The sequence below is a fragment of the Klebsiella sp. genome (genome assembly GCF_027492335.1).
Classification (GTDB): Bacteria; Pseudomonadota; Gammaproteobacteria; order Enterobacterales; family Enterobacteriaceae; genus Klebsiella; species Klebsiella huaxiensis.
In genome coordinates this window covers 1-41,061 of record NZ_JAPUEW010000084.1, presented here as the reverse complement: position 1 = coordinate 41,061, position 41,061 = coordinate 1, and the positions used below count along the sequence as shown (strand labels likewise).

General features: G+C 54.8%; 41 protein-coding genes. 18 read left to right on the top strand and 23 right to left on the bottom strand.

All coding sequences use genetic code 11. The features are described from left to right. Nucleotides 1-93: 93 nt before the first annotated feature. On the bottom strand, nt 94-285 hold the full coding sequence (locus QVF11_RS24685; protein WP_142464181.1) for a toxin-antitoxin system HicB family antitoxin: 192 nt from the start codon (nt 283-285) through the stop codon (nt 94-96). Between the two features lie 125 nt (nt 286-410). On the opposite strand from QVF11_RS24685, the gene QVF11_RS24680 reads away from it, so the two are divergent. Continuing rightward, nucleotides 411-698 carry a SymE family type I addiction module toxin gene (locus QVF11_RS24680; RefSeq protein ID WP_287860031.1) on the top strand — a complete coding sequence of 96 codons (288 nt, stop codon included), beginning with the start codon at nt 411-413 and terminating at the stop codon, nt 696-698. Between the two features lie 123 nt (nt 699-821). Beyond that, entirely contained in the window at nt 822-1,859 is a 1,038-nt protein-coding gene (locus tag QVF11_RS24675; protein ID WP_287860028.1) for a virulence RhuM family protein, read from the top strand. Between the two features lie 84 nt (nt 1,860-1,943). On the opposite strand, the gene QVF11_RS24670 is transcribed toward QVF11_RS24675, so the two are convergent. Next, nucleotides 1,944-2,525, bottom strand: coding sequence for a shikimate kinase (locus tag QVF11_RS24670; protein WP_287860025.1), 582 nt, complete (start codon nt 2,523-2,525; stop codon nt 1,944-1,946). Between the two features lie 325 nt (nt 2,526-2,850). Between QVF11_RS24670 and QVF11_RS24665 the strand changes: the two genes are divergently transcribed. Further along, nucleotides 2,851-4,056, top strand: coding sequence for a hypothetical protein (locus QVF11_RS24665; protein ID WP_287860023.1), 1,206 nt, complete (start codon nt 2,851-2,853; stop codon nt 4,054-4,056). A gap of 87 nt (nt 4,057-4,143) precedes the next feature. Here the strand turns inward: QVF11_RS24665 and QVF11_RS24660 are convergent, their stop codons facing one another. Beyond that, the gene (locus QVF11_RS24660) at nt 4,144-5,376 is read right to left on the bottom strand and encodes an O-antigen ligase family protein (RefSeq protein ID WP_287860021.1); all 1,233 of its coding nucleotides are present in this window, start codon (nt 5,374-5,376) and stop codon (nt 4,144-4,146) included. Further along, entirely contained in the window at nt 5,364-6,269 is a 906-nt protein-coding gene (locus tag QVF11_RS24655) for a glycosyltransferase family 2 protein (RefSeq protein ID WP_287860018.1), read from the bottom strand. The genes QVF11_RS24660 and QVF11_RS24655 overlap by 13 nt, the downstream gene beginning before the upstream one ends. An 840-nt stretch (nt 6,270-7,109) precedes the next feature. Here QVF11_RS24655 and QVF11_RS24650 point away from each other — a divergent pair. Continuing rightward, nucleotides 7,110-8,159, top strand: a complete 1,050-nt coding sequence (locus QVF11_RS24650; protein ID WP_287860015.1) for an NAD(P)-dependent alcohol dehydrogenase — start codon at nt 7,110-7,112, stop codon at nt 8,157-8,159. Here QVF11_RS24650 and QVF11_RS24645 read toward each other — a convergent pair. Both QVF11_RS24645 and QVF11_RS24640 read right to left on the bottom strand, forming a co-directional pair. Further along, nucleotides 8,156-9,109, bottom strand: a complete 954-nt coding sequence (locus tag QVF11_RS24645) for a GlxA family transcriptional regulator (RefSeq protein WP_287860013.1) — start codon at nt 9,107-9,109, stop codon at nt 8,156-8,158. The two genes, QVF11_RS24650 and QVF11_RS24645, sit on opposite strands and share 4 nt — an antisense overlap. 14 nt (nt 9,110-9,123) lie before the next feature. Further along, on the bottom strand, nt 9,124-9,903 hold the full coding sequence (locus QVF11_RS24640; RefSeq protein WP_287860010.1) for an MBL fold metallo-hydrolase: 780 nt from the start codon (nt 9,901-9,903) through the stop codon (nt 9,124-9,126). A gap of 170 nt (nt 9,904-10,073) precedes the next feature. Between QVF11_RS24640 and QVF11_RS24635 the strand changes: the two genes are divergently transcribed. After that, nucleotides 10,074-10,628 (top strand): NUDIX hydrolase, encoded by a 555-nt coding sequence (locus QVF11_RS24635; protein WP_142513457.1) that lies wholly within the window; start codon nt 10,074-10,076, stop codon nt 10,626-10,628. Here QVF11_RS24635 and QVF11_RS24630 read toward each other — a convergent pair. The 4 genes from QVF11_RS24630 to QVF11_RS24615 all read right to left on the bottom strand — a co-directional run bounded on the left by QVF11_RS24630 (nt 10,620) and on the right by QVF11_RS24615 (nt 13,673). Continuing rightward, nucleotides 10,620-11,480 carry a DMT family transporter gene (locus QVF11_RS24630; protein ID WP_142514987.1) on the bottom strand — a complete coding sequence of 287 codons (861 nt, stop codon included), beginning with the start codon at nt 11,478-11,480 and terminating at the stop codon, nt 10,620-10,622. The genes QVF11_RS24635 and QVF11_RS24630 overlap by 9 nt on opposite strands. A 24-nt stretch (nt 11,481-11,504) precedes the next feature. Further along, a complete protein-coding gene (nlpA, locus tag QVF11_RS24625) occupies nt 11,505-12,314 on the bottom strand; it encodes a lipoprotein NlpA (RefSeq protein WP_112216101.1) in 810 nt (269 codons plus the stop codon). A gap of 262 nt (nt 12,315-12,576) precedes the next feature. Next, nucleotides 12,577-13,047, bottom strand: coding sequence for a nuclear transport factor 2 family protein (locus tag QVF11_RS24620; RefSeq protein ID WP_112216079.1), 471 nt, complete (start codon nt 13,045-13,047; stop codon nt 12,577-12,579). Continuing rightward, nucleotides 13,047-13,673, bottom strand: coding sequence for a pyridoxamine 5'-phosphate oxidase family protein (locus tag QVF11_RS24615; RefSeq protein ID WP_112216080.1), 627 nt, complete (start codon nt 13,671-13,673; stop codon nt 13,047-13,049). Before QVF11_RS24615 ends, QVF11_RS24620 begins: the two co-directional genes overlap by 1 nt. Before the next feature lie 102 nt (nt 13,674-13,775). Between QVF11_RS24615 and QVF11_RS24610 the strand changes: the two genes are divergently transcribed. Next, a complete protein-coding gene (locus QVF11_RS24610; protein WP_287860002.1) occupies nt 13,776-14,690 on the top strand; it encodes a LysR family transcriptional regulator in 915 nt (304 codons plus the stop codon). Here QVF11_RS24610 and QVF11_RS24605 read toward each other — a convergent pair. Next, the gene (locus tag QVF11_RS24605) at nt 14,687-16,183 is read right to left on the bottom strand and encodes an MDR family MFS transporter (RefSeq protein ID WP_287859999.1); all 1,497 of its coding nucleotides are present in this window, start codon (nt 16,181-16,183) and stop codon (nt 14,687-14,689) included. The genes QVF11_RS24610 and QVF11_RS24605 overlap by 4 nt on opposite strands. Before the next feature lie 80 nt (nt 16,184-16,263). Here QVF11_RS24605 and QVF11_RS24600 point away from each other — a divergent pair, with 80 nt between their 5' ends. Beyond that, nucleotides 16,264-16,911, top strand: a complete 648-nt coding sequence (locus QVF11_RS24600) for a TetR/AcrR family transcriptional regulator (protein ID WP_287859996.1) — start codon at nt 16,264-16,266, stop codon at nt 16,909-16,911. A gap of 51 nt (nt 16,912-16,962) precedes the next feature. Here the strand turns inward: QVF11_RS24600 and emrD are convergent, their stop codons facing one another. The 4 genes from emrD to tisB all read right to left on the bottom strand — a co-directional run bounded on the left by emrD (nt 16,963) and on the right by tisB (nt 19,835). After that, nucleotides 16,963-18,147, bottom strand: coding sequence for a multidrug efflux MFS transporter EmrD (gene emrD / locus QVF11_RS24595; protein ID WP_112216083.1), 1,185 nt, complete (start codon nt 18,145-18,147; stop codon nt 16,963-16,965). Between the two features lie 177 nt (nt 18,148-18,324). Next, nucleotides 18,325-19,158: a DMT family transporter gene (locus QVF11_RS24590; RefSeq protein WP_112216084.1), complete on the bottom strand. Its 834-nt coding sequence runs from the start codon at nt 19,156-19,158 to the stop codon at nt 18,325-18,327. Nucleotides 19,159-19,228: 70 nt separating this feature from the next. Then, nucleotides 19,229-19,675, bottom strand: coding sequence for a GNAT family N-acetyltransferase (locus QVF11_RS24585; RefSeq protein ID WP_287860038.1), 447 nt, complete (start codon nt 19,673-19,675; stop codon nt 19,229-19,231). Nucleotides 19,676-19,745: 70 nt separating this feature from the next. Beyond that, nucleotides 19,746-19,835, bottom strand: a complete 90-nt coding sequence (gene tisB / locus QVF11_RS24580; protein ID WP_004107126.1) for a type I toxin-antitoxin system toxin TisB — start codon at nt 19,833-19,835, stop codon at nt 19,746-19,748. Between the two features lie 585 nt (nt 19,836-20,420). On the opposite strand from tisB, the gene ivbL reads away from it, so the two are divergent. The 3 genes from ivbL to ilvN all read left to right on the top strand — a co-directional run bounded on the left by ivbL (nt 20,421) and on the right by ilvN (nt 22,727). Then, nucleotides 20,421-20,516, top strand: a complete 96-nt coding sequence (ivbL, locus tag QVF11_RS24575; protein ID WP_112216085.1) for an ilvB operon leader peptide IvbL — start codon at nt 20,421-20,423, stop codon at nt 20,514-20,516. A 228-nt stretch (nt 20,517-20,744) separates the two neighbouring features. Next, nucleotides 20,745-22,433, top strand: a complete 1,689-nt coding sequence (gene ilvB, locus QVF11_RS24570) for an acetolactate synthase large subunit (protein ID WP_112216086.1) — start codon at nt 20,745-20,747, stop codon at nt 22,431-22,433. Nucleotides 22,434-22,436: 3 nt separating this feature from the next. Beyond that, entirely contained in the window at nt 22,437-22,727 is a 291-nt protein-coding gene (ilvN, locus tag QVF11_RS24565) for an acetolactate synthase small subunit (RefSeq protein WP_110275937.1), read from the top strand. 51 nt (nt 22,728-22,778) lie between these two features. Here the strand turns inward: ilvN and QVF11_RS24560 are convergent, their stop codons facing one another. Continuing rightward, on the bottom strand, nt 22,779-23,651 hold the full coding sequence (locus tag QVF11_RS24560; protein ID WP_287859993.1) for a DUF6708 domain-containing protein: 873 nt from the start codon (nt 23,649-23,651) through the stop codon (nt 22,779-22,781). 338 nt (nt 23,652-23,989) lie between these two features. On the opposite strand from QVF11_RS24560, the gene uhpA reads away from it, so the two are divergent. The 4 genes from uhpA (at nt 23,990) to uhpT (ending at nt 28,945) form a co-directional block, all read left to right on the top strand. Beyond that, the gene (gene uhpA, locus QVF11_RS24555) at nt 23,990-24,583 is read left to right on the top strand and encodes a transcriptional regulator UhpA (protein ID WP_112216088.1); all 594 of its coding nucleotides are present in this window, start codon (nt 23,990-23,992) and stop codon (nt 24,581-24,583) included. Between the two features lie 17 nt (nt 24,584-24,600). Continuing rightward, nucleotides 24,601-26,082 (top strand): signal transduction histidine-protein kinase/phosphatase UhpB, encoded by a 1,482-nt coding sequence (gene uhpB / locus QVF11_RS24550; RefSeq protein ID WP_287860036.1) that lies wholly within the window; start codon nt 24,601-24,603, stop codon nt 26,080-26,082. A gap of 9 nt (nt 26,083-26,091) precedes the next feature. After that, nucleotides 26,092-27,411: an MFS transporter gene (gene uhpC / locus QVF11_RS24545; protein WP_112216090.1), complete on the top strand. Its 1,320-nt coding sequence runs from the start codon at nt 26,092-26,094 to the stop codon at nt 27,409-27,411. A 142-nt stretch (nt 27,412-27,553) separates the two neighbouring features. After that, nucleotides 27,554-28,945 carry a hexose-6-phosphate:phosphate antiporter gene (gene uhpT, locus QVF11_RS24540; RefSeq protein WP_004126843.1) on the top strand — a complete coding sequence of 464 codons (1,392 nt, stop codon included), beginning with the start codon at nt 27,554-27,556 and terminating at the stop codon, nt 28,943-28,945. Between the two features lie 46 nt (nt 28,946-28,991). Here the strand turns inward: uhpT and QVF11_RS24535 are convergent, their stop codons facing one another. Beyond that, nucleotides 28,992-29,897 (bottom strand): LysR family transcriptional regulator, encoded by a 906-nt coding sequence (locus QVF11_RS24535; protein WP_112216091.1) that lies wholly within the window; start codon nt 29,895-29,897, stop codon nt 28,992-28,994. A 105-nt stretch (nt 29,898-30,002) separates the two neighbouring features. Here QVF11_RS24535 and QVF11_RS24530 point away from each other — a divergent pair, with 105 nt between their 5' ends. Together QVF11_RS24530 and QVF11_RS24525 are read left to right on the top strand one after the other, a co-directional pair. Beyond that, nucleotides 30,003-30,455, top strand: a complete 453-nt coding sequence (locus tag QVF11_RS24530) for a DUF1198 domain-containing protein (RefSeq protein WP_112216093.1) — start codon at nt 30,003-30,005, stop codon at nt 30,453-30,455. 102 nt (nt 30,456-30,557) lie between these two features. Further along, complete coding sequence (locus tag QVF11_RS24525) at nt 30,558-31,085, top strand: SRPBCC family protein (protein ID WP_142465549.1); 528 nt, start codon at nt 30,558-30,560, stop codon at nt 31,083-31,085. 24 nt (nt 31,086-31,109) lie between these two features. Here the strand turns inward: QVF11_RS24525 and QVF11_RS24520 are convergent, their stop codons facing one another. Continuing rightward, on the bottom strand, nt 31,110-31,433 hold the full coding sequence (locus QVF11_RS24520; RefSeq protein WP_287859989.1) for a helix-turn-helix domain-containing protein: 324 nt from the start codon (nt 31,431-31,433) through the stop codon (nt 31,110-31,112). Between the two features lie 394 nt (nt 31,434-31,827). On the opposite strand from QVF11_RS24520, the gene nepI reads away from it, so the two are divergent. Beyond that, nucleotides 31,828-33,015, top strand: coding sequence for a purine ribonucleoside efflux pump NepI (gene nepI / locus QVF11_RS24515; protein ID WP_112216096.1), 1,188 nt, complete (start codon nt 31,828-31,830; stop codon nt 33,013-33,015). Nucleotides 33,016-33,057: 42 nt separating this feature from the next. Here nepI and QVF11_RS24510 read toward each other — a convergent pair whose 3' ends face one another. The 5 genes from QVF11_RS24510 to phnW all read right to left on the bottom strand — a co-directional run bounded on the left by QVF11_RS24510 (nt 33,058) and on the right by phnW (nt 39,713). Further along, nucleotides 33,058-34,374 carry an MFS transporter gene (locus tag QVF11_RS24510; RefSeq protein ID WP_287859986.1) on the bottom strand — a complete coding sequence of 439 codons (1,317 nt, stop codon included), beginning with the start codon at nt 34,372-34,374 and terminating at the stop codon, nt 33,058-33,060. Between the two features lie 231 nt (nt 34,375-34,605). After that, complete coding sequence (gene araC, locus QVF11_RS24505; RefSeq protein ID WP_287859984.1) at nt 34,606-35,463, bottom strand: arabinose operon transcriptional regulator AraC; 858 nt, start codon at nt 35,461-35,463, stop codon at nt 34,606-34,608. A gap of 17 nt (nt 35,464-35,480) precedes the next feature. Further along, nucleotides 35,481-37,520 (bottom strand): beta-galactosidase, encoded by a 2,040-nt coding sequence (locus QVF11_RS24500; RefSeq protein ID WP_287859981.1) that lies wholly within the window; start codon nt 37,518-37,520, stop codon nt 35,481-35,483. 270 nt (nt 37,521-37,790) lie between these two features. Further along, nucleotides 37,791-38,600: a phosphonoacetaldehyde hydrolase gene (gene phnX / locus QVF11_RS24495; RefSeq protein WP_287859977.1), complete on the bottom strand. Its 810-nt coding sequence runs from the start codon at nt 38,598-38,600 to the stop codon at nt 37,791-37,793. Nucleotides 38,601-38,609: 9 nt separating this feature from the next. After that, nucleotides 38,610-39,713, bottom strand: a complete 1,104-nt coding sequence (phnW, locus tag QVF11_RS24490; RefSeq protein ID WP_287859974.1) for a 2-aminoethylphosphonate--pyruvate transaminase — start codon at nt 39,711-39,713, stop codon at nt 38,610-38,612. Nucleotides 39,714-39,853: 140 nt separating this feature from the next. Here phnW and phnR point away from each other — a divergent pair, with 140 nt between their 5' ends. Continuing rightward, nucleotides 39,854-40,573 carry a phosphonate utilization transcriptional regulator PhnR gene (gene phnR / locus QVF11_RS24485; RefSeq protein WP_142513468.1) on the top strand — a complete coding sequence of 240 codons (720 nt, stop codon included), beginning with the start codon at nt 39,854-39,856 and terminating at the stop codon, nt 40,571-40,573. Nucleotides 40,574-41,061 lie beyond the last annotated feature (488 nt).

Sequence of the window (41,061 nt, the reverse complement as noted above, 5' to 3'; positions counted from 1 at the left end):
CCAGTTGGGGCCGCCAGCGGTCCCGGGCAGGTTCAACTCCTGTGATCTTCCGCCAATTCAGTCATTTCTAACCATCTGAACTTATCCAGAAAATCAGCCCTTCGGTTCAATTCCTTTAGCTTTTAGCGCGCTTCTTGCCAACTCTTTAAGCCAGCTGGCGAGGCTCACCCCTTCTTCCGCCGCAACGGCATCCAACTGTTCCTTTAATGCCGGATCAATGCGCATTTTGAACTGCGGTGACTGACCGCCGCCCTTTGGTTTTTTTTCGCGCGATATGATTGACATGAGGCCACCTATCCATTTAATCTCAAAATATAAGAGGCCACCTAAAAGCCTCTTGTACTAGCAACACACTGGTGTGCTCGAACACACCAGTGTGTCTAACCTCACCAACTATCAAGGAGTTGATTATGGCTGATTCGCATTCTACCCCAGACATTGCGGTTTCCGGAACTGAGCGTCACCTGATTGTGGGATATCGCCCTCAAGGTCGCGACACCAGTACACCAAGTCTCACCCTTTCCGGCAAGTGGTTACGTGCAGCCGGGTTCGATACCGGAAAGCACTTCACGGTTAAGGTAATGGATGGTTGCATTGTGCTGCTGCCACAGAGCGATAAGGAAGAGATGCTTAAAGCGGAATTACTGCAAATTCAACAATCCTTTAAAAGCGTCAGCAACACGCTTCAACTCGTCTGACACCCGAAAATCTTCACTTTCTGGATAGCCGCTCTCAAATACTCCGGGTTAATCGTCCGTCTAATGAAATTCATGCTCTTCTGACATACTATGCGGGCCAAAGCAGTTTAATCCGGAGGCTATATGGCAAATGAACATTTAACATCATCCCCTGCAGGTGAGTTCGTTATATTTGCCAGCGGTGATGGGAAAGTACGAGTTGAATGCCGCTTTGAGCAAGAAACGCTATGGCTCCCTCAGGCAACCATCGCAAACCTTTATCAGATCACTCCTCAGGCCGTTACACAGCACATTAAAGCGATCTATGAAGAAGATGAACTTGACCAAAACGCAACCTGTAAGTCTTACTTACAAGTTCAACAGGAAGGTCGTCGTCAGGTAAGTCGTAACCGGCTTCACTATAGCCTGCCTGTTATCCTTGCCGTTGGCTATCGCGTTCGTTCCCCTCGCGGTACGCAGTTCCGTCAGTGGGCCACCCAGACGCTCCAGGAATATCTGATCAAAGGTTTTGTGATGGACGATGAGCGGCTGAAAAATCCGTCCGTTGGTTCATCGGCTGTACCCGATTACTTTGATGAGATGCTCGAACGCATCCGCGATATTCGCGCCAGCGAGCGTCGGGTTTATTTACGGGTACGAGAGATATTTGCATTAGCGGCTGACTATCAACCGTCGCTAAAAGAAACCACGCAGTTTTTTCAAACCATCCAGAACAAGTTGCATTTTGCCTGTACCGGACATACCGCTGCTGAACTCATTCATCAGCGTGCTGACGCTAACCAACTGCATATGGGGCTGACCAGCTATAAAGGTGAAGAGATCCGTAAGGGTGACGTGACGGTGGCAAAAAATTATCTCACTCAGGATGAGGTCAGCGAACTTAATCGCGTGGTTAACATGTGGCTGGATTTTGCCGAGGATCAGGCCCGTCGTCGTCAGCAGGTTTTTTTACGCGACTGGCAAGATAAGCTGGATCAGTTTCTGCAATTTAACGACCGCGAGGTTCTGCAAGGCGCAGGAAAAGTCAGTAAGCAAATGGCGGATGAAAAAGCACAGGCGGAATATAGTCAGTATTCTGAGCAGCAACAGCGCTTAAAAGAAGCCGAAGGTGAGAAGGATATCGCTGCTTTGCTACAGTGGAAAAAAGAGCCTAAAAAGTAGCACTGAGGATCCCGATCCTCACGAGCAAAATTATTTGGCTAAACCTGTTTTATCTATCGTGCTCGCATTTCTGCCGGGCGGCGGCTAGCGCCTTGCCCGGCCTACGCGATCTGAGATTATCTGTAGGCCTGTGCAATCCGCAACCACTTTCTCCCTCACCCGCTCCGTAACCCTCTCCGGCTTCTCAGACGAAACCACCCGGCAATCGGCTAATCCACAATATTCCTTAAAACGCTGGCGGAACTTCGCCTCTTCTTTTTCTCTGACCAAGCCAAAACCGCGCGCCAGCTGGCGTTCAACCACAATGCGCGTGGCAATATCGATATCTTCTGAAGGCAGCAGCAATATGGAATACCCGGCCTGTCGCACAAGTTGCCGATTGCTGGCAACAATCTCCGGGCAAACATCGGTGGCGAGAAATCCCGAAGACAGCACCACTACTCGTTTTTCATCCGGGTTATCTGCCAGCAGCCGAGTACATAGCGCGGCGTTCTCACGCACATAGTTTTCGTACCCATCACGCTGAATATATTCACGGATATTTAAAATCTGCTCGCAAAACTGGCTATCAAGATCGACAAGCCGATAACCCAGCGTCTGCGCCAAAAGCGCCCCAACCGTGCTTTTTCCCACCCCGCCGGGGCCAATCAGAAACAGCGTATTCATTGTTGGTTTCTCACATCTTTGTGACGTTGTTATCTCAGCAGAATACGGCGAATCGTGCGGTGATAGTAGCCGTTTTGTTGCACACGCCATCTCTCCACCCACGATATTTGTGTTATTTCGTCATCCTTTAAGTCTTTACACTAACCAGCAAGTACGAGTTCCCCAAACTCAAGTGAAGCGACAAAAAATAACAACGTAAAACAGCAAAAATATTCAACCAAATAAAAACTAAATATCTTCTTCTGAATAAAAAGTCATATATCATCCCCTTGGGCAGGGAAAGATACCCATGCTGTAACGCGTTATCACAAGGAGATTCCACCTGATGGAAAAGGTGCATTTTTTCACGCTACGCTTTCGTGGCTTTACGGTCGGCAATGGTCAGAATAGCGGCTATCTGCGCATCACGACTCGCGACAGGTCTTTCTATACCAATATGGCCTGGTTCAAAGAGCCCGCGCTCTTCGACCAACTCACTCCCGGCGATTTTATCCATATTGGCACCCATCAACTGGCAGACGGCAGCTACTGGATACACTGGGTAACCGATGGCAACATCGTTCTTGAGCCTGCCGGTTCGCGCCCCGCGCTACTCTTGCCTGTGTTGCGGATTTTTGCCGGTATTCCGGCTTTTTTTGTTGTGGTGTGCTCTATGTTTTACTCCAGCAACATCATCCTGATAATGGTGCTGTTTCTTGCTATCACGCTGATGCTGCTTTTCTATGGTCTGACGGACATCCATGCTATTTGCCTGCGCTTCTCATCGCGTGTTCGCGAACTGCTGGCAAAACTTGAGCTGGCCAAACAAGGCGATACGACTTTTTGCGAAGATGCGGGTAAGGTGCTGGTGGATCCCACTATTCCCGCCGAGATGCCGGAGGGTTTCGCCAATCTTGCTCCGCATCTGGAGGTAATAAAAAATACCGTCACCTCCGTTAATTATGAGCAATGGGACTCGCATATAACGGATAATTCCGGGGCGTGGATACGCTATGTTTGCCAGAGAAAATTTCTGGTGATGCACTGGCGAACGGGCGATCCGGTACTGCGCCGCGAAGTGATAAAAATTATGCCTTTCTTTTATAAAGCGCATATTCCTTTTGTTGCCGAAGGCGATCGTCTTCTGACGGTATTTAACCGCGATAGCGGCACTGTGCAGAGTGCATATAATTATCACGACGGCAGCGCGTATCATTTCTATGGCAACTGGTATCGTAGCAATCGCGTTATCGCCTCGTTCTACAGAATGATGTTTTTTGTCTTCGCACCGGTTTTAACATTGTCATTTCTCACGCTTTTTATTGGCTTCTCAATCGCTGATGGAAAGTTTGCCACAATGAACTGGGGGTTCGTTCAGCCCATCGTCAGCGTTATGCTTCTGACGGTTGGGGCAGTTACCGGATTAACCGACCTGGCGATGCAGCTTACCCGCCTGCTATCCACGCGGGTTCAGGCCTCGATCCGGGTGCGCAAGGCGTTAAGTTCGTTGCGTGAACAGCAGCAGCGCTCTGCGTATATTCAGGAGATTTGAATATGTTTGATACTTTCCCGCGGCGCTGCCTGTTTTTAGCCATCATATTCGCCATTGGGTTGTGGTGGCTCTGATCCTGTATACAGACTAACCCGACCGCCCCACGCAGGCCGGAGCAGTATTGTCCTCTGTGATAACGGTACTGAACGCCACCAGGATAATAAAGAAAGCGACAAATTCAGCGCTGATCAACAATACGTCCGTCAAGCCATAAGCGAACATCGACATCATAATAAAAAGCAGCAGCAGATTATTACGCCGAACGGCAAGCAGCGCGCCGCTGATATAAAACCCTAAAATCAGCGCCAGCCCAATCACGCCCTGTAGCGAAAAGGTATCGATTATCTCGTTATGCAGATGGACGTTAATGTACATCATCGCGGTTTTATTCTCCGGATGATCCTGCACATAATCGGCGCTCAAACGTTCACGGCTCTCCATCGACTGACCCAACGGTTTATGAACGCCGTTATAAATGCCTACCGTCCACATCGAGAAGCGCGCGCCCAGAGACGTATCATCATTACCGGTCTGGTAAGTCGAGATTTCATGCACCGTCTGGGTAATTTTCGGTTTGATATGAGCGTTGAAGTTGATACCCACAATACAGAGAACCACCACCGCCACGCCCAGCATCGGCTTGAGCTGAATCTTTTTGAAATTAAACAGCGTGAGCAGGAAGATTAGCGCCGGATACAGCCCCATAGCCGCCCGCGTACCGGTGAAGATAATATTCAGATATGAGATAAGCATCACCGCAACAGCCAGCATATAAGCCTGTCTTTTACGCAGTTGAAATAACGCATAGATAAATGCCAGCGACAGCGTTGAATAGATATAAGCGGCAACCGTAGGCCGATTAATCGCCATCTCAACCCGCGAAATACCCTGCCACTCCTGGATAAAACCATATACGGTTGCCAGCAGCAGGCTAATACCCGCAACGATAAGGAAAATTTTCTTCAGGGCGTTGCGGTGAAGATGATGTTTAAAGCTATCCAGATACAGCACCAGGATGCTGCCGAGTAGCAGTTTTTTACCACCGAGAAAGTGATCGTTATAGTGGTTGATATGACCGTGCTTCACCTCGTAAAAGAGAAACCACAGCATCTCCATCGCCCCAACCATCAGCGGCAGTAGAGCCACCTTGAAGCGTATTTTTCCAAGGTTTTTCCGCTCAAGAAATAGTCCCAGCACGCTGGCATATATCGCCAGATAAAAAAACACACGCTGCTGGGCAGAGTCCAGCAACAGGAATAATAGCGATATCGCTGCCAGTATTATCGTTAGCGTATAGATATTGCGGTTTATCTTTTCCATAATGCCTGAATAGCCTTTTTCTTATAACTTAATCTCACGTCAGGAGACATAAAAAAACCCGAAGATAAGGTTGACTTTATTTTTTCTTCAATAATGCTGATTTGTTCATGAGTTAACAACTGAGCATGCTTCAAATAAATATCCAACCAATGGCAACATACCAGCCAATGAAATGAAGAGGGAAACACTCTCTCCATTCTTTTTGTGCAGTTAATTAAATGGCGGATTTTTGTTTTATCCAGCACGCTGGAGAGGCTATTCGCCCGTTTGACGTAGTGATAATGCCCCTGTTTCTGAAACCAGATATTCTGCGAATGCATCAGAAAAGCAGGAAAAACGGCAAAATCTTCATAGCAGGTCATTGATGGAATCGGTGCGCAGAGGTAAATATCCTTACGAATAAACTGGCCGATTAAATGCGCCTGAAAATCTTTATGGATCAGAAAACGGCGAATAGCCTCGTGCTGTGGGAGTTTAATCGGCGAAAAACCGGCCCAGTCGCTATTGATGACGCTAAAGTTACGAGTTTCAATAAGGTGCGTCAGCAGCAAATCGGGCCTCTGCTGTTTAAGAAACGCCACCGCATCGCGCAAGCTTCGCGGCTTGAGCAGATCGTCGCCATCAACCATGGTGATATATTCACCACGGGCCATCTGCACCGCAATATTTCTGACTCTACCGACATTTTTCAGTTGAACTTCTCTCATCTGAACCGAAGAAAACGTCTCTGCATAACGCTCAATAATCTGCTGCGTCTTGTCATAAGAGCTGTCATTAAGCACAATGACTTCAACATCCTTTTCAAAATCAATGGCCTTTTTCACACTTTCCAGCGTCTCAGCAAGCGTGAGCTCACAATTATGCGCTGTGATGATAATGCTTAAAAAGGGCATGGGCACTCCCGTTGAATAGTCTGGCTTTATCGTTTTTGAGGGAAGCGGAGAAATATAGCTTAGAAATAAGCGACAGATTCTATTCTTACTACCAATGATTCAACGCAGAAAGGAGTAACAAAGCGTAAAAAGAAGGATAAAAAACCGCGAGAAAACAACAATCATTCATAACAAATTATAAAAGCATGAATATACAACAACATAACAAACCAATGCATTCACACCACAAATTAATAAATAAAAACCAATCAACCCAAACAATTTATTATACTGTAAAAGCGTTTTTTAAAATATTGATTACGCACTACACCACTTCTATTTATGGGCAATAAAAAAGTCCAAAAGCCTTCAGGCAAACAGGTCTTGCGTATTTTCTCATTTAGAATAATGATAATTATTTCTTTTTATCAGTAACGAAACTCTTTACCAAAAGACACGATTCGTTACTTATTACAGGCCCATTTAAGTTTAAAACCAGTCCGTACTATACCCTAAATAATTCGAGTTGCAGGACAAGGCACTTGTGCCTTGAACAGCGCTTGCGCTGGCCCCGAAGGGGCGAGGCCATAGGCCGAGTAACGCGGCGACGCAGTGAGTCCCCAGGAGCTTACTGAAGTAAGTGACTGGGGCGAGCGAGGAAAGCCAACGCACATGCAACTTGAAGTATGACGGGTATATATTAATAACTAACGAAATACCCTCTCGCCGCCAGGAGCTCTTTAACCCTTTGAGCTTTCCTCCTCTCATCCCACGTCAACCAGGCTACGCTTAACTCTGCCGCGCAAAAAACGTTCTCCCCCTCCGTATTGTTCAACTTCATTATGTAGAAGAGGTTTTGCTATGCAGATCAACGCTATTGGTACGAACTCCGCCAGCCAGCCGCTGGGTGCTATGGCCATCACCCGCCGCGAGCCGGGGCCGGACGATGTGCAGATCGCCATTGATTATTGCGGCGTCTGCCACTCCGATTTACACCAGGCGCGCTCCGAATGGGCCGGCACTCTCTACCCCTGCGTGCCGGGCCATGAAATCGTTGGCCGGGTGACCGCCGTGGGTAACCGGGTTGCAGGCTATGCCGTTGGCGATCTGGTGGGCGTCGGCTGCATGGTCGATAGCTGTAAAGCGTGCGAGGAGTGCCAGGACGGGTTGGAAAACTACTGCGATCACATGGTGCTCACCTACAACGGCCCAACGCAGGATGCCCCCGGCCACACCCTCGGGGGCTATTCCCAGCAAATCGTCGTCCATCAGCGCTACGTGCTGCGCGTGCGCCATCCTAAAGAGCAACTGGCCGCCGTCGCACCGCTGCTGTGCGCGGGTATCACAACTTACTCGCCGCTGCGCCACTGGAACGTCGGACCGGGCAAAAAAGTGGGCGTTGTCGGGATTGGTGGGCTGGGGCATATGGGGATTAAGTTGGCCCACGCCATGGGCGCTCACGTGGTGGCATTCACCACCTCAGAATCCAAGCGTGATGCGGCGCGGGAGCTGGGTGCGGACGAGGTCGTGGTGTCGCGCAACGAGGACGAGATGGCGGCACACGTGAAAAGCTTCGACTTTATTCTCAACACCGTGGCGGCACCGCACAATCTCGATGCTTTCACCACGCTGCTTAAACGCGATGGCACCATGACCTTAGTGGGCGCGCCCGCCACGCCGCATCCGTCACCGGAAGTGTTTAACCTGATCTTCCGTCGCCGGTCGATTGCCGGGTCGATGATCGGCGGTATCCCGGAAACCCAGGAGATGCTCGATTTTTGCGCCGAGCACGGTATCGTCGCCGATATTGAGCTGATTCGCGGCGATCAGATCAACGAGGCTTGGGAGAGAATGGTCAAAGGCGACGTGAAATACCGCTTCGTGATCGATAGCGCCACTCTCGGCGGCTAAGCGCCGCGGCGAAAGGTACGCCGCCACTCCGCCGGGCTGACGCCAAAGCGCGATTTAAACTGCTGGCGATAAGTCACGGCGGAGAGGTAGCCCACTTCCTCCGCCACCTGCTCGATAGGTAAATCCCCGGCTTCCAGCAGGATCTGACTACGCCGCAGGCGTTCGGCAGAAAGCCAGTCGGCGATACTCATACCGGTCGCTTTGGCGAAATGGCGGGTCAGGGTGCGGCGGCTCATTGCCGCCACCTGCGCCAGCGAATCAAGATTATGTGGTTCGCGGATATGCTGCTGGAGATACTCAAGCAGGCCGTTAATCCGCGCATCGCGGGTGTTTTTCGGTACCGGCTGGGCGATAAACTGTGCCTGCCCGCCCTCGCGGTGCGGCGGGACGATCATCCGCCTGGCAATCTGATTGGCGACAAGGCTGCCGAAACGCTGGCGGATGATATACAGGCAGCAGTCAAGCGCCGCCGCGGTGCCCGCCGAGGTAATAATGCGCTGGTCATCGACGTACAGGGCATTGATATCCAGCTGCACCTGCGGAAACAGACGCTGAAAATCCTGCTCGAACTCCCAGTGGGTCGCTGCCCGCTTACCGTCCAGCAGCCCGGCGTAGCCCAGCACAAATGCCCCGAGGCACAGGCCGACGATTTCAGCACCGTTATTACGCGCCCGCACGAGGCTGTCGAGCAGCGACTGCATAGGTCGTTGGTTCACCGCGCCCCAGTAAGGCACCACCACAATATCCGCCTGTTCAAGGGTCGCGAAGTCGCCGCTGGCGTTCAGCGCAAAGCCGTCGCGAGCGGTTAATAGCCCCGGTCGTTCGGCGCAAATATGCAGATTAAAGCGTTTGGTTTCCGAGACCGTATCGCCAAACAGCATACAGGGCACCGAGTAGTGGAACGGGCTAAACCCGTCCACCGCCACAATCGCCACTTCCGTGAGTTTCATTACCCGCTCCGGCATTAAAAGACCAACGTTTCCCCATCCTGCGGGATGCTGACCACATCGACAATCTGATTATCAGCCACGTACTGACGCAGCTCATCGCGGCTCAGCAGGCAGTGGTTTACCGCTTCCATGTGCCCAGCGACAATTTTGGCTTCCGGCAGAGTGAAATGTGCCTTCAGCACATCTTCTTTGCCCATAATGATCGGCCCAAAGCCGATAACGTGAGCATATCCGGCATTCAGCACCACCACGTCCGGTTGCAGTCTGACCATATCGGCTTCTACTTCATCGCGCCAGATGGTATCGCCCACCAACCACAGGGTTTTCTCCTGTGGATGACGCAGTACCACGCCGCAGGCTTCGCCCAGACGTTCGGCCATCGCCGGAACAGAATAGGTGCGGTCGCTGCCGTGCTGGCCGGAAGTGGTTTTCACCAGGGCAACGTCAGCAAATGCGCTGTCCTCAGAGAGCAGACGAATATCACTGAACCCTTGTCCGCGCAGCAATTGAGCATCGGCCTCATGCTGAACATAGATCGGCAGCGTTTTGGGGATCGCGGCGATCGCCGCCTCGTCCCAGTGATCTTCATGGGTGTGGGTGACGATAACGGCATCAACATCCACAACGTCGTCGATGGAAAAAGGCAGCGCCACCAGCGGGTTACGCAACTCGCTGCGCGCGGTTCCGGCGAATCCCGCCCAGGCGCCTTTATCCGCCAGCATCGGGTCAATCAGAAACTTTTTCCCTGCATATTCAATAATCTGGGTGGCGTTACGAATGTGGGTAATTTTCATGATGTTCATTCCTCTTTTGCAGTCATCTGGCGAACATCGTACGTGCCCTAAGCCTGGCTCAATATGGGCATGTGGGCAATGATCGATGAAATTGGGCCAATCTGCGGTGATTGCCATCCGCCCTCGCCTGTGGTGTGCTGAACGCTCAATTTTCAGGAAGAGTGGCTACGATGAAGAAGAAGTTAACCGCCGCCGATATGCACGACGCCGAGGTGATGGCGGATACCCCATGGTTCAGCATGCGCAAGGTCGGTATTGATATGGCCCCCGGCGATCGGCGGGATTTTTACTCCATCCACTACCCGCGACCAGCGGTGGGGATTGTGGCGATGCAGGATGACAAAGTGCTGCTGATTCGCCACTACCGCTACCTGATAGACCAGGTCGTATGGGCCGTTCCTTCTGGCGGCGTTGATGAAGGAGAAGACCCTCGCGAGGCGGCCCTGCGTGAACTGCGGGAGGAGACCGGCTGGCAGGCGCAGAACGCCGAAGAAATCATCCGCTATAACCCCTCTTACGGCAGCAGCGACCAGCTGTTTATCACCTGGCTCGCCAGCGATTTAACCTGGGTGGGAATGGATGAAGATCAGGATGAGGTGATGGAAACCGGCTGGTTCACTCTCGAAGAGATTGGCCAGCTGATCGCCCGCGGCGAGATGCCGGACGGGCTATCGCTGGTGCCGCTGCTGCATCTGATGGCGCAGCGGCGCACCGGCTTAGCGTAGCGGCTTTAGCATCCGCCAGCGGAACCACAGCTGGGCGACGAGGATCAACACGCCGCCGATAATCTTCTGCAGCGGCAGCTGTTCGCCGTACCACAGCGCGGCGGCAATCACCGTCAAAAGCGGCTCAAGCACCATAATGATTGCCGCGCTGGCGACTGCTGCGTACTTCTGCCCCTTCATTTGCAGGCCGAAGCGCAGGCTGGTCGCAATGACGATACTGGCAAGCAGCCAGCCGAAGGTTGGCAGGGTAAACGGCTGATCCCAGGTCTCGACGGCGGCGGAAATCCCCAACCCGACAACCCCGGTGATGCCTAGCTGCACGGTGGTCAGCGGGATCAGCGGCACCTCGCGAGCGCTTTTGCTGGTGTAGCAAAACCAGATTGACTGCACCAGCGCGGTCAGCAGGAACCAGCCCTGGCTGGGGTGGAACTCAATCGGCATATGCAGGCTGAGCAATCCGAGACCGATAACCGCAATCGGCAGGCACTCCCAGTAGGCCCGCGCCGGACGCGCCTTCATCATCACCCAGGCGGTAAGCGGCACGAACAGCATCGACAGGCTCATAATAAACGCCCCTTCGCCCAGCGACGGGGTCGTTGATACCGAGTAGATCCACAGGCACAGGTTTAGCGCAAACCACAGGCCGCTGATAATCATGCGCGGCCAGTGCTGCTTGTCGACGTGTAAGCCGCGACAGAACGGCAGCAGCAGCAGCGCGGCGAAGAAAAAGCGCAGGCCGAGGAAGGCGAAAACCGGCATGCCGGCAATCGCTTCACGGGAAAAAATCCATCCGCAGGCGGCGATAACCGTCGCGGCTATGAGCAGCAAATCAGCCTGGCGTTGCCGGGTCATCGCCACATCTCCTTGTGTCAATAATTACCAGCCGGGAACCGCGCCGCCGTTGAAGATAGTCTCTGCCGCCTTCGCCACTTCCGGCGACTGGTAGGACTGCATAAACTCTTTCACGTTTTCCGCATCTTTGTTGTCTTCGCGGGTCACGATAATGTTCACATACGGCGAGTTTTTGTCTTCGATAAAGATGCCGTCACGTACCGGTGAAAGTCCAGTTTGCTGCAGATAGGTGGTGCTGATGATCGCCACGTCGACTTTTGGGTCGTCGATGACGCGCGGTAGCTGCGCCCCTTCCAGCTCCATGATTTTCAGGTTATGCGGGTTGTCGGTAATATCGACCGCCGTCGGCAGCAGGCCGGTGCCCGCTTTGAGGGTAATCAGCTTCTCTTGCTGGAGCAGAAGCAGCGCGCGGCCCAGGTTGGTCGGGTCGTTCGGAATGGCGATGGTCGCGCCGTCTTTCAGCTCGGCGACGGATTTAATTTTTCGCGAGTAGCCCGCCATCGGGAAAACAAAAGTATTGCCGACCGCCACCAGGTGATAATTGTGGGCTTTGTTATCCTGTTCGAGGAACGGGCGGTGCTGGAAGACGTTAGCATCCAGATCCCCGGCGTTGGTGGATTCGTTGGGCAGCAGCGAGCCGCTAAAGCCCACCAGCTCGACATCGAGGCCATACTTCTCTTTGGCCACTTTCTTCGCCACTTCTGCTACATCCTGTTCCGCGCCGTTAATGACGCCAACTTTAATGTGTTTGGCATCGCCGCCCTTCTGGTCGCAGCCCGCCAGCAGCAGGCCCGCCAGCACCACGGCGGCGGCTGTCCGTAAACGCAATTTCATTGTTATTACCCCGTCAGTCCATAGAGAATCGTTATTATTTTTTCGTCTGAAACTATAACGACTTTGGGGTGAGGTTTTAAACGCAAAAACGGCAATCGGAAATAAAATCATCTTCCCCCTTTCTCCCGGGGGCGGCGCGATGCGCCTGCCCGGGCTACGGGTTCACCGTCGGCTGCGATCGAGTAGCCCGGACAGCTGCGCAGCGCTGCCTCCGGGCATCTCTTCAACGATGAGGCTCGTTCCATAGAACGGGGGACGCGCCTTACAACCCAAGTTCACTCAATCCCGGGTGATCGTCCGGGCGACGCCCCTGGGGCCAGTGGAACAGGCGCTCGCTCTCGGCGATCGGCAGGTCGTTGATGCAGGCGTAGCGCGTCTGCATCAGGCCACGCTCGTCAAATTCCCAGTTCTCATTGCCGTAGGAGCGAAACCAGTTGCCACTGTCGTCGTGCCACTCATAGGCAAAGCGCACCGCAATACGATTATCGCTCCACGCCCACAGCTCCTTAATCAGACGGTATTCCTGCTCTTTACGCCATTTTCGCTGCAAAAAGTCGATAATTTGCGTCCTGCCGTGCACAAATTCGCTGCGATTACGCCATTCGCTATCGACGGTGTAGGCCAGCGCGACCTTTCCGGCATCTCGGCTGTTCCAGCCATCTTCAGCTGCCCGCACTTTTTGCGCGGCGCTCTCGCGGGTAAACGGCGGTAGAGGCGGACGTTGTTCGGTCATCATGAATCTCCTGTTTGAATACGCTGCTGCAGGCGCTGATTTTCCCGCTCCAGTTCGTCAATACGCTGTTGCAGCGTCTGGCTATACTCCGCCACCTGCTGAGCGGTATAGCGGGGAGTAATATGCTGAGGGCAGTTCCAGTCAAAAGCCTGTAAATGAAAGCGAAAAATACGCTCGATTCTGGCCCGGTAGTTCTCCGGCGTGACCCGCGCCAATAATTCCGGGTCGCTCCCCGCTGCCACAACTTCCACGGTGGCGTAGATTTTCAGCCTGGCACGGCGCGGATAATCCATCAAAAACAAGCAGGCCCGGTCACTACCGCGCAAATTGCCGGTAGTGATGTATTGGCGATTACCAGAAAAATCTGCCATCGCCAGCGTGGTCTCATCCAACAGATGCAGGAAACCCACCGGGCCGCCGCGATGCTGAATATAGGGCCAGCCAGTTTGCGAAATCGTCGCCAGGTAGAAGCTATCGCGGGTGGTGATCATCCCCTCTTCGCTATCGCTGAAGCGCTCGCCTTTGCGCGGGCGATACGGTGACTGCCACATCCCGTCGCTGCCCATCTCATGCTGAACATCCATCACGTTCGGGGTCATGGCGATATCAAGAAAGTCTGCTGACATAAATCCTCCAGAGGCGATGTGGCATGACTCATCATGGACTGTGTCGGCAAAAAAGATAATAGTGGGGATCCGGCAATCATCTTTCCGAAAAATGGGATAATTATGGACCGACTCAGCGCCATGGCGCTGCTGGTGAAAGTGACTGAACTCGGCAGTATGTCGGCAGCGGCGCGGGCGCTAAATACGCCTCTGACCACTGTCAGCCGCAATATTGCCGAACTGGAAAATACGCTCGGTGCACGCCTGCTCATCCGTACAACCCGCAAGCTAACGCTGACCGACGCCGGAGCCAATTATGTCGCCGCCGCGCGGCAGATCCTCGAAGAGGTGGAGAACGCCGAGCGACAGGCGGCGGGTGAATATCAGGAACCAAAAGGCGAGCTGACGATCTCTGCGCCTATCATGTTTGGTCGTCAGCACGTTTTACCGGTAATCACGGAATTTCTTGCCCGTTACCCGCAGATTCGCGTCCGTTTACTGCTTAGCGATCGCAACGCCGACCTGGTGGACGATCATGTTGATTTAGCGGTACGTATCGGTGCCTTGCCGGATAGCGGGATGGTGGCGACCCGCCTTGGTGAGATGCGCATCGTCACCTGTGCGCATCCGGGGTTGCTGGAAAAATACGGCACGCCAGAACGCCCGCGCGATCTGACCATACTGCCGATGATTCACATTGAGTCGCCGATGCCCTACAGCGGCTGGCGGTTTAATACCACAGAAGCGCAAGACCGGCTGGTCGCGATCGCTCCGGTGCTTTCGGTGACCACCCCGGAGAGCGCCGCCGATGCCGCCCGACTGGGGGCTGGCGTGGCGCGCCTGCTGCATTACCAGGCTATCGATGGCCTGGTGTGCGGCGAACTGAAGCTGATTTTTCAAACGATGGAGCCGGAACCCGCGCCGGTGCATCTGCTCTCTAACGCCCGAGACCTGGCCCCGCTCAAGCTACGTAAATTTATCGATTTCGCTGCACCAGCCCTGCGTCGGGCGCTGCTGCGTATTGCCGCCACCACCTAGTGAGCAGTCGTTTTCAGCGGTGCTTCTTTCAGTAGCCAGGAGAGCACAAACGCCACCGCCATAATGCAGGCCGCCATCAGGAATGCCGCGTGGATAGCGGCCCCGAAGGAGTCGAGGTAATCCAGACGAATCTCCGCAGGCAAATTCTGTACCGCCGCCGGATTCAGCGCCCGCGGCAGCTGCGCACCTTCCGGCAGCAGGTGTTGCAGGTTATTTTGCAATACATGGGTGAATACTGCGCCAAACAGCGCCACGCCGATAGAGCCGCCAATCGAGCGGAACAGCGTCACGCCGGAGGTCGCCACGCCGTACATTTGCGCAGGCATCGCGTTCTGCACTGCCAGTATCAGCACCTGCATCACCAGTCCCAGACCCGCTCCCAGCACGCCGGTGAACAGATACAGCTGCCACATTGGCGAGTGGATGGTAATGCGCGTCAGCAGCACCATTCCCACCACGCCCAGCAGGGTGCCGATAATTGGAAACACCCGGTACTTACCGGTATGGCTGATAATGCGTCCGCTGATGATCGAGGTTAGCAGCAGACCGCCCATCAGCGGGATCAGCTGTAGCCCCGCCTCGGTCGGCGTCGCCGCTTTCACCACCTGCAAATAGAGCGGCAGGAAGGTCACCGAACCAAACAACGACATCCCAACGACAAAGCCAATCAGGCTGCACAGCAGAAAGCTGCGGTTGCTGAATAATGAGAGCGGAATAATCGGCTCTGCGGCAAGTCGTTCTTCATGAATAAAACCGATAATCCCCACCACGCCAAAGGCCAGAATGCACCACAACTGCGGGTCGTTCCACGCGCGGACGCTGCCACCCTCGGAGGTAAACAGAATGATGCACAGTAGCGCCATACTGAGGTAAATCGCCCCTAGCCAGTCGATCTGGTGCTGGCTGCGCTTGTTGCTGCTGTGAAAAACCGCGCCGATCACCAGCAGCGCGAACAGGCCCAGCGGCAGGTTGATGTAGAAAATCCAGCGCCAGGAGGCGTGCTGCACCAGGAAGCCGCCGATTAACGGCCCGATCACCGTCGCCAGGCCAAAAACACCACCAAATAACCCCTGATAGCGACCGCGATTAGCAGGCGGGATCACATCGGCCACCGCCGCCATGCTGATCACCATCAGGCCACCACCGCCTAACCCTTGCAGGGCGCGCATCAGCACCAGTTGGGTCATGTTCTGTGCCAGCCCGCACAGGGCGGAACCGGCAAGGAACAGCACGATCGCCACCTGCAGGACGATTTTTCGTCCGAACAGGTCGCCAAATTTGCCGTACAGCGGCACCGCGATGGTCGAACTGAGGATATAGGCGGTCACTACCCACGAGAGTTTATCCAGCCCGCCGAGTTCGCCGACGATGGTCGGCAGCGCGGTCGAGACAATAGTCTGGTCCAGCGCTGATAGCAGCATGACCAGCAGTAGAGCGCTGAAGAGCAGGCGGATCGAGGGTACCGCCGGTTGGCTCGCGACTTCAGATGTCATAGCATCACTCGCTTGAAATTAATTAAATACATAATTAATATTTAGGGAAATGATGAATCAGGTCAAGGGATCGCCATACGATGTCAGCACAAAAAGACAATGAAGCCCCACGTCGCCCCGGTCGCCCGCGCGGGCAAAAATCCGGTTCCGCCAACCGCGAACAGCTGATGGATATTGCCCTGGCGCTGTTTGCCCGCCACGGGATCGCGCGGATTTCACTGAACGCCATTGCCAAAGAAGCGGGGGTGACGCCCGCGATGCTGCACTACTATTTCAGTTCGCGGGAGGCGCTGGTGGAAAAGCTGGTCGAAGAGCGCTTTATGCCGCTGCGCAACAATATCGGCCTAATTTTTGTTGAACATAGCAATGAGCCGGTGACCGCTTTTACCCTGCTTATTGAAACTCTGGCGGCGATGGCAGAGAAAAATGCATGGTTCGCACCGCTGTGGATGCAGGAGATCATCGGCGAGATGCCGGTACTGCGTCAGCATATGCACGCGCGTTTTGGCGATGAGAAATACCACAAAATGCTGGCGACGGTGCGCCGCTGGCAGCAGGAGGGCAAACTCAACCCGGCGCTGTCGCCGGAGCTGCTGTTTACTACCTTAATAAGCCTGGTACTGGTGCCGTTTTCGCGTACCCACACCGACGTGCGATTGCAATCAGTGAACAAGCAGATGATTGTCAGCCACGCGCTGGCACTGATTGGCCACGGAATTGGCGGCTGAGATTCACCGCCATCTGCGGGCCGGTAGCCCGCGTCACGAACCGGAGAAGCTTTAAACCGGCTGCTGGTGGCGGCTAAACCGCGATGCCAGCGGCAGCCAGCACAGCAGAATCAGCAAGCCCATCAGCATCATTAACAGGCCCAGGCTGCCCTGACCGGTCTGCGGCATCATTGCCGACAGCCATGCCAGCACGCCGGAGCCAATGTTTTGCAGCCCACCCACCAGCGCCCCGGCGGTTCCCGCAAGGAAAGGAAATGGTTCCATCGCACCGCTGGTCGCCAGCGGGAACAGCATCCCCGCGCCAAAAAAGAACAGCGCGGCGGGCACCAGCAGGGTCCAGACGGTCATGATGCCCAGCAAGCCCGGGATCCACATCATCACCCCCGCCAGCAGACAGCAAATCACCGATTGCCACATCAGCGTTGGGAAGCGTTTATTCGGGCGTCCGGCAAACCAGGCGCCAAAAAACGCCGCCGGGATCGGCAGAATAAACAGGATACTGACCGACATACTGCTCAAACCCAGCACCGCGCCCATCAGTACGCCGGAACAGGCTTCAAAAACGGCGATCCCCGCCAGGCCGCCGATCAGCATCAGCAAATAGCAGTTAAACGCGCCGGTACCGAACAGGGTTTTGTAGTTGGTGATAAGCCGGGTACGCGGTGCGCCGGTTGGTCGGGTTTCCGGCATCCAGCGCGCCATGCTGAAGGTCACGCCAGCACAAAGCACCAGCAGGAAGACGTAGCAGGCCCGCCAGTTCCACAGGGTATCGAGAATACCGCCGATCAGCGGCGCGAGCAGCGGACTGACCAGGATTCCCATATTCAACAGACTGTTAGCGTGCCTGAGCTGTGCGCCTTCATACAGATCGCGCGGCAGGGTTCGCGCCATCACGCCGCCGACCCCGGTGCCCATCCCCTGCATTGCGCTGGCGGCGATCAGCACCGGTAGGCTATGGGTAGTGATGGCAACCAGCGTCGCTAGCATAAAAATAGACATTCCCACGAGGATCACCGGGCGACGACCAACGCGATCCGATAGCGGGCCGTAGAAGAGCTGCGATACGCCGTAGGTCAGCAGATAAGCGGCCATGACGCTCTGCACCGCGCCCTCACGAACGTTGAGCGATATCGCCATATCGGCTATCGCCGGAATATAAATGGTCTGCGCCATCTGGCCTACGGCCACCAGCAGTACCAGCATCAACAACAAATTGAAGTTCTTATGCCGTTTCATGTCGATGAATACTTTGTGAAATATAGAAGATAAAGAATATGTGACTAACACACCCGCAAAACGATGGAGGAATCTACCACATAAAAATGACAGAACAACCCTGAGCGGAGGGATTATCGGGGTATTTCAGACAGGTTTTGTAAACAATAATCGGCAACTAATGTTGCCATATCCGGCTTAAGACAGCCGTAGCAGAATCGCCCCGGCGGCGATACCGCAGGCAGCAACGATACGCAGTGGAACCACCTTCTCTTTCAGTAAGATAAAAGCGATAACCGCGCCGAAAAGAATAGAGGTTTCGCGCAGAGCGGCGACCACCGCCAGCGGTGCCTGAGTCATTGCCCACAGCGCCAGACCGTAAGAGCCCATGGTACCGATGCCGCCGACCATTCCCTTCTTCCAGTGCTGGCGTAAATAGCGACTGGCCTGCGGGCGTCGGGCGATCATCGCCCAGCTCAGTAGACAAAAACCGTTCATGAAAAAGGTCCACAGCGTATAGCCCAGCGCGGTTTCTGAAAGCCGCACCCCGGTTCCGTCCACCAGCGTGTAACCGGCAATAAAACAGGCGTTAATCAGCGCCAGTACAATACCGGTACTTGAACGGGATCGCCCGTTAAAAGCCATCGCCAGAATCGCCAGGCAAATGACGCCAATTCCCAGCCACGCCAGCGGCGAGAGGTGGTCGCCAAGGAAAGTGACGCTGATTATCGCCACCAGCAGCGGCGCGGTTCCGCGCATCAGCGGATAGGTCTGGCTCATATCGGAGACTTGGTAGGTTTTCGCCACCAGCACCGTGTACACCACCTGTAACGCACAGGAGACAGCAAGAAACGGCACGCTGGCGAGTGTGGGTTGTGGGGCAAAGGGGAGTAAAACGAGGGCAATTAATGCGGCTGAACCGCTAACGCCGATTGCCGCATACATCTTATCGCCGCTCGCTTTAACGATAGCGTTCCAGCTGGCGTGAAGCAAAGCAGCGAACAGCAAAATACAGAATACGGTGATGGTCATTACGGCCCGGATATGGGGAATAAATCGTCACTGGACTGTAACATGCGCTCTCCCCGGCAGCCAGCGATGGCTAAAGTGAGCAGAACAGACGATGTGTGACCTGGGGTTCATCGAACACCGGGCGAAATCCCAGATTTTCATAAAACGACCAGGCCGTTGACGGCGCATGGGTGTTGAGAAAATCAAAGCTGGCACCAGAGTGAGTGATAACCGAAACCAACAGCTGGTGCCCAATCCCCTGTCGACGGTGGCGCTCACCGATATATAAATGGCGAATGCGCCCGGCCCGCACCTGCTGGCTAAAAGGGTCGATGTTCAGCCCGCACACGCCGACCAGCTGCCCATATGCAAAGGCCCCCAGCAGCTTTTCTCCCGGGGCGTTAAAGCGGTTTTCCCCACTTTGCCAGTTCTCTGCCAGGCGGCGGAGCATATTGTAATTTTGCGCCAAGCTTTCGACTCGCAGCGCCGTAAAACCTGGGTCGTCCGGGGTTATTGCGGCAATCAACAGCGGTGCCATGGTTTTCTCCATCGGGTTAGCCTGTAGAGGGGCGGTTTCCCGCCCCTCTCAGGTGCGACTTGAACCTGAATCAGCGGAACTGTTTCAGGACTGCATCAAGCAGTTGCAACACGGCAACCATGAGTTTCAGGATCAGAACAACGATATCCACTCCGCCCATACGCGTCTCCTCTGGTTCAGGAGCACGACCGACTGGCGTACCTTTCCGCCGCCTGTTGCCAGCCAGGGTATACCCGTCATATTTCAGGCGCGGCCTGTCGGCTACGACCCAAGTTATTCAGGGTATTTGTTGACGTAACACAGTGTGCTCTGCTGGGGTTAAGGCGCTGACGGCACCACCCGTTTCAGCCAGGACTTCATTTGCGCCGGTAAAAGTGCGGCCCCCAGATGTCACTCTGCGTACCCCATCAGTATAGAATGATTACTGTATAAATGAACAGTATATTTTGGACAAATCTGCGAGTACGATCCATACTCTACATCAGCAAAAACCGTCGCGAAATTGCGCCTTCTCCCCCGATCGCGTATACTTTTTCCGTTGACGTAATACAGTGTACTCGCGGCTACCAACCGCAAAGACACCGTTCAAAAAACCTCGCCACGCGCGGGGTTTTTTGTTTCTATCTCTTCGCAAATTAATGTGATCCTTCACGCAGTTTCTCATGGTTGAAAATAAATCCGTTGTGAAATGGCAAAAGCTGTGTTTGTATAAATTCATTCACTTTTTTAAGACAACAGGTCCCTAATGAACGCATCCATCCTGACTTCGACTCTACTACTAACCGCGCCTGCCGCGGTGGTCGTCGTGTCTGTGGTGGTCGTCGTCGGCAACGCGCCGTAGGGTCCGGAACAACACGAATTCCAAACCCCGCCGGCGCAAACCGAGCGGGGTTTTTCGTTTAAGAGCCCTGCCCGGATAAGCTAAGTAATTCGGGTTGCAGGAAGGCGGCAAGTGAGCGAATCCCCAGTCACGTACATAGGTACGTGACTGGGGTGACCAAGCGCAGCCAACGCACCAGCAACGTGAAGTACGACGCGTAAAGTCGGCCCAGAATAAAAGGACTGGAGCATGGCAAGTTCGGGCACAACATCACAAAAAATGCGCTTCACTGGCGCACAGTTAGTCGTTCATTTACTGGAGCGTCAGGGGATCACCACGGTCAGCGGCATTCCGGGCGGCTCTATCCTTCCCATTTACGACGCATTAAGCCAAAGCACGCAGATTCGCCACATCCTGGCGCGTCACGAGCAGGGCGCGGGGTTTATCGCTCAGGGCATGGCGCGTACCGAGGGTAAACCGGCGGTGTGTATGGCCTGTAGCGGGCCGGGGGCCACCAACCTGATTACCGCCATCGCCGACGCTCGCCTGGATTCGATTCCGCTGGTTTGCATTACCGGCCAGGTTCCGGCCTCAATGATCGGCACCGACGCCTTCCAGGAAGTCGACACCTACGGTATCTCTATCCCCATCACTAAGCACAACTACCTGGTGCGCAATATCGCTGAACTGCCGCAGGTGATGAGTGACGCGTTTCGCATCGCGCAGTCCGGGCGACCAGGACCGGTGTGGATAGATATTCCTAAGGATGTCCAGGCGGCAACCATTGAGCTGGATGCCCTGCCGGAACCGGGAACCCGCATGGCGGCCCCGGAGTTCGACAGCGCCAGCGTGCGTGAAGCAGCGGCGATGATTAACGCCGCACAGCGTCCGGTACTCTACCTGGGCGGCGGGGTCGTCAACGCTCCTGAACAGATTCGCCAGCTGGCGGAGAAAGCCAATCTGCCGACCACCCTGACCTTAATGGCGCTGGGGATGCTGCCGAAAGCGCACCCGCTGTCGCTGGGCATGCTGGGGATGCACGGCGCGCGCAGTACCAACTTTATTCTGCAAGAGGCTGATTTACTGATTGTTTTAGGTGCGCGTTTTGATGACCGGGCGATTGGTAAAACCGAGCAGTTCTGCCCGAACGCGAAGATTATTCATGTTGATATCGACCGTTCAGAGCTGGGTAAAATTAAGCAGCCGCACGTGGCGATCCAGGGCGACGTTGCCGAGGTGCTGGCTCAGTTGATCCCACAGGTCGAGGCGCAGCCGCGCAGCGAATGGCTGCAGCTGGTGACGGATTTGCAGCGTGAATTCCCCTGCAACATCCCGCAGGAGAAAGACCCGCTCAGCCATTATGGTTTGATTAACGCCGTGGCCGCCTGCGTTGACGATGAAGCGATTGTGACCACTGATGTGGGCCAGCATCAAATGTGGACCGCTCAGGCTTATCCGCTGAACCGTCCACGCCAGTGGCTGACCTCCGGCGGATTGGGCACCATGGGATTTGGTCTGCCCGCGGCGGTTGGTGCGGCGCTGGCGAACCCGCAGCGCAAGGTTATCTGCTTCTCTGGCGACGGCAGCCTGATGATGAATATCCAGGAGATGGCAACAGCGGCGGAAAATCAGCTGGATGTGAAAATCATCCTGATGAATAACGAAGCCCTGGGGCTGGTTCATCAGCAGCAGAGCATGTTCTATAAGCAGGGCGTGTTTGCCGCCACCTACCCGGGAATGATCAACTTTATGCAGATCGCCGCCGGTTTCGGCCTGCAAACCTGTGATTTAAATAACGAAGCCGACCCGCAGGCGGCGCTGCAGGCAATTATCGACCGCCCAGGCCCGGCGCTGATCCACGTACGTATCGATGCCGAAGAAAAAGTGTATCCAATGGTACCGCCGGGTGCGGCCAATACTGAAATGGTGGGGGAATAAGCCATGCAACAACCAACTCATGAAAACGTTATTCTACAGCTCACCGTGCGCAACCATCCTGGCGTAATGACCCACGTTTGCGGCCTGTTTGCCCGCCGCGCATTTAACGTGGAAGGCATTCTTTGCCTGCCGATTCAGGACAGCAATCAGAGCCGCATCTGGCTACTGGTCAACGACGACCAGCGCCTCGGGCAGATGATTAGCCAGATCGAAAAGCTGGAAGACGTTGAGAAAGTGGTACGCAACCAGTCCGACCCGTCCATGTTCAGCAAAATTGCCGTCTTTTTTGAGTAACTCATCTTCCCGGCAGAAATATTCTTGCCGGGAAGAAAATCTGCTCTGGGGTTATTCAGAGCAGATTTTTCTGTACTCATCTAAAGATGATGCTTTAGATTTTTTATCCATCTCATCAGGCCACTTTACTTCACGGCCATAAATGCCTGGTTTCATATTAAGGGATGTATCTAATAACGCATCGTTGAAACTCATATAATTACTAATCCATAGCCACAGCTTGTAGTTAGGCATAAACAGCGCGTCCGTACCTGCGTCGGTCGATATCAGGTTAAAGGAATCGATCATAGTGGTGCTGATGCTGGAGTCATAAACGACACAGCGAATTGTGGAATATGATGAGTGTTTATTGCGTGAATAGATACTGATGGCTTGTATCTGGCTCCAGTCATACTCTTTGCATTCGGGTTTTGTTCGCTTATAAAAAGGATGATACCACCAAAAAGTATAGGTTAATTTATAAGTAATACTGTACATAACGTAATCGTAAACATAAACCTTGCCGGTTTTTCTATTGAAGCGAACCGGATAGTGTCGAGGAGCGAAGATAAAGTAATTAACAATGGCAGCAAAAACAAATGTCATGAAAAATATAGTGAAAAAGGCAATATGCAGTAAAAACTCATCGCCTACTCTTGAACTCCAGGTTTCAACATAACGCTCAAAATTGAATGCTGCATCATATAATAAAAATAGCGTAGCACCAAAACATAAAATAACAACAGGCAAGAAAAGCACAACACCCAGAATATTCATCCCATAAAATGAAGTGTAGTTACGTGTAATCTCGCAGTAGTCATCATTGACATAAGCTAATTTTTCGCTGTGCGAGAGTTTATCTGTTTTACTCTGCGCTTTTTTATTTATCTTATTGAGCACGTGCTCATCGATCGTTTGCTTTGCTAAGTGAGGTCGTTGATGCATATATATTCCCTTGCTGATTCTTTAGGGACAATATCACGCAGGTTACGTACTGTACATAATATACTCATTGATCTTTGGCAGAAATAATCGTGATATATTTTACGTGTGAATGACTTTCAGGCTTATATTACGATTGTTCCAATAAGACATAAAAATTAAATATCTCTCCCGCCGTTGTGAATGACGTGCTGGCTACACAAGCCGCGCGTCGTCAAGGCAAAAATCTGAGAATCCCCGGGTGCTTACTTCAGTAAGTGACTGAGAGGAGCAGAGGCAGCTTGAAGGATGAAGTGTATATCGTTAAGGTAAGCGCGTTTTTTAACCCGCCAGGAATCGCCATGACCACTATCGCCCTTATCGACGATCACCTTATCGTCCGCTCCGGTTTTGCCCAACTGCTGGGGCTGGAAGCCGATTTTCAGGTCGTCGCCGAATTTGGTTCCGGGCGCGAGGCGCTGGCGGGACTGCCCGGTCGCGGGGTGCAGGTTTGCATCTGCGATATCTCAATGCCGGATATCTCCGGGCTTGAGCTGCTGAGCCAATTACCGAAAGGGATGGCTGTCGTCATGCTGTCAGTCCACGACAGTCCGGCGCTGGTAGAGCAGGCATTGAACGCCGGGGCGCGCGGTTTTCTCTCCAAACGTTGCAGTCCGGATGAACTTATCGCCGCCGTACGCACGGTGGCGACAGGCGGCTGCTACCTGACGCCGGATATCGCCATGAAACTGGCGGCCGGGCGGCGGGACCCGCTCACCAAACGCGAACGCGAAGTGGCGGAAAAGCTGGCGCAGGGGATGGCGGTAAAAGAAATTGCTGCTGAACTGGGACTCTCGCCGAAAACCGTTCACGTCCATCGCGCTAATCTGCTGGAAAAACTGGGCGTCAGCAACGACGTCGAGCTGGCGCGCCGGATGTTCGATAGCTGGCAATGAAAGCGATTCTCTCCCGACTGCTCTCGGTAATCGGCTGTTTCTTTATCTTCTCTGCTGCCTGGTTCTGCCTGTGGAGCATCAGCCTGCACCTGGTGGAGCGGCCAGACCTTGCGGTATTGCTATTTCCCTTCGGCCTGCGTCTTGGCCTGATGCTGCAATGCCCACGCGGCTACTGGCCGGTATTGCTGAGCGCGGAGTGGCTGCTTCTCTTCTGGCTGGCGCAGGAAGTGGCGCTGGCGCATCCGATAATATTGATGACCGGAAGCCTGCTGACCCTTCTGCCGGTGGCGCTGATCTCGCGCTATCGTCATCAGCGCGATTGGCTCACCCTACTGCGCCAGGGCGGTGCGCTGATCGCTGCCGCGCTGCTTCAGTCACTTCCCTGGCTGCTGGAGGGCAAAGAGGGGCTGAACGCGCTGCTGCTAACCCTGACCGGCGGCCTGACGCTGGCCCCGACCTGCCTGGTTATCTGGCACTATCTCACCAGTACCGTCTGGCGGCCGTTGGGGCCATCGCTGGTGGCGCAGCCGGTGAACTGGCGCGGGCGGCATCTTATCTGGTATCTGCTGCTGTTTAGCATCAGCCTCTGGTTACAGCTCGGGCTGCCTGCCGAACTCTCGCGCTTTACTCCTTTCTGCCTGGCGCTGCCGATCATTGCTCTGGCCTGGCACTACGGCTGGCAAGGGGCGCTGATCGCAACCCTGATGAACGCTATCGCGCTGATTGCCAGCCAGACCTGGCACGATCATCCGGTGGATTTGCTACTTTCTCTGCTGGCGCAAAGCCTGACGGGCCTGCTGCTAGGGGCCGGAATTCAGCGGCTGCGCGAGTTGAACCAGTCTCTGCAAAGTGAGCTGGTGCGCAACCAGCGGCTGGCGGAGCGCCTGCTGGAAACCGAAGAGAGCGTGCGCCGCGAGGTGGCCCGCGAGCTGCACGATGATATCGGCCAGACCATCACCGCGATTCGCACCCAGGCGGGGATTGTGCAGCGTCTGGCACCGAACGACGCCAGCGTCCGGCAAAGCGGCCAGCTGATTGAGCAGCTCTCACTCAGCGTCTACGACTCGGTACGCCGTCTGCTGGGCCGCCTGCGTCCGCGTCAATTGGATGACCTGACGCTGGAACAGGCGGTACGTTCGCTGATGCGTGAAATGGAGCTGGAAGATCGCGGTATGGTCAGCCACCTGGAGTGGCGCATTGATGAATCGCTGCTAAGTGAAAACCAGCGCGTCACCCTATTCCGCGTCTGTCAGGAGGGGCTGAATAATATCGTCAAACATGCCAGCGCCAGCGCCGTTACGTTACAGGGCTGGCAGCAGGAGCAGCGGCTGATGCTGGTACTGGAGGATGACGGCTGCGGCCTGCCCCCAGGCTCCGGCCAGCAGGGCTTCGGCCTTACCGGCATGCGCGAGCGCGTTACGGCGCTGGGCGGTAGCTTAACCATCTCCTGCACCCACGGCACCCGCGTTTGCGTCAGCCTGCCGTTGCGTTACGCCTGAGGAATGATGATGTTTGCCTTTTTAAAATCCCCGCCGGATGCTCAACCGATAGCCGATAAACAGGCGCTGGACGAGCGCTATCGCTACTGGCGTCGGCATATTCTGCTGACCATCTGGCTGGGCTATGCACTATTTTACTTCACCCGTAAAAGCTTTAACGCCGCCGTACCGGAAATCCTCGCCAGCAACGTGCTGACGCGCAGCGACATCGGCCTGCTGGCAACGCTGTTTTACATCACCTACGGACTATCAAAATTTTTCTCCGGTATCGTCAGCGACCGCTCTAACGCCCGCTATTTTATGGGCATTGGCCTGGTGGCTACCGGCGTCGTAAATATTCTGTTCGGCTTCTCCACTTCGCTGTGGGCCTTCGCGCTGTTGTGGGCGCTGAACGCCTTTTTTCAGGGCTGGGGATCGCCGGTATGCGCCCGCCTGTTGACGGCATGGTATTCGCGTACCGAACGCGGTGGCTGGTGGGCGCTGTGGAATACGGCGCATAACGTTGGCGGGGCGCTGATCCCGATGGTGGTTGGTGCGGCGGCGCTGCACTACGGCTGGCGAACGGGGATGATGATTGCCGGGATGCTGGCGATCTTCGCCGGACTGTTTCTCTGCTGGCGGCTGCGCGACCGCCCGCAAGCTGTGGGGCTACCGGCGGTGGGCGACTGGCGGCATGATGAGCTGGAGATAGCCCAGCAGCAGGAAGGTGCGGGGCTGACCCGTAAAGAGATTCTCACCAAATACGTGCTGCTGAACCCCTACATCTGGCTGCTCTCGCTGTGCTACGTACTGGTGTACGTGGTGCGCGCGGCGATTAACGACTGGGGCAACCTGTATATGTCGGAGACCCTCGGCGTCGATTTGGTCACGGCTAACTCGGCGGTAACCATGTTCGAACTGGGCGGATTTATCGGCGCGCTGGTGGCGGGCTGGGGCTCTGACAAGTTATTTAACGGTAATCGTGGACCAATGAATCTGATTTTCGCCGCCGGGATTTTGCTCTCCGTCGGCGGTCTGTGGCTGATGCCATTTGCCAGTTACGTAATGCAAGCAGCCTGCTTCTTTACTACCGGTTTCTTCGTTTTTGGCCCGCAGATGCTGATCGGCATGGCGGCGGCGGAGTGCTCGCACAAAGAGGCGGCGGGGGCGGCAACCGGCTTTGTTGGTCTGTTTGCCTATTTGGGGGCTTCGCTCTCCGGCTGGCCGCTGGCGCAGGTGATGGAGATTTGGCACTGGACTGGATTCTTTGTGGTAATCGCCATTGCGGCCGGTATTTCCGCCCTGCTGCTGCTGCCGTTTTTAAACGCCCAGGCACCGCGCGAAGCGTGACCGACTTCACCTTTCTCAGTCGAATAGCGTAAAACTAAGAAATTTTCCCGGTTTCGCCTGGACGCTGTCTCAGGCGTGTCTCCTGGCTGATTTTTACAATGCCTGCCATTCGCAGGTATAAAAATTAGCTCGGGAGTGTCAAATGCTGGCCTTTCTAAACCAGGTGCGCAAGCCGACCCTGGATCTGCCGCTCGAAGCGCGGCGCAAAATGTGGTTCAAACCGTTCATGCAGTCGTACCTGGTGGTTTTCATCGGCTACCTGACCATGTATCTGATCCGCAAGAACTTTAACATCGCGCAGAACGACATGATCTCCACCTATGGGTTGAGCATGACGCAGTTGGGGATGATTGGCCTCGGTTTCTCCATCACCTACGGCGTAGGTAAAACGCTGGTCTCCTACTACGCTGACGGTAAGAACACCAAGCAGTTCCTGCCGTTTATGCTGATCCTCTCTGCCATCTGTATGCTTGGCTTCAGCGCCAGCATGGGCGCGGGGTCGACCAGCCTGTTCCTGATGATCGCCTTCTACGCCCTGAGCGGTTTTTTCCAGAGTACCGGCGGCTCGTGCAGCTATTCGACCATTACCAAGTGGACGCCTCGCCGTAAGCGCGGCACCTTCCTTGGCTTCTGGAATATATCCCACAACCTCGGCGGCGCGGGCGCAGCGGGAGTGGCGCTGTTTGGTGCCAACTACCTGTTCGACGGTCACGTCATCGGTATGTTTATCTTCCCATCGATTATCGCACTGATTGTGGGTTTTATCGGCCTGCGCTTTGGTAGCGACTCCCCGGAATCCTACGGCCTCGGCAACGCCGAAGAACTGTTTGGCGAAGAGATCAGCGAAGAAGACAAAGAGACAGAAGAAAACGCCATGACTAAATGGCAGATCTTCGTCGAGTACGTGCTGAAGAACAAAGTCATCTGGCTGCTGTGCTTCTCCAATATCTTCCTGTACGTGGTGCGCATCGGTATTGACCAGTGGTCTACCGTCTACGCTTTCCAGGAGTTGAAGCTTTCTAAAGAAGTGGCAATTCAGGGCTTTACCCTGTTTGAGGTGGGCGCGCTGGTCGGCACGCTGCTGTGGGGTTGGTTGTCGGACCTGGCGAACGGACGCCGCGCGCTGGTGGCCTGCGTCGCGCTGGCGCTGATTATCGCCACCCTTGGGGTTTATCAGCACGCCAGCAACCAGTACGTCTACCTGGCATCGCTATTTGCTCTTGGCTTCCTGGTGTTTGGCCCGCAGCTACTGATCGGCGTTGCCGCCGTGGGCTTTGTGCCGAAAAAAGCCATTGGCGCTGCCGATGGGATTAAAGGCACCTTCGCCTATCTGATCGGCGACAGCTTCGCCAAGCTCGGTCTTGGGATGATTGCCGACGGTACGCCGATTTTCGGCCTCACCGGCTGGGCAGGCACCTTTGCCGCGCTGGATGCGGCGGCTATCGGCTGTATCTGCCTGATGGCTATCGTCGCGGTCTTTGAAGAACGTAAAATCCGCCGCCAGAAAAAGACACAAACTTTGCAGACTGCCTGAGTCATTGGGTGTGAGTCACTTTGCCCGGCCTTTACGCCGGGCTTTTTTATGCTTCCTGCTGGGCCGTCTGGTGCAACAGCTCCCGCAGCCACTGCTGCGCCGGGTCGCGATGGCTGCGTTCGTGCCAGGCCATGCTTTTGGTAAAACCGGGTATCGCCAACGGCGGCGGGGCGATTTTCATCCCTGACGCCATCTTCGCCAGCCGACGCGGCACTACGGCAATCATATCGCTGACCGCCAGCACCTCCGGCAGGACCAGAAAACTACTCACCGACAGCCCAACTCGCCGGGAACGACCCAGCGCCGCCAGCGCATCATCGGTCACGCCGCGAAAACTATCACCCTGCCAGGAGACCAGCACATGCTCCAGCTCGCAGAATAAATCCAGGGTCAGCGGCGCGGCAGCCTGCGGGTGATCTGCGCGCATCAGGCACACGTACTCCTCCTGATACAGCGCCCGGCTGTGCAGATCCGGCGGCGTGGAATGCGGCGTCAGCAGCGCGATATCCACTTCACCGCGTTCGGTCTGAGCGAACAGCGTGGCGGGCGATTCCGGAATAATGCGCACGCGGATGCCCGGCGCCAGCGGCTTCAGGGCTGCGATAAACGGCACGATCACCGCTTTCAGCGCATAGTCGGTGGCGGCGATAGTCCAGGTGAAATCGGCATTGAGCGGTTCGAAAACGGCGGGCTGCAGCAGGGCTTCGGCATCAGTCAATAGCTGTTTAACCGGCGAGGCCAGCGCCTGAGCGCGCAGGGTCGGCACCATCCCGTGCGGGGCGCGGATAAACAGCGGGTCGTTAAAGGCTTCGCGCAGCCGGGTCAGCATACCGCTCACCGCCGGTTGGGTGAGCGAAAGCCGCGCCGCCGCCCGGGTGACGCTGCGTTCATCGAGCAGCGCATCCAGCGTTTTCAGCAGGTTAAGATCGAGGTTTCTGATATCAGATTTCATGATAACTGTCCGCAGCCGCGATAAGTCACATTATGGTACGTCCGGCAGTCGACAGCTGGCAAATTCCCATTATGATAGTGGGGCTGCGATTAAGTGAGAGGATGCATGATCTGGTTAGGACTGGCCACGCTGATAGTGGTATTTGTTGTGGGATTTCGGGTGCTTACCTCTGATTCACGCCGTGCAATTCGCCGTCTGAGCGAACGATTAGGGATTACGCCGGTGCCGCTGGAATCGATGATCGATCAGCTGGGAAAAACCGCCGGTCACGAGTATCTGCGCTACCTTGAGCGGCCTAATGAAGCGCATCTGCAAAATGCCGCTCAGGTGCTGCTTATCTGGCAGGTGGGGATCGTTGACGGCAGCGAGCAAAACCTGCACTACTGGTATCGGTTGATGCAAAAGGCCCGCCTTGCAGCACCGATTACCGAAGCGCAAATCCGCCTCGCGCAAGGTTTCCTCCGCGAGCTGGAGCCGGAAATCAGCGAGCTGCATGCTCTGCAAGAACGCTATAACACGCTGTTTTTACCGGAAGATGGCGTCCACTGGCTACACTGATATCACTATTTTTAATGATGTTTATAAAAGATGGTGATTCGATTTATATCACTCTGCGGCGCATAGTTGACCTCGTTAAAACACACACTGACGAGGTTCACCATGCAACAGCCATCGCAACAAAGCGCCATCATCTGGCCGCAAGATTACCTGCCGGGCACCACCGATAACTTCGCTTCCAACGAAATCATCGTCAGCGGCCTGACGGCGGCACAAATCTGGGCGCAGCTCGACGATACCACCCTTTGGCCGGGTTACTACAGCAACGTCGCCGATATCCGTTTTCACGACGGCAGCGGCCCGAAACTGAGCGCCAACGCCCGCTTTCGTTTCTCCACTTTCGGCTTCCCGATTGAAGCACAGGTCACCGAGTACGTTCCACCGGTCGCCGGACAAGCAGCGCGCGTGGCCTGGCACGGCTGGGCGGAAGGCGATGAGACTACGCGCCTCGACGTGATCCACGCCTGGCTGTTTGAGGATTTACCTGGCGGGCGGGTGCGTATTTTGACCCAGGAGTCGCAGAAAGGCGTACCGGCGCAGGAGCTGGCGCGCACCGTACCCAATCCGATGATTAATGGGCATCAGGAGTGGATTTGCGGTCTGGTGACAGCGGCGCATAAGGCTAAATAATCGATAGTGGCCCGGAGGGATCCATTACGTCAGCACCTCCAGCCCATGTTTTTGCACGATATTGAGTAATTTCAGCGCCAGCCCACCGGGGCGTTTTGCCCCGCTTTCCCATTTTTGGATCGCGGAAACGCTGGTGTTCAGATAGCGCGCAAAAACGGGCTGGCTGACGTTGAAATGCTCCCGCAGAGCCTTAATTTCATCAGGTTGAAGATCGCTCACGTTGCTGAGACAGGCTTCATCGAAGCTGCGCATTGTCTCCTGTGGAATGGCATCAACACTGTACAAACCCGCAGCGGCGCTATGGATAGCTTCAAAAGCCGGGCTTTTGAATTTAGTTTTTGCAATCATGACAAATCTCCACCAATTCTTAAATATCGCACAACGGGCTATATTTAAATTGCTGATAAAGTGCATGCCTCTGGAATTGCCCGGCGGCGCTTTGCTTGCGCGGGCCTACAGGAAGCGATGGATTTTGTAGGCTGGGTAAGGCGTTAGCCGCCACCCGGCGAAAATGCGAGCACAGTATCTCAAACAGGTATGTTATTAGTCTTGATATGTAGCACTAGGTGCTATATTACTCCTTATTTTTACTCATCTGAACACCTAAAAGAATGATTTTTCCGGTATACGAGCAGCCACGCAAGCGCTTTGAAAAGCCTGAAAAGTTGTCAAAACGTTAAATTCGTCACATTTAAAATGTTACACTGCGCGGCTTCTCCGTATTCAACCCTGCAGGTAACTTATGACTCCTTCGAATGCATCCACGCCACACGCTAGCCCGGCAGAGCGGCCAAACTGGTCGGCGGTCTTCGCGGTGGCCTTCTGCGTTGCCTGCCTGATTACCGTAGAATTCCTGCCGGTGAGCCTGCTCACGCCGATGGCGCAGGATCTGGGTATTTCTGAAGGCGTCGCCGGGCAATCAGTCACCACCACCGCGTTCGTGGCGATGTTTGCCAGCCTGTTTATCACTTCGATTATTCGCAGCACCGACCGCCGCTACGTAGTGATTCTGTTTTCAGTCTTGCTGACTGTCTCCTGTCTGCTGGTCTCCTTTGCCAACAGCTTTGCGTTACTGCTGGTGGGGCGTGCTTGCCTTGGCCTGGCGCTGGGCGGCTTTTGGGCGATGTCGGCGTCGTTGACCATGCGGCTGGTGCCGATGCGCGTGGTGCCCAAAGCGCTATCGGTAATTTTTGGTGCAGTGTCGATAGCATTAGTGATCGCCGCGCCGTTGGGCAGCTTCCTTGGCGGGATTATCGGCTGGCGTAACGTTTTTAACGCCGCGGCGGTCATGGGCGTGGTCTGTACGATTTGGGTGCTGAAGGCGCTGCCTTCGCTGCCGGGCGAGTCGTCGTCGCAGCAGCAAAATATGCTCGGCCTGCTGAAACGTCCCGGTGTGATGGCCGGGATGTGCGCCATCTTTATGGCCTTCGCCGGTCAGTTTGCCTTCTTTACCTATATTCGCCCGGTGTATATGACCCTCGCGGGTTTTGACGTTGACGGCCTGACGCTGGTGCTGCTGAGCTTCGGTATCGCCAGCTTTGTCGGCACCTCACTCTCTTCCATGCTGCTCAAACGTTCAGTAAAAGCGGCGCTGGCGATTGCCCCAATCGTGCTGACCATCAGCGCGGCGGTGCTGGTGTTGTGGGGAGAGAGTAAAATTGTATCGTCGACGGTGGCGGTTATCTGGGGCTTTGCCTTCGCGCTGGTGCCGGTAGGCTGGTCAACGTGGATCACCCGCTCCCTTTCCGATCAGGCAGAGAAAGCCGGGTCGATTCAGGTGGCGGTGATCCAGTTAGCCAATACCTGCGGCGCGGCGGTCGGCGGCGTAGCGCTGGACCATCTCGGCCTGCTGTCGCCGCTGGTGATTTCCGGTACTTTGATGCTGCTTACCGGGTTACTGGTGGCGACCAAAGTGCGGATTTCATCATAAATATTTGCCCCCGACGGCGCAGCGCTCGCCGGGGGATAACGTTCAATCTACCTGTTTTATCATCATAATCAGTCCCCCACCTGCCAGCGCGATAACGGCCAGAATAGGCAGGATGGGCAGATACTGGTTACCCACCACGCTAAACAAAATTGCGCCTAATACGGGCCCCAGAATTTGCGCACCGGTATTGGCAAAATTCAGGATGCCGAGGTCTTTCGCTGAATTCTCGGGATTAGGCAGCACCTCCAGATTCAATGCCTGATCGACCGAAAAGAAAATCCCCGACCCAATACCCGCAATAACTCCGTACCAGATCATCGCGGCGGGCTGCCCGTAAATAAACGGGATAACTGTGCCTGCAGCAATCAACACGGCGGCGAGAAACACCGGTTTTTTGCGGGTGCGCAGTTTGTCGGAAATCGGGCCGGAAATAGGTGCAAAGATCAGCGCGGTTATCATCGTGGCGACACCGGCGAGGGAGATATACTTCCCGGCATCGGCGCTATTGAGCCCCATTCCGCTGGTCAGGAAAAAGAGCTGATAAACGCTAAAAGCGGTAATGGTGATGGCAATCAGCATCTTGCCAAACAGCGCCAGGTAAAAGTCGCGCGCATTGCGTACCGGAAAAATAAAGTACTGGGCAAAGTTGCTGCGGTCGATTTTTTGCCGCGGCATGCTGAGGCTGGATGGCTCTTTGATAATGACTGCCGCAATCGGGCCGGAGAGCAGCATTGCTACCGCCAGAACGTAATAACCCGTATCGACCAGGCCTGGGTTGCTATCGCTAAGAAAGAACCCGCCAACCACCGGGCCACCGTACTGACCGATGATAAAACCTGCGGCATAAATGGAGGAAATTAACCCCCGGTGTTTTGGCGCGATGCGGTCAGCAATGACGGCAATCAGCGGTGCAACGACAAAGTTTATAAAGGTCTGTAATAAGCACCAGAGAAGGATAAAAATCCACAGCTGCTCTTTGGTTTCAATCATTCCCAGCCCCACCATCACCAGGGCGGTCAGGACCGAGCCGGATAAAATCCACGGCGTCCGGCGGCCCCAGCGGGAGCGCGTGAGGTCAGACAGCGCACCGATAATAATGGTGGTAATCGTTGAGGTGACCGCGCCAAGAGTGCCAAGCAGAGCAAGAAAATTATTAACCTCTGAACCCCCGCCGATAATTCGACTGAGCTTGGCCGGATTCAGAACGGAATTGAGTCCCATAAATGGGGCCAGCCACAGCAGCGCGCCGATTCCGACAGCAAGACCTAAAAGTACAGGAGGTTTCGGCTGTTTTTCATTACTGACTGACGCAGACCACCCACCCAAATTAATGGTTTTATCGGTGCTATTCGTGTTCATTAGAGTAAACCTTTTATTTTAAAGGTAGTGTTTATACCCGTCATACTTCAAGTTGCAGGTGTGTTGACTGCGCTCGTTCACCCGAATCACTTACCAGAGTAAGCTCATCGGGATTCACTCCCTTGCCGCGTTACTCGGCCTATGGCCTCGCCCCTTCGGGGCCAGCGCAAGCGCTGTTCAAGGCACAAGTGCCTTGTCCTGTAACTCGAATTATTTAGGGTATATTAAAATTCAAGTGCCACTGGAGTTGCTGCTTTTATCCGGAATAAGCTTGATATAATTATTTCTGTATCGCCGAGGAGAGACCCCACAGTGGCGACGAAAAACTCTTGAGAAATAAAAGGCATCGTTATATCCACTTAATTGTGCAATATCAGAGATAGACAGCACGGTATTTTGCAGCATATTTTTGGCGCGATATATCCGCTGTTCTTCTTTCCATTCATTAATGGTCTGCCCGGTCTCTTCGCGGAACAGATGGGACAGACGAGACGGCGACAAGCAGACCTGCGCGGCGAGGTCGGCGATGCTCAAATCCTCGGTGATATGCCGGTTCAGATAGAGACAGACCTCTTCCACCCTGGCATCGCGCGTTTTCTTCTGCGTATCTTCCTGTAGTCGATAACAATTCAGGATGATACGTTCAAGAACGTTCATTGATATCGCTTCTGACAGCGCGTCGCCTTCAGAAAAGAAGGTAATCGCCTCGCTGAACAGCGTCTTCATTAATTCACCATCGTGCTCACTTTTTAACGTAAGTTTGCCAGGTTCACCTTCGCTACCTTGCCAGGTGAGCCAATTATGCCAATATGGTCGCGGAATAAAATAAATCCAGAAATGATCCCAGCAGTCGCTGGTTTCATCTCGCCCATAATGATGCGGCACGCCGGGTGGAAAAATGAGTAAGTCATTTTTTTCGCAGGTAACATATGTGCCTTCTTTGGTTTTTACCCACGCTTTTCCCCTCACGGTAATATTAATAATATACCCTTCCATTCCGTCCGGACGGTCTATCGGGGTATCGAGAGGACCGCTGCGGACAACCGGTGTAAATCCAGCCACCAGATACGCATCAAAGGTAAAACACATACACCACCTCGCGAAAATTACCGTGATTTTACAAACAACCGCATGCCCCAGGCATCAATCTCAACGCGTTCTCCCTGATGATACCGCTTCCCGCTCAGTGGTTCCGTCACTTCGGCCTCAGTACGGATTGTTGCAGGCGTGGCGCAATAATTGAAAATAAATTGCACCGCCTCGCCCCGGTTGTTTACGGCGCGGCGAACAACCAGCGGCCACTGATACTCTGGCGTAGAGGAGACCAGCGCCGTATCTGATGAGAGCGCGCTAAACAGGTCAAATATTACCTTGCTGGAGGGCAGACAGCCGACATAGAGCGCCTGTCCTTTACCGTAATTCGACAGCGTGGCAGCGGCATATTTTCCCCAGACCGGGTGGTCATAACGCAGCAGAACGGCGGTCTTTTCAGTGTTCGGCGTCAGCAGCTCCATCCACATTTCCGGGCGTTCATCAGGGGCGCAAATCAACGTCTCTGCTTCGGCCCGAAGCCCCACGTTTTCTGGAATGACGAACTGGCTATAGCTGACGCCGCAGCATTTATTCAGAATCGCAGGCTGGGTTTCAGTACGCACCCTGACATTCTCATCACAAAATCCGGACTTAAAGCCAATCAGCACTTTGCCGCCGTTTTCAACAAACTGATTAATACGCTCAAGCTGCTCGTCGGTTGCACAGTAGAGCGCCGGGATAACCACGACCTTGTATTGACTGTTCTGCGGTTCAAGAGTGTTGATGATATCCACCGCGACATTATTGTCATAAAGCGCATCCCAGAACCGTCGCAGGATATCGTTGTAAACGTAATGACCGTGGTTGTTCAGCCCGGGCTGCGGCGTATCGGGTTTAAACCAGTTCATGGCTTCCATCGCATCATTGCTGACCAGAATCGCGACATCGTTTTCCACGCGCAGTTCGTTAAGAACGCCGGACAACTGAGCCATCTCCTGACCGATAGTCATCGCCTCCTGGTAAGTAGGGCCCGGGGCGAAATCATGGCTGATAAGCCCTTTCCAGTAGGTTTCATAGGAGTTGTGGATGGAATGCCAGTGCCAGTAAGAAACCATGCTGGCGCCGCTGGCGATATGGCTGAATGCCTGCAAGCGTAGTTGGCCGGGCCACGGCGTCCATTTGGCAAAACCCTGGGCCTGCGTCTCCATAACATAATAGTTACGCCCATTTTTCAGGTTTCTCGCCACATCGCCGCTGAAGGCTATTTCCCGTCCGCTAAGATGATCCTGACCTGGGTGATAAACGTCGACGCTGACAACGCTCATTGCCTGCGCGGCAGAGAAATGATCGACCTGCGGCTGAAGCCCAAAAGAATAACCGCGCCATTCAAAATCGAAGTTTTGCGTAACAAACTGCTCTGGCCGCGCGTATTCCCGTACGATATCGGCCTGCCAGGCCAGATACTCCGCGACCTTCTCCCGACGAAAGCGGGCAAACGCGCAGCCGAGGCTGGCGTTGATGGTGCTGGCGACCGGGGGAAAATCTTCCCAGCAATCAATGCGATTACTCCAGTACTCAAGCCCAAAGGCATCGTTCATCTGGCGGATATCCGGGAACTGTTTTTTCAATGATGCTTTAAATGCCGACTGAATATATTCGCCAGTATTGTCATAATGCTTTGTTTCATTATCAACCTGATAGCCAATAATAGCCGGATGATGGTGAACATGATTAAGCAGAGCGCGAATAACCTTTTCGGCATGCTGAAGAAAATGCGGGTTAACAATATCCATAATCTGCCGGCGGCCATATTTTTCATGACCGCCTGGCGTGGTGACCAGCGCATCCGGGTGCTTGCGCGCCAGCCAGCCCGGGATAGCGTAGGTTGGCGTGCCGATAATAACGGAGATCCCCGCAAGGTGCATGGCGTCGAGCACGCGATCGATATGGTAGAAATTAAACGTATTCTCTTCAGGCTCCAGCGTGCTCCAGGTGGATTCCGCAATTCTGACAACGTTAATGCCAGCGGCAACCATCATCTCGATATCTTTTTCCAGGCGCTCCTCACGAATGTACTCATCGTAATAGGCCACACCATAATAAAGACCTGCCATATTTAGCTTTCTCCGTGGTTTCGTTATTCGCCAATGCTGGTGACTGGAATAGGGTTAATATATTCCGGGCGTGGAGAAAAAAGCTTAATGATCCGGCTGTCTTTCCTGAACAAATCCGTTGCCAGCAGTAAAGTGTGATCGGTATTACAGGATGGTCATATTTGCTAAAAAAAACCGGATTTCGGTATGAGAACAGCGGGGAGTTATCGCGAGGGTGACAAGATACCGCCGGGCGACGCGTTTATGCCGCCCGGGGAAAGATGGTGAAGTCTACGGACGTTCGCCGTTTGCCAGACGGGCGTTGATGGCGGCAATCACGCCAGGCAAATCCGCCAGCGTATCCACCACATAGTGCGCTCCGGCGGCGCACAGCTTCCCGACGGCATGCTCGCGGCGGGTGGCGATCTCTTCGGCGGTCATCTGCTGATACTCCTCCCAGGTGGCACCGAACTCGTTGCCGGAAACCGCCAGTCCCACGCTCCACATCCCGGCGTTTAATCCCTCGGTAATTCCCGGCGCGGAATCATCGACCTTGACGCAGTGGGCAACCGCATCGATCCCTAAAGCAATCACGTTCTGTAACGCCATCCACGGACCGGGACGTCCTCCGGCGGCGAGGTCGTCCGTCGCCACCCAATAGTCTGGCGCATAGCCTTGCGCTGCTGCTGCGGGAACCAGTTTTTCCATCACCGGACGCGGGTAGCCGGAGCAGGAACCAATCTTCACGCCATCAGCCCGAAGCGAGGCAATTGTGTCGATAACCCCGGCTATCGGTGCGGAAAAATCAACGACTTTGGCAATTTGCAGTGGCATAAAGGCGGCATAGATAGCATCAATATCGGCGGCGTTCATCACGCGGCCAAGCTTAGCCTGCCAGCGAGCGTCCACGGCGGGAAGTTTTCCCAGTGCTTCAATGTGTTGCCATTTTCCGAGGCCCATCGGCACCCGCGCCTCTTCAAGGGTAATTTCCACATCAAAGGCCTGGCAAAAGGCTTCAACGAAAATCTGCGTCGGTGCAAAAGAGCCAAAGTCGACGGTGGTGCCAGCCCAATCAAGAATAACGGCATTAATACGGTTCATGCCGGTTCCTTAATATTGCCAGTACATGGCATTTTTGATGGCCGCCAACAGGGCGGTGATGTCGGCGTCGTACACTTCGCCGATGTTGCCGATGCGGAAGCAGTCGCTCTGCGACACCTTGCCGGGGTAGATCACAAACCCCTGCTCTTTGAGCTGCTGATAGAAATCCTTAAAGCGATACTGCGGGGCGTCCGGGGAGTAAAATGCGGTGATGATTGGCGAGTGCAGGCTATCGTCGAGCAGCGGTTGGAAACCTAACTCGCGCATTCCCGCCACCAGACGCCGCTGATTCGTGCTGTAGCGCTGATGGCGCGCGCTCACGCCGCCTTCTTCTTCCAGCTCCTTCAGCGCCTGGGCGAAGGCCAGGACGGTATGGGTCGGTGAGGTAAAACGCCACTTACCGTGGTTATCTTCCATACAGCGCCACTGGGCGTAGAGGTCCAGCGACAGCGAGCGCGAACGGCCTTTGCAGGTTGCCAGTTCGGCTTCCCGGGCAATAACGAACGCAAATCCAGGAACCCCCTGAATGCATTTGTTGGCGGAGCTGATCAGGTAATCAACATTCAACGCGGCAACGTCCATGGGAATGCCGCCGAAGCTGCTCATGGCATCGACGATATAACGTTTGCCGTACTGTTTCGCCAATGCTGCAACGTCTTCAATCGGGTTAAGCATCCCGGTGGTAGTTTCACTGTGCACCATCGCAATATGCGTGATCGCCAGGTCGGTTTGCAGGATCTGTTCGATCGCCACCACGTCCGGTCGAGAGACTTCGCCGCAGTCGTACGGGTGATGAGCAATGCCCATCAGCTCCGCCATCTCGATCATCCGTGCGCCGTAGGCACCGTTGCTGATAATCAGCACCTTGTCCTGAGGGCCGATAACGCTGCCAAGCACCGCCTCAACCGCGTAGCTACCGCTGCCTTGCAGCAACACCGAAGTGTAGCCCGCGGCTGGCGTCGCCAGTTCCACTAGATGTTGGCGGATGGCCTGAACCACGCCAAGGTTGTAGTCGTCGTCCCAGGTACAGCTATCGAAAAGCATGGCCTCTTTTACCGTACGGGAGGTGGTCAGCGGGCCGGGGGTCAGCAGCAGATAATTGCGGGTGGTCATCTTTTTCACCATTTGGTCTATACCAGATATTTTTTATAATGACGATCGCGGCCTGAAAAGGTCAAAGGGAAAGTGGTGCTGCAACAAAAAATTCATCTGGTTATGTATAATGACCGCATCAAATTTAGCCGCGAGCGAACATGAAATCACCCTCTGGCGAGACCCCGCAGTACCTGCTGATCAAGGCGCAGCTTCAGGTGCGCATTCAAAACGGCGCGCTGAAGAGTGGCGATAAGCTGCCGTCCGAACGCGAACTGTGCGCGCTGTTCAACACGACCCGAATTACGGTGCGCGAGAGCCTGGCACAGCTTGAAGCCAGTGGCGTAATCTACCGCGCCGACCGACGCGGCTGGTTCGTCACGCCGGAGCGTCTGTGGCTGGATCCAACGCAGAATACCAACTTCCATAAGCTGTGCCTGGAGCAGGGGCGGGAGCCGAAAACGGTGCTGCTGGACGGGCGTTTAGCCGCGGTTCCGCTGGATGTGATGACACCGCTGGCGCTACAACCGTTTGACCAGGTTTACCTGCTCACTCGTCTGCGCCATGCCGACGGGCGGGCAATTTGCTACTGTGAAAACCACTGTCTGCCCGCCAGAGTTCCGGAGCTGCTGCGCCACGATCTTAACGGCAGCCTGACTGAGATTTATCAGGCCTACTATGACCTGATATATACCAGCATGCATTTGTCGTTCTGGCCAACCTCAATGCCGCCGCAGGCCGCCGAAGCGCTGGGAGTGATGGAAGGGCGCCCGGCGCTGCTGCTGCGCCGCCTCAACTATGATCAGCACGGGCGAATTCTCGATTACGATATCGAGTACTGGCGTCACGATAGCCTGCGTATCGAAGTCGATACTCATTGATTGCACCGCCTTCGGGGAATGCGCCGGACCTGATACATCGGCACTGCTGCTTCCCGGTGGCGCTACGCTGACCGGGCTACGGGATCGAGCAGCCTGCTGGTTTGGTAGCCCGGACAGGCGCGTCAAGCGCCGCCTCCGGGATTCGCCTTCGCATTGAAATCCTCTGCATCATGCTTCCCGGTGGTGCTACGCTGACCGGGCTACGGGATCGAGCAGTCTGCTGGTTTGGTAGCCCAGACAGGTGCGTCAAGCGCCGCTTCCGGGATTGGCCTCTGCGTTGAAATCCTCTGCATCATGCTTCCCGGTGGCGCTACGCTGACCGGGCTACGGGATCGAGCAGTCTGCTGGTTTGGTAGCCCGGACAGGCGCGTCAAGCGCCGCCTCCGGGATTCGCCTTCGCATTGAAATCCTCTGCATCATGCTTCCCGGTGGTGCTACGCTGACCGGGCTACGGGATCGAGCAGCCTGCTGGTTTGGTAGCCCGGACA

Bases quoted from the DNA above. Each gene is read 5' to 3' on its own strand.
- QVF11_RS24685 (WP_142464181.1), bottom strand. From the start codon at position 285: ATGTCAATCATATCGCGCGAAAAAAAACCAAAGGGCGGCGGTCAGTCA.
- QVF11_RS24680 (WP_287860031.1), top strand. From the start codon at position 411: ATGGCTGATTCGCATTCTACCCCAGACATTGCGGTTTCCGGAACTGAG.
- QVF11_RS24675 (WP_287860028.1), top strand. From the start codon at position 822: ATGGCAAATGAACATTTAACATCATCCCCTGCAGGTGAGTTCGTTATA.
- QVF11_RS24670 (WP_287860025.1), bottom strand. From the start codon at position 2,525: ATGAATACGCTGTTTCTGATTGGCCCCGGCGGGGTGGGAAAAAGCACG.
- QVF11_RS24665 (WP_287860023.1), top strand. From the start codon at position 2,851: ATGGAAAAGGTGCATTTTTTCACGCTACGCTTTCGTGGCTTTACGGTC.
- QVF11_RS24660 (WP_287860021.1), bottom strand. From the start codon at position 5,376: ATGGAAAAGATAAACCGCAATATCTATACGCTAACGATAATACTGGCA.
- QVF11_RS24655 (WP_287860018.1), bottom strand. From the start codon at position 6,269: ATGCCCTTTTTAAGCATTATCATCACAGCGCATAATTGTGAGCTCACG.
- QVF11_RS24650 (WP_287860015.1), top strand. From the start codon at position 7,110: ATGCAGATCAACGCTATTGGTACGAACTCCGCCAGCCAGCCGCTGGGT.
- QVF11_RS24645 (WP_287860013.1), bottom strand. From the start codon at position 9,109: ATGAAACTCACGGAAGTGGCGATTGTGGCGGTGGACGGGTTTAGCCCG.
- QVF11_RS24640 (WP_287860010.1), bottom strand. From the start codon at position 9,903: ATGAAAATTACCCACATTCGTAACGCCACCCAGATTATTGAATATGCA.
- QVF11_RS24635 (WP_142513457.1), top strand. From the start codon at position 10,074: ATGAAGAAGAAGTTAACCGCCGCCGATATGCACGACGCCGAGGTGATG.
- QVF11_RS24630 (WP_142514987.1), bottom strand. From the start codon at position 11,480: ATGACCCGGCAACGCCAGGCTGATTTGCTGCTCATAGCCGCGACGGTT.
- nlpA (WP_112216101.1), bottom strand. From the start codon at position 12,314: ATGAAATTGCGTTTACGGACAGCCGCCGCCGTGGTGCTGGCGGGCCTG.
- QVF11_RS24620 (WP_112216079.1), bottom strand. From the start codon at position 13,047: ATGACCGAACAACGTCCGCCTCTACCGCCGTTTACCCGCGAGAGCGCC.
- QVF11_RS24615 (WP_112216080.1), bottom strand. From the start codon at position 13,673: ATGTCAGCAGACTTTCTTGATATCGCCATGACCCCGAACGTGATGGAT.
- QVF11_RS24610 (WP_287860002.1), top strand. From the start codon at position 13,776: ATGGACCGACTCAGCGCCATGGCGCTGCTGGTGAAAGTGACTGAACTC.
- QVF11_RS24605 (WP_287859999.1), bottom strand. From the start codon at position 16,183: ATGACATCTGAAGTCGCGAGCCAACCGGCGGTACCCTCGATCCGCCTG.
- QVF11_RS24600 (WP_287859996.1), top strand. From the start codon at position 16,264: ATGTCAGCACAAAAAGACAATGAAGCCCCACGTCGCCCCGGTCGCCCG.
- emrD (WP_112216083.1), bottom strand. From the start codon at position 18,147: ATGAAACGGCATAAGAACTTCAATTTGTTGTTGATGCTGGTACTGCTG.
- QVF11_RS24590 (WP_112216084.1), bottom strand. From the start codon at position 19,158: ATGACCATCACCGTATTCTGTATTTTGCTGTTCGCTGCTTTGCTTCAC.
- QVF11_RS24585 (WP_287860038.1), bottom strand. From the start codon at position 19,675: ATGGCACCGCTGTTGATTGCCGCAATAACCCCGGACGACCCAGGTTTT.
- tisB (WP_004107126.1), bottom strand. From the start codon at position 19,835: ATGGGCGGAGTGGATATCGTTGTTCTGATCCTGAAACTCATGGTTGCC.
- ivbL (WP_112216085.1), top strand. From the start codon at position 20,421: ATGAACGCATCCATCCTGACTTCGACTCTACTACTAACCGCGCCTGCC.
- ilvB (WP_112216086.1), top strand. From the start codon at position 20,745: ATGGCAAGTTCGGGCACAACATCACAAAAAATGCGCTTCACTGGCGCA.
- ilvN (WP_110275937.1), top strand. From the start codon at position 22,437: ATGCAACAACCAACTCATGAAAACGTTATTCTACAGCTCACCGTGCGC.
- QVF11_RS24560 (WP_287859993.1), bottom strand. From the start codon at position 23,651: ATGCATCAACGACCTCACTTAGCAAAGCAAACGATCGATGAGCACGTG.
- uhpA (WP_112216088.1), top strand. From the start codon at position 23,990: ATGACCACTATCGCCCTTATCGACGATCACCTTATCGTCCGCTCCGGT.
- uhpC (WP_112216090.1), top strand. From the start codon at position 26,092: ATGTTTGCCTTTTTAAAATCCCCGCCGGATGCTCAACCGATAGCCGAT.
- uhpT (WP_004126843.1), top strand. From the start codon at position 27,554: ATGCTGGCCTTTCTAAACCAGGTGCGCAAGCCGACCCTGGATCTGCCG.
- QVF11_RS24535 (WP_112216091.1), bottom strand. From the start codon at position 29,897: ATGAAATCTGATATCAGAAACCTCGATCTTAACCTGCTGAAAACGCTG.
- QVF11_RS24530 (WP_112216093.1), top strand. From the start codon at position 30,003: ATGATCTGGTTAGGACTGGCCACGCTGATAGTGGTATTTGTTGTGGGA.
- QVF11_RS24525 (WP_142465549.1), top strand. From the start codon at position 30,558: ATGCAACAGCCATCGCAACAAAGCGCCATCATCTGGCCGCAAGATTAC.
- QVF11_RS24520 (WP_287859989.1), bottom strand. From the start codon at position 31,433: ATGATTGCAAAAACTAAATTCAAAAGCCCGGCTTTTGAAGCTATCCAT.
- nepI (WP_112216096.1), top strand. From the start codon at position 31,828: ATGACTCCTTCGAATGCATCCACGCCACACGCTAGCCCGGCAGAGCGG.
- QVF11_RS24510 (WP_287859986.1), bottom strand. From the start codon at position 34,374: ATGAACACGAATAGCACCGATAAAACCATTAATTTGGGTGGGTGGTCT.
- araC (WP_287859984.1), bottom strand. From the start codon at position 35,463: ATGTGTTTTACCTTTGATGCGTATCTGGTGGCTGGATTTACACCGGTT.
- QVF11_RS24500 (WP_287859981.1), bottom strand. From the start codon at position 37,520: ATGGCAGGTCTTTATTATGGTGTGGCCTATTACGATGAGTACATTCGT.
- phnX (WP_287859977.1), bottom strand. From the start codon at position 38,600: ATGAACCGTATTAATGCCGTTATTCTTGATTGGGCTGGCACCACCGTC.
- phnW (WP_287859974.1), bottom strand. From the start codon at position 39,713: ATGACCACCCGCAATTATCTGCTGCTGACCCCCGGCCCGCTGACCACC.
- phnR (WP_142513468.1), top strand. From the start codon at position 39,854: ATGAAATCACCCTCTGGCGAGACCCCGCAGTACCTGCTGATCAAGGCG.